The 57,671-nt window shown below is 55.5% G+C and carries 47 protein-coding genes and 1 pseudogene (1 of these 48 running past the window's edge); 14 read left to right on the top strand and 34 right to left on the bottom strand.

The genetic code is table 11. The features are described from left to right. Window positions 1-241 precede the first annotated feature (241 nt). From KY494_RS20215 to KY494_RS30190, 9 genes are all read left to right on the top strand, one after another. A complete protein-coding gene (locus KY494_RS20215; RefSeq protein ID WP_219888002.1) occupies window positions 242-643 on the top strand; it encodes a hypothetical protein in 402 nt (133 codons plus the stop codon). 309 nt (window positions 644-952) lie between these two features. After that, window positions 953-1,309, top strand: coding sequence for a diacylglycerol kinase (locus KY494_RS20210; RefSeq protein WP_219888001.1), 357 nt, complete (start codon window positions 953-955; stop codon window positions 1,307-1,309). Between the two features lie 270 nt (window positions 1,310-1,579). Continuing rightward, window positions 1,580-2,998, top strand: a complete 1,419-nt coding sequence (locus KY494_RS20205; RefSeq protein ID WP_219888000.1) for a mannose-1-phosphate guanylyltransferase/mannose-6-phosphate isomerase — start codon at window positions 1,580-1,582, stop codon at window positions 2,996-2,998. Between the two features lie 173 nt (window positions 2,999-3,171). After that, window positions 3,172-4,539 carry an undecaprenyl-phosphate galactose phosphotransferase WbaP gene (wbaP, locus tag KY494_RS20200; RefSeq protein ID WP_219887999.1) on the top strand — a complete coding sequence of 456 codons (1,368 nt, stop codon included), beginning with the start codon at window positions 3,172-3,174 and terminating at the stop codon, window positions 4,537-4,539. Window positions 4,540-4,593: 54 nt separating this feature from the next. Then, on the top strand, window positions 4,594-5,673 hold the full coding sequence (gene rfbB, locus KY494_RS20195; RefSeq protein ID WP_219887998.1) for a dTDP-glucose 4,6-dehydratase: 1,080 nt from the start codon (window positions 4,594-4,596) through the stop codon (window positions 5,671-5,673). Then, a complete protein-coding gene (gene rfbA, locus KY494_RS20190) occupies window positions 5,673-6,566 on the top strand; it encodes a glucose-1-phosphate thymidylyltransferase RfbA (RefSeq protein WP_219887997.1) in 894 nt (297 codons plus the stop codon). Before rfbB ends, rfbA begins: the two co-directional genes overlap by 1 nt. A gap of 49 nt (window positions 6,567-6,615) precedes the next feature. Then, window positions 6,616-7,161: a dTDP-4-dehydrorhamnose 3,5-epimerase gene (rfbC, locus tag KY494_RS20185; protein ID WP_219887996.1), complete on the top strand. Its 546-nt coding sequence runs from the start codon at window positions 6,616-6,618 to the stop codon at window positions 7,159-7,161. Between the two features lie 40 nt (window positions 7,162-7,201). Beyond that, entirely contained in the window at window positions 7,202-8,074 is an 873-nt protein-coding gene (rfbD, locus tag KY494_RS20180) for a dTDP-4-dehydrorhamnose reductase (RefSeq protein WP_219887995.1), read from the top strand. 258 nt (window positions 8,075-8,332) lie between these two features. Then, entirely contained in the window at window positions 8,333-8,794 is a 462-nt protein-coding gene (locus KY494_RS30190; protein WP_375143375.1) for a DUF6444 domain-containing protein, read from the top strand. On the opposite strand, the gene KY494_RS20170 is transcribed toward KY494_RS30190, so the two are convergent. Continuing rightward, window positions 8,791-9,618 (bottom strand): IS5 family transposase, encoded by an 828-nt coding sequence (locus KY494_RS20170; protein ID WP_219891670.1) that lies wholly within the window; start codon window positions 9,616-9,618, stop codon window positions 8,791-8,793. The genes KY494_RS30190 and KY494_RS20170 overlap by 4 nt on opposite strands. Window positions 9,619-9,982: 364 nt before the next feature. On the opposite strand from KY494_RS20170, the gene KY494_RS20165 reads away from it, so the two are divergent. Further along, window positions 9,983-11,065 carry a sulfatase-like hydrolase/transferase gene (locus KY494_RS20165; RefSeq protein WP_219887993.1) on the top strand — a complete coding sequence of 361 codons (1,083 nt, stop codon included), beginning with the start codon at window positions 9,983-9,985 and terminating at the stop codon, window positions 11,063-11,065. Between the two features lie 394 nt (window positions 11,066-11,459). Here the strand turns inward: KY494_RS20165 and KY494_RS20160 are convergent, their stop codons facing one another. The 32 genes and pseudogenes from KY494_RS20160 to leuS all read right to left on the bottom strand — a co-directional run bounded on the left by KY494_RS20160 (window position 11,460) and on the right by leuS (window position 53,661). Next, window positions 11,460-12,722, bottom strand: a complete 1,263-nt coding sequence (locus tag KY494_RS20160) for an O-antigen ligase family protein (RefSeq protein ID WP_219887992.1) — start codon at window positions 12,720-12,722, stop codon at window positions 11,460-11,462. A gap of 91 nt (window positions 12,723-12,813) precedes the next feature. Then, complete coding sequence (locus KY494_RS20155) at window positions 12,814-13,671, bottom strand: NAD-dependent epimerase/dehydratase family protein (protein ID WP_258194347.1); 858 nt, start codon at window positions 13,669-13,671, stop codon at window positions 12,814-12,816. 51 nt (window positions 13,672-13,722) lie between these two features. Further along, on the bottom strand, window positions 13,723-14,757 hold the full coding sequence (gmd, locus tag KY494_RS20150; RefSeq protein ID WP_219891669.1) for a GDP-mannose 4,6-dehydratase: 1,035 nt from the start codon (window positions 14,755-14,757) through the stop codon (window positions 13,723-13,725). Window positions 14,758-14,925: 168 nt separating this feature from the next. Beyond that, window positions 14,926-16,008, bottom strand: a pseudogene (locus KY494_RS20145) (glycosyltransferase family 4 protein); the annotation flags it as partial. Beyond that, entirely contained in the window at window positions 16,008-16,949 is a 942-nt protein-coding gene (locus tag KY494_RS20140) for a glycosyltransferase family 1 protein (protein WP_219887989.1), read from the bottom strand. The gene KY494_RS20140 and the pseudogene KY494_RS20145, both read right to left, overlap by 1 nt. 100 nt (window positions 16,950-17,049) lie before the next feature. Then, window positions 17,050-18,252, bottom strand: a complete 1,203-nt coding sequence (locus KY494_RS20135) for a glycosyltransferase family 4 protein (protein ID WP_219887988.1) — start codon at window positions 18,250-18,252, stop codon at window positions 17,050-17,052. Window positions 18,253-18,259: 7 nt separating this feature from the next. Then, on the bottom strand, window positions 18,260-19,060 hold the full coding sequence (locus KY494_RS20130; RefSeq protein ID WP_219887987.1) for a glycosyltransferase family A protein: 801 nt from the start codon (window positions 19,058-19,060) through the stop codon (window positions 18,260-18,262). 34 nt (window positions 19,061-19,094) lie between these two features. Next, entirely contained in the window at window positions 19,095-20,438 is a 1,344-nt protein-coding gene (locus KY494_RS20125; protein WP_219887986.1) for a lipopolysaccharide biosynthesis protein, read from the bottom strand. A gap of 242 nt (window positions 20,439-20,680) precedes the next feature. Continuing rightward, on the bottom strand, window positions 20,681-21,736 hold the full coding sequence (locus KY494_RS20120) for an NAD(P)-dependent oxidoreductase (RefSeq protein ID WP_219887985.1): 1,056 nt from the start codon (window positions 21,734-21,736) through the stop codon (window positions 20,681-20,683). Further along, the gene (dmpG, locus tag KY494_RS20115) at window positions 21,733-22,749 is read right to left on the bottom strand and encodes a 4-hydroxy-2-oxovalerate aldolase (protein WP_219887984.1); all 1,017 of its coding nucleotides are present in this window, start codon (window positions 22,747-22,749) and stop codon (window positions 21,733-21,735) included. The genes KY494_RS20120 and dmpG overlap by 4 nt, the downstream gene beginning before the upstream one ends. Beyond that, a complete protein-coding gene (locus KY494_RS20110) occupies window positions 22,742-23,644 on the bottom strand; it encodes an acetaldehyde dehydrogenase (acetylating) (protein WP_219887983.1) in 903 nt (300 codons plus the stop codon). The genes dmpG and KY494_RS20110 overlap by 8 nt, the downstream gene beginning before the upstream one ends. Before the next feature lie 72 nt (window positions 23,645-23,716). Continuing rightward, complete coding sequence (locus KY494_RS20105) at window positions 23,717-24,655, bottom strand: NAD(P)-dependent oxidoreductase (protein ID WP_219887982.1); 939 nt, start codon at window positions 24,653-24,655, stop codon at window positions 23,717-23,719. After that, window positions 24,652-26,448 (bottom strand): thiamine pyrophosphate-binding protein, encoded by a 1,797-nt coding sequence (locus KY494_RS20100; RefSeq protein ID WP_219887981.1) that lies wholly within the window; start codon window positions 26,446-26,448, stop codon window positions 24,652-24,654. The genes KY494_RS20105 and KY494_RS20100 overlap by 4 nt, the downstream gene beginning before the upstream one ends. Continuing rightward, window positions 26,445-27,287, bottom strand: coding sequence for an HpcH/HpaI aldolase/citrate lyase family protein (locus KY494_RS20095; RefSeq protein ID WP_219887980.1), 843 nt, complete (start codon window positions 27,285-27,287; stop codon window positions 26,445-26,447). Before KY494_RS20095 ends, KY494_RS20100 begins: the two co-directional genes overlap by 4 nt. A gap of 12 nt (window positions 27,288-27,299) precedes the next feature. Further along, window positions 27,300-28,625 carry a lipopolysaccharide biosynthesis protein RfbH gene (rfbH, locus tag KY494_RS20090; RefSeq protein ID WP_219887979.1) on the bottom strand — a complete coding sequence of 442 codons (1,326 nt, stop codon included), beginning with the start codon at window positions 28,623-28,625 and terminating at the stop codon, window positions 27,300-27,302. A gap of 18 nt (window positions 28,626-28,643) precedes the next feature. Beyond that, the gene (gene rfbG, locus KY494_RS20085) at window positions 28,644-29,711 is read right to left on the bottom strand and encodes a CDP-glucose 4,6-dehydratase (RefSeq protein WP_219132504.1); all 1,068 of its coding nucleotides are present in this window, start codon (window positions 29,709-29,711) and stop codon (window positions 28,644-28,646) included. After that, complete coding sequence (gene rfbF / locus KY494_RS20080) at window positions 29,711-30,481, bottom strand: glucose-1-phosphate cytidylyltransferase (RefSeq protein WP_219132503.1); 771 nt, start codon at window positions 30,479-30,481, stop codon at window positions 29,711-29,713. Before rfbF ends, rfbG begins: the two co-directional genes overlap by 1 nt. A gap of 55 nt (window positions 30,482-30,536) precedes the next feature. Continuing rightward, complete coding sequence (locus KY494_RS20075) at window positions 30,537-31,760, bottom strand: Wzz/FepE/Etk N-terminal domain-containing protein (RefSeq protein WP_219887978.1); 1,224 nt, start codon at window positions 31,758-31,760, stop codon at window positions 30,537-30,539. A 100-nt stretch (window positions 31,761-31,860) separates the two neighbouring features. Next, window positions 31,861-33,738 carry an SLBB domain-containing protein gene (locus KY494_RS20070; protein WP_219887977.1) on the bottom strand — a complete coding sequence of 626 codons (1,878 nt, stop codon included), beginning with the start codon at window positions 33,736-33,738 and terminating at the stop codon, window positions 31,861-31,863. A gap of 56 nt (window positions 33,739-33,794) precedes the next feature. Next, complete coding sequence (locus KY494_RS20065) at window positions 33,795-36,677, bottom strand: YjbH domain-containing protein (protein ID WP_219887976.1); 2,883 nt, start codon at window positions 36,675-36,677, stop codon at window positions 33,795-33,797. A 425-nt stretch (window positions 36,678-37,102) separates the two neighbouring features. After that, on the bottom strand, window positions 37,103-37,807 hold the full coding sequence (locus KY494_RS20060) for a DUF4197 domain-containing protein (RefSeq protein WP_219887975.1): 705 nt from the start codon (window positions 37,805-37,807) through the stop codon (window positions 37,103-37,105). A gap of 181 nt (window positions 37,808-37,988) precedes the next feature. Next, window positions 37,989-39,578, bottom strand: coding sequence for a tetratricopeptide repeat protein (locus KY494_RS20055; protein ID WP_219887974.1), 1,590 nt, complete (start codon window positions 39,576-39,578; stop codon window positions 37,989-37,991). A gap of 3 nt (window positions 39,579-39,581) precedes the next feature. Then, on the bottom strand, window positions 39,582-41,786 hold the full coding sequence (locus KY494_RS20050; RefSeq protein ID WP_219887973.1) for an EAL domain-containing protein: 2,205 nt from the start codon (window positions 41,784-41,786) through the stop codon (window positions 39,582-39,584). A gap of 5 nt (window positions 41,787-41,791) precedes the next feature. Beyond that, window positions 41,792-43,945 (bottom strand): HDOD domain-containing protein, encoded by a 2,154-nt coding sequence (locus tag KY494_RS20045; protein WP_258194345.1) that lies wholly within the window; start codon window positions 43,943-43,945, stop codon window positions 41,792-41,794. Window positions 43,946-44,147: 202 nt separating this feature from the next. Further along, window positions 44,148-45,428 (bottom strand): multidrug effflux MFS transporter, encoded by a 1,281-nt coding sequence (locus KY494_RS20040; RefSeq protein WP_219132491.1) that lies wholly within the window; start codon window positions 45,426-45,428, stop codon window positions 44,148-44,150. 151 nt (window positions 45,429-45,579) lie between these two features. Continuing rightward, window positions 45,580-46,749, bottom strand: coding sequence for a class I SAM-dependent RNA methyltransferase (locus tag KY494_RS20035; protein ID WP_219891668.1), 1,170 nt, complete (start codon window positions 46,747-46,749; stop codon window positions 45,580-45,582). Between the two features lie 224 nt (window positions 46,750-46,973). Further along, window positions 46,974-47,594, bottom strand: a complete 621-nt coding sequence (locus tag KY494_RS20030; RefSeq protein WP_219887971.1) for a 2-hydroxychromene-2-carboxylate isomerase — start codon at window positions 47,592-47,594, stop codon at window positions 46,974-46,976. Between the two features lie 10 nt (window positions 47,595-47,604). Next, complete coding sequence (locus KY494_RS20025; protein WP_219887970.1) at window positions 47,605-48,042, bottom strand: CopD family protein; 438 nt, start codon at window positions 48,040-48,042, stop codon at window positions 47,605-47,607. A 70-nt stretch (window positions 48,043-48,112) separates the two neighbouring features. Further along, entirely contained in the window at window positions 48,113-49,384 is a 1,272-nt protein-coding gene (locus tag KY494_RS20020) for a glutamate-5-semialdehyde dehydrogenase (RefSeq protein ID WP_219887969.1), read from the bottom strand. A gap of 17 nt (window positions 49,385-49,401) precedes the next feature. Continuing rightward, window positions 49,402-50,418, bottom strand: coding sequence for a DNA polymerase III subunit delta (gene holA / locus KY494_RS20015; RefSeq protein ID WP_219132485.1), 1,017 nt, complete (start codon window positions 50,416-50,418; stop codon window positions 49,402-49,404). 10 nt (window positions 50,419-50,428) lie between these two features. Next, window positions 50,429-51,019: an LPS assembly lipoprotein LptE gene (gene lptE, locus KY494_RS20010; protein ID WP_219132484.1), complete on the bottom strand. Its 591-nt coding sequence runs from the start codon at window positions 51,017-51,019 to the stop codon at window positions 50,429-50,431. Between the two features lie 2 nt (window positions 51,020-51,021). Next, window positions 51,022-53,661 carry a leucine--tRNA ligase gene (gene leuS, locus KY494_RS20005; RefSeq protein WP_219887968.1) on the bottom strand — a complete coding sequence of 880 codons (2,640 nt, stop codon included), beginning with the start codon at window positions 53,659-53,661 and terminating at the stop codon, window positions 51,022-51,024. A 132-nt stretch (window positions 53,662-53,793) separates the two neighbouring features. Between leuS and KY494_RS20000 the strand changes: the two genes are divergently transcribed. Both KY494_RS20000 and KY494_RS19995 read left to right on the top strand, forming a co-directional pair. Continuing rightward, window positions 53,794-54,582 carry a helix-turn-helix domain-containing protein gene (locus tag KY494_RS20000; RefSeq protein ID WP_258194344.1) on the top strand — a complete coding sequence of 263 codons (789 nt, stop codon included), beginning with the start codon at window positions 53,794-53,796 and terminating at the stop codon, window positions 54,580-54,582. A 76-nt stretch (window positions 54,583-54,658) separates the two neighbouring features. After that, on the top strand, window positions 54,659-55,024 hold the full coding sequence (locus tag KY494_RS19995) for a VOC family protein (protein ID WP_219887967.1): 366 nt from the start codon (window positions 54,659-54,661) through the stop codon (window positions 55,022-55,024). Here KY494_RS19995 and KY494_RS19990 read toward each other — a convergent pair. After that, window positions 55,021-55,917 (bottom strand): LysR substrate-binding domain-containing protein, encoded by an 897-nt coding sequence (locus KY494_RS19990; protein ID WP_219887966.1) that lies wholly within the window; start codon window positions 55,915-55,917, stop codon window positions 55,021-55,023. The genes KY494_RS19995 and KY494_RS19990 overlap by 4 nt on opposite strands. A gap of 159 nt (window positions 55,918-56,076) precedes the next feature. Here KY494_RS19990 and KY494_RS19985 point away from each other — a divergent pair, with 159 nt between their 5' ends. Together KY494_RS19985 and KY494_RS19980 are read left to right on the top strand one after the other, a co-directional pair. Continuing rightward, window positions 56,077-57,258, top strand: coding sequence for an acyl-CoA dehydrogenase (locus tag KY494_RS19985; RefSeq protein WP_219132480.1), 1,182 nt, complete (start codon window positions 56,077-56,079; stop codon window positions 57,256-57,258). Next, window positions 57,258-57,671: the start of a CaiB/BaiF CoA-transferase family protein gene (locus KY494_RS19980; RefSeq protein WP_219887965.1), read on the top strand. The gene runs 834 nt beyond the window's last position; 414 of the gene's 1,248 nt are visible here — the first part of the coding sequence; its start codon is at window positions 57,258-57,260; the stop codon falls past the right edge of the window. The genes KY494_RS19985 and KY494_RS19980 overlap by 1 nt, the downstream gene beginning before the upstream one ends.

The raw sequence follows: 57,671 nt of genomic DNA, 5'->3' as shown, positions 1-57,671 counted from the left end.
AGCCGCATGAGTAGTGGCTCTTGACGAGGTGGAGGGGCTTGGGAAGCTTCTGCTCTACCATTGAGCTACACCCGCGAAGCCTGCATTTTACGCGGGATGGCAAGGACTTGGCAAACTTGTGGATCGCTTTCGAATTCATCAGGAATTCTCGCAATATTTCACAAAAAAACATAGACTGCTGTATCTGCACGGTGCCGTTCTTGTTGATTCATAGCAACATCTCGGCAACGAGACACTATGAATGGTCTGGTATGCAGCTAAAATAGAACAAATTATTATCGGTATGGACTGTGCAGGCAGACTGTCCAGAGAAATGTTGCTACAATCGTGTGACAGTTTAGCATTCCCGCTGTTCAACCTAAAAGGATATCCCATGAAGAAAATTCTGATCGCTTCGGCAATCCTGTGCTTCGCTTCCGCACAAGCCATGGCTCAAACGACGGCACCAGTTGGTGGAGCACCTGTTCCAGCAGCAGCAGCACCAGCTGCTGGTACTGCTGCTGCTGGCGCTGCTGCCGGCGCCACTGTTGCCGGCCTGAGCGTCAGCACCTTGATCGCCATCGGCGCAGCAGTTGCCGTTGTGGCCGGTGCAGCAAGCTCGGACTCGACCACCGCACACACCACCCCAAGCCACGCCAAGTAATCTGTCGATGCCTTTGGCTGAGACAGACAAGGCCAAGCCAGCGGGCTGATGTCAAGCCGCACAACGCTGGCCTGGTCTCACGAGAAGCTGGCCTTGTCATACGCAGCGCCACTTCCTCGATAAAAGCCCTTTTTCATTTTCTTGAAAACGGGCTTTTTATTTTTCGTCAATGACGCGCGCGCTGTTTACGCCAGTCTTTCCTATACCTGATGCCTGCTTCTCTCCATGTGCGAGCGATACGCATCTGTTTTCAGAAAAAGCACCGAACCGTCAGGGACATGAGATTCCCCGGCCAATCCTATAAAGCTAATGAAAAACCAGCCTTTCCATATGCGCATGGGATTTGCCCTGCAAGGCTTGAGCGCCGCCTTCCGCATGGAATCGAGCTTCCGGCTGCAATGCCTTGCCGCCCTCATTGTCGTGATCGTGCTCGCCTGGAGCAAGCCGGCAATGATCTGGTGGGCACTGCTGCTACTCAACTGTGGCCTGGTGCTGGCAGCTGAACTGTTCAATACGGCGTTTGAACATTTGATTGATCACCTGCATCCTGGCCTGCACCCCAACATCAAGATCGCCAAGGACTGTGCAGCAGCGGCTGTGCTCATCCTCAGCATGAGTGCCGCCTGCATTTTTGTTGCTTTTTTGCTGGAAACGCTTTCCCGTTGAGTAGTTATAGCTGCCAAGCAAATTACAATGCATGGGTCGCCAAGGCACCTCGCTGTCAACGTCAACATTCGAGACGGTGAGAAGAAACACGTAGATTCCTATAATTCATTAAAATAATACCTTTTTGAAATATTTTATCTTTACCAATACTGATTTTTGCACGCCTTGCGCATGCATGAAAATTGCGTAAAACAATAATCGCTTTTTGCGAGCGACTAACGACTCAGTTCCCATTTGGCGAAGCTGTTTTAATTTTGAATTGATGCGTAGATGAACATTCCCCTTGTACCAGTGATTCTTTGTGGTGGTTCCGGCACACGCTTGTGGCCCCTGTCGCGCGAAGGCTACCCTAAACAGTTTTTGCGTTTGTCCGGCGAGACCAGCATGTTGCAGCAAACGCTGCAACGGCTGGCCGGTATCGAGGCCTTGGCGCCGGCTTTGCTGGTATGCAATGAATCGTCGCGTTTCATTGTTGCGGAACAGTTACGTGAGATAGGCCTGAACAATGCCCGCATGGTGCTTGAACCGATGCGCCGCAATACGGCGCCGGCCATTGCCACTGCGGCGCTGCAAGCCATGGAAAACGACGACGACCCCATCCTGTTGGTCCTTCCTTCCGATCATGTCATTTTGGATACTCCAGCGTTCCACCGCGCCATCAGCCTGGCGCGCGATGCTGCAGAGCAAGGCAACTTGCTCACCTTCGGCATTACCCCGACCGGACCGGAGACAGGCTACGGCTACATCCGCGCCGAGGGTGGCGCAGTTGGTCAGGTTCAGCGTATTGTCGAATTCGTCGAGAAGCCAGCACTGGTGCTGGCAGAACAATATATTGCCAGCGGCGATTATTTCTGGAACAGTGGAATGTTTGTATTCCGCGCCAGCCGTTACCTGGAAGAACTTGAACGCTTTCAGCCTGCCGTCGTCGCGGCGTGCAGGGAAGCGCTGGCCAAGGCGAAAAGCGACCTCGATTTCATCCGCCTGGACCACGATGCCTACGCCGCCAGTCCCGATATCGCCGTCGATTACGCCGTCATGGAGCGCACCAGCCATGCGGCCACCATCGCGCTCGACGCCGGCTGGAACGATATCGGCTCGTGGAAAGCCGTACTCGACGTGGCAAAAAAAGACGCCAACAACAATAGCGCCCAAGGTGATGTATTGATGCAGGATTGCAATGATTGCCTGGTGCATGGGAATAGCCGCCTGGTGACCGCCATCGGCATGCGCAATACCGTCATCGTGGAAACGGCGGATGCCGTGCTGGTCATGGATGCGGATCAGGCGCAACATACCAAGACCCTGGTGGCGCAGTTGATTGCCAAGGACCGTGCTGAAGCGACCATGCACCGCGAAGTGTTCCGACCGTGGGGATCGTACGACTCCATCGGCAACGGCGAGCGCTTCCAGGTCAAGCGCATCACAGTCAAGCCGGGCGCCAAACTGTCGCTGCAAATGCACCATCACCGCGCCGAGCACTGGATCGTGGTATCCGGCACCGCCCAGATCACCAATGGTGACAAGGAATATCTGCTGACTGAAAACCAGTCCACCTATATCCCCCTGGGCGTCGTCCATTCTCTGGCCAATCCAGGCAAGCTACCGCTGGAATTGATTGAAATTCAATCGGGTAGCTACCTTGGGGAAGACGATATCGTCCGCTTTGAAGACCGCTACGGCCGCGTTTAAACGAGCCGATCGCAGTGATTTCCACTGCGATGCATCAAGTCATCCACACTGCAGTTTATAAGGTTGAGCAAGTCATCATGAAACCCATCGAAGGTATATTTCTACAAGAGCTAAAATGGTATTGCAGTAACCAAGCGGAAAAATACTTTCTGACTTTTGCCGATGCGCTCGCCATGTTCGCCGCATTCTGGCTCGCTGGGAAATGGACCCTCGATACCAGCGACTTGAACAGCTTCGGGCTGGATAGTTCGCGCCTGCTCAGCTATAGCCTGCTATCCCTGGTCACTCTGGCAATCTTCAAGCTGAAGGGTCATCATGCCAAACGTCGTCCATACTCGAATGAAATCAAGGAACTCCTGAAGGTCGCCATGGTCATGGGCCTGATCGATGCGGCTCTGGTCTTCCTCGACAAGCGTGACTCCTCGCGCGAAGCACTATTGGCCACCTGGCTGCTGGTGCCATGCTTTGTCTTGCTGCTGCGCGGCATCGTCAAGTACCTGCTGATGAAATCGGGCGGCTGGATACGCCCCATGGTCATCATCGGATGGGGCGACAATGCCTTGCAAACAGCGCGGGCCTTCGATGAGGAAGCGTTGATGGGCTATCGCCTGATTGCCTTCCTGATACCGGAAGGCCAGGGCCGCCTGGAACAGCATTATGTGAACCGCAGCAAACAAGCGGTACCCTGCATCCCGCTGGGCGAACATCCGGAGCAAACGCTCAAGCTGCTGGGCAATCCGCATACGGTTGTCGCCCTGGAGCAAGGTGGCATTGACGCCTATCAGGGCATGATCCAGCAAGTCAGCCGTTGCGTTGCCAATATGCAAGTGGTACCTGCCGTACGCGGCCTGCCCCTGTATGGCATGGAGGTCAACCATTTCTTTACACATGAGGTGCTGCTGCTGACCATGCGCAACAACCTGGCGCGACCAGGTTTGCAACTGATCAAGCGCTGCTTTGACCTGACGACGTCGATCGCCGTGATGATCGTCGGCGCTCCCATCCTGCTGTGGATCGCCGCCAAGGTGATGGCCTCTGGCCGCCCCATCTTCTATGGCCACAAACGCGTCGGCCAGAATGGCAAGCATTTCCTCTGCTATAAATTTCGCACCATGGCCGTGAATGCCGATATGTTGTTGAAAGAATTACTGGAACGCGACCCGGTCGCCCGTGCCGAATGGGACCGTGATTTCAAACTGAAAAACGACCCGCGCATCACCTCGATAGGCCACTTCCTGCGCCGGACCAGCCTGGATGAATTGCCGCAGCTATGGAACGTACTGAAAGGCGAAATGAGCCTGGTCGGACCGCGTCCCGTGGTCGATGCGGAACTGGAGCGATATGGCCCCCAAGTAGACTATTACCTGGAAGCCAAACCCGGTGTCACGGGTCTATGGCAAGTGAGTGGCAGGAACGATGTCAGCTACGATACGCGCGTCTATCTCGACGCCTGGTATGTCAAGAATTGGTCCCTGTTCAATGACATCGTCATTTTGCTGAAAACGGTCAAAGTCATCTTCAAGAAAGATGGCGCGTATTAACAAAAATACAGCCAAAAAATTAAATAATTTGCAAGGCAAGAAAAGGATAAGAGCATGATTTTAGTGACCGGCGGCGCCGGCTTCATCGGTTCAAATTTTGTACGCGATTGGCTGGCACTCAACGATGAGCCCGTCATCAACCTCGACAAACTGACCTACGCAGGCAACCTCAGCAATCTGGCCAGCCTGGAGCAAGACCCGCGGCATATTTTTGTACGTGGAGACATTTGCGATACCGCCCATATCTCGCGCCTGTTGGCAGAACACCAGCCACGCGCCATCGTGCATTTTGCGGCGGAAAGCCATGTCGACCGCTCGATCCATAGCCCCGGCGAATTCATTGCGACCAACGTCAACGGCACTTTCAGCTTGCTCGAAGCCGCGCGCGCCTATTGGTCCGGCCTGACGGGCGAGGCCAAGGACGGTTTCCGTTTCCTGCACGTCTCGACCGATGAAGTCTATGGCACCCTGGGTCCGCAAGATCCGCCATTCACCGAAACGACGCCGTATGCGCCAAACAGCCCCTATTCGGCATCGAAAGCAGCCTCCGACCATCTGGTACGCGCCTATTTCCATACGTATGGCATGCCAGTACTGACGACAAACTGCTCGAACAACTATGGCTCTTTCCATTTCCCGGAAAAACTGATTCCCCTCATCATCAGCAACGCCCGTGCCGGTAAACCCTTGCCGATCTATGGCGACGGCATGCAAGTGCGCGACTGGCTGTATGTGGGCGACCATTGCGCGGCGATTCGTCGCGTGCTGGAAGCGGGACGTCTGGGCGAGGTCTACAACGTGGGCGGTTGGAATGAAATGGCCAATCTGGAAGTCGTGCATACCCTGTGCGACATCCTCGATACGCTGGATCCGAAAGCGTCCGGCAGCTATCGCGAACAAATCACCTATGTACAGGATCGCCCCGGTCACGACCGCCGCTACGCCATCGATGCACGCAAGATCGAGCGCGAACTGGGCTGGAAGCCGGCAGAAACCTTTGCCACGGGCATACGCAAGACGGTGCAGTGGTACCTGGACAACCAGGCCTGGGTACGCGACGTGCAGTCGGGCGACTACCTGACGTGGGTAGAAAAAAACTATGCGGCACGCGATGCGGCAAAGGAAGCAATCTGATGAGCGCAGCGATCGAACGCAAAGGCATCATCCTGGCCGGTGGTTCCGGCACGCGCCTGTACCCCGTCACCATGGCCGTATCAAAGCAGCTGCTGCCCGTGTATGACAAGCCGATGATTTACTATCCGCTGACCACTCTGATGCTGGCCGGCATACGTGACATCCTGATCATTTCCACGCCACAAGATACGCCACGCTTCCAGGAATTGCTCGGTGATGGCAGCCAGTGGGGTATCAGCCTGACCTATGCCGTGCAGCCCAGCCCGGATGGCTTGGCACAGGCGTTCATTATTGGCAAAGAGTTTGTCGGCGATGCGCCATCGGCCCTGATTCTGGGCGACAACATCTATTACGGCCATGACTTTGAAACGCAGTTACGCGAAGCCTCGGAACGTACCAGCGGCTCGACCGTATTTGCCTACCATGTCACCGATCCGGAACGCTATGGCGTGGTCGACTTCGACGCACAGCGGCGCGCCGTCAGCATCGAAGAAAAACCGCTCAAGCCAAAATCGAACTACGCCGTCACCGGCCTGTATTTCTATGACAGCCAGGTGTGCGATATTGCCGCCGGCATCGCTCCGTCACCACGTGGCGAGCTGGAAATCACAGATGTCAACCGCACTTATCTGGAGCGCGGCCAGTTGAACGTTCAACTGATGGGGCGCGGCATGGCCTGGCTCGATACTGGCACGCATGAATCGTTGCTGGAAGCCGGACAGTTCATTGCCACCATCGAAAATCGCCAAGGTTTGAAAGTTGCCTGCCCGGAGGAAATCGCCTACCGCAAAGGATATATCGACAGCGCCAAACTGGAACAACTGGCCCTGCCGTTGAAGAAGAACGCCTATGGTCAATATCTGTTGCGTTTGCTCAACGAAAAGATATTCTGAGATGCGTCGCGCTTCGCTTTCTACCTAATTGATACGATGCCGAAATACCATGCAGATCCAGACCACAGCCATTCCTGACGTGCTGATACTCGAACCGACCGTGTTCGGTGACGACCGCGGCTTTTTCTATGAAAGCTTTAACCAGAAGCGATTTGCCGAACTGACCGGCGTTACCCGACCTTTCGTGCAGGACAATCATTCCAAGTCGGCCAAGGGCGTCTTGCGCGGCCTGCATTATCAGATCCAGCAGCCACAAGGAAAATTGGTACGCGTCACCGCCGGCGCAGTGTTCGACGTCGTCGTTGACCTGCGCAAAAGCTCGCCGACGTTCAGCCACTGGGTTGGCGTAGTCCTGTCGGCCGCCAACAAACGCCAGCTATGGATACCTGAAGGTTTCGCCCACGGCTTCGTGGTGACCAGCGACAGCGCAGAGTCCCTGTACAAGACCACCGACTATTGGGCGCCGGAGTTCGAGCGCAGCATCCTGTGGAATGACCCGGCGATCGGCATCGACTGGCCGCTGGACGGCGAACCGCTACTGTCGGGCAAGGACAAGGTCGGCACATTGCTGGCCAATGCCGACGTCTTCGCCTGAGCACTGCAACACCGCCGCGCCAACATTCACGGTAACACATATGAGCCGTATCTTAATTACAGGAAAAACCGGCCAGGTCGGCCACGAACTGGAACGCAGCCTGCAAGGTCTGGGAGAGATCATCGCGCTAGACCGCAGCCAGATGAACCTGGCCGATCTGGATCAGGTACGCGACGTGATCCGCAGCATCAAACCGACCCTGATCGTCAATCCGGCGGCCTACACCGCTGTCGATAAGGCCGAGAGCGAGCCTGAACTGGCGCTACGCATCAATGGCGAAGCACCGGGCGTGATGGCGGAAGAGGCAAAAAAGCTGGGCGCCGCGATGATCCATTACAGCACCGACTACGTGTTCGACGGCTCGAAAGATGGTCCCTACGTTGAAACCGATCCGACCTGCCCGATCAATGTCTACGGCAGCAGCAAGCTGGCCGGCGAACAGGCGATCCAAGCCAGCGGCATCGCACACTTGATCTTGCGTACCAGCTGGGTCTATAGCACGCACGGCAAGAACTTTCTGTTGACCATGCTGCACCTGGCAAAGGAGCGCGAAGAACTAAGTATCGTATCCGATCAGTTCGGCGCACCGACGTGGAGCCGCACCATTGCCGATACCACGGCGCATATCGTGGTGCAAAGCCTGGTGGCAAGCGACCAGCAAGCATGGTGGCAGGCACGCTCCGGTCTGTATCATTTGACGGCGCAAGGAAGGACCAGCTGGTTCGGTTTTACCGAAGCGATCATGGCCCATGCATCAGTGCATAAGAAACCACGTTTGAATGCGATAGAGACCAAAACCTATCCGCAGCCGGCGCAACGTCCCACCAATTCAATGCTGTCCTCACAACTCCTGGTAGATACTTTTTGCGCTCTGCCTCAATGGCAGGAAGCCTTGAAACTGTGCCAGGACTGAACCGGGCTACAATTTAAAGCGATTTCAAATAATCACGATCTGAGAAATCGACCTCATGAAGAATCAAAAGGCCAAGAAGGTGAAGTGCCCGACAAAGTGGTATTTCAGGGTGTACTTAAGTCATTAACGAAATGGGGCAGACTATCGCCTGTATGACTGTTCGGGTTATTTAATTGTAAGAATAAACATTGGCTCTCGGTTCATGAGAGTGTCGATTCCAAAAAACTGTTTTCATCCGACCGTTCCACTCTCTCGCAAATGCAGAATGATAGCCAGATGCCGACGCTGCTTGAGCTTCTGGACGCGCTCGAATCGAAGGTGAACAAGGACAGCCACAAGTCAAGCAAGCGGCCGTCGTCGGATGGCCCGATCAAGAAGACACGCTCCCTACGTGAGCCTTCAGGCAAGATAGCCGGTGGTCAAACCGAGCACAAAGGAACATTGCTTCGCCAGATCGAGCGGCCCGCACAAGTCATCCAGCATCGCCTGCCTTCAGTACGATCACTGCTGCCAAGCTCTGCCCCATGGCGATGCCTGGTCGCGGAACGGTGCAATGTGTTCGAGGTGCCGATGGCATCGTGCCAGGCCATCGAGCACCGCACATGGACTTTGCACCGTGCCGAACAGCGCATACCAGCACATTTCTGGCCGACGTGGCCGAGGCGGTGCAATACGGCCCGTGTCAAGACCAGCCTGCTCAGAGACGGTTTAATAACTTAGCGGAAATTTAGTCGATGCAGCAGCAACGATCCCATGGCCAGATAGATCATGTTTTCCGACACGTCAATGCGCTGTTCGTAGTCGCGCACCAGACGCCGGTAACGCATCAGCCATGCGAACGTTCGCTCGACCACCCAGCGCCTTGGCTGAACAGCGAAACCTTGCTGCCCCTGCAGACGGCGCACGACTTCCACAGTAAAGTCGAGAAACGCGGCCTTGTCCATCAACTGTCTGCGGTCGTATGCCGCATCCCCAAACAGATGCTTCACCCACGGCCAGCGTTTGATCAATCCATCGAGCACCATCTGCGCGCCAGTGGAGTCGGCAATGTCGGCTGGCGTCAGGTTTATCGCCAGCAAGCGACCATCCGTGTCGACCGCAATGTGGCGTTTGCGCCCGCTGAGTTTCTTGTTGGCGTCATAACCTCGCGTTCGCGCGCCGGGTGCTTTCACGCTCTGGCTATCGACAACACCGGCACTCGGCAGCACCTCCCGCTCATTGCACAAGCGATCCAGCATCAGCGCCAAGTCATGAATGGTGCGAAACAGCATGCGCCGCATCAGGCGCCGAAACCAGTAATAGACCGTCTGATACGGCGGGAAATCATTGGGCAGCATGCGCCACTCGCATCCGGACCGCACCATGTAACGCAGCGCATTGATCACTGCGCGCAAGTCCGTCTTGCGAGGTCTTCCCGTCTTCGCTTGCCGTGGCAGCAGCGGCGCGATCAGGCGCCACTCTTCATCTTTCACATCTGTGGGATAGCCACGTTTGAGTGCCGTCCTCACCTGCTGATGCCGGCTTCGATTCTCTTGCGTCCACATCATCAATCGCTCCAAAACATCAAAGATGCTTTGACCCGAAAGTTGCTATGAAGTTTTTAAACCGTCACTCACTTCCGCTGAAATGTCACAAAATGACTATGAAATACATCGTTTTTTTTACACGACTATACGCGATTTTAGAATGTGAGTATGCTAAAGAAAATTTATTACAAGCATGTTACAATAAATGCCCAAAAAAACATTGCTAAATATTTATACTTTTTGCGGCTCTCTGAGAATTCTTTCTCGCGCCAATAAGATGTCCTTTTTAGTATTTTCAATTCATGAGTTTACTTTTCACACTACAAGAAGATCGATTTTTTTCTCTTCAATCTAGAAAATTCATATATTTTCGCTGTTTTTTATGGATGCTGTTACCCAGTATTATCTGGAGTTTCGCATTCGGCAGGCTATATATATGCATCGAGCCGCTATTTTTTCCCTACCTGGAAAAACGTCTCAAGCCTTGGCTATCGCTGCTGATAAAGATTATCTGGGTTTTGATTTTTTAATTTCTATCTTGGCAAACTGGAACATCCGACCCAACTCTTACCATTTTTATTTATTTGCGGTAATGGGAAATACACCTACGCCGGTACTAATTACCTGTTTTTTATTTGTTTCGGCAATGTCGTTCTTTATTTTTTCCGACATCTATAGGAAAAGCTCCCTTGGATTTAGGAAATATGCGTTGATCATAGGAATTTTTTTAGTAATTTTAAAATCTGCCATGTCGATGTTTGATGTGGGTTCCGCATCTCTACGAAAAATGATCATCACACCGTCACCGTTCGCAATCAAGACATTGTTTCCCGATGACAGTTCACATGAGAAGAATTTTTTGGGAAAGACTACAGAGCCGACATTTTTAAATCATATCAAAGCCACAGAAAAGATACCCCAAAAAATGGTTTTGTTGGTTGTGGAGTCATGGGGAGAGAGCCAGGCTTCGTTAGTGTCAGTTAAGAAACGGCTACAGCGGGATGGTGTCAGGGTGCTTGAGACCGGCTTTACCGATTACCATGGTTCCACCATGCAAGGAGAGATCCGCGAGTTATGTTCCCAATATATAAGACTCAATTCCGACACGAATTTTTCATCGGTTGCCGATAACTGCGCACCCGCGTACATGAAAAAAATGGGGTATGAAGTTTTTGGCGTACATGGTTATCAAAAGATGTTTTATGCCCGCGATACTGTCTGGAAGCACCTGGGTATCGATAACGCATATTTTCAACCTGAAATGCGACAGCTCAATACTTGCCCAGGACCATTTGCAGGAATTTGTGACGAAGATATGATTACTTATGGCATTGATTTGATACGTCACGAAGATAAGACATTTCTATACATGCTTTCTTTGTCCAGCCATGAACCAGTCGCGTCATCCATGCTCGAAGCTCCAACACAGTATTTCCGGGATATTGATGCTATTGGCGATTCCTAAATTGTTGCGCGCAATGCCATCGGCAGCATGGTAGTTACCTTGAGCATGAGTGTTGATCTGGGTTGCACCGAAGCCTACATTGTCGGTGATCACCAACCGCCATCGGCGGTCAATAGCGAACAACTCCAGGCACATCAGGTTCCCTATATGCGGATGTCCTTTCATTGCAATGAATAGGCGCGATTGATTATCGCTGCAGTGCCTGATTGATATATTCTATGGCCTGCCTACAGAAAACAGTAGCTGTCAAGACCGGCCTGGTTACATACAAGTTTAACGAATAATTCCGGCTTTTTCTCCTGCCCTTTCTTCATCGCCTAAATCGGTGTTGAGTTACCCAGGGCGAGCTAAGCAAGAGAATTGATCAGCGCTTCCTTAGCTCCAGTCTTGACTTTTAGTTTATTGTCTTATTAATTTTAGGATCAAATGACAACTTTGAGCTCACTTCCGGACTCAACGAGCTTAATCCAATAACAATACCATATAAAGCCCATACATAGTTTCTAAGATAGCTTGCATCGATCAGCAAAGCAAACATCGTTACATAAAATGAAACTTTCAATGGGGTCAATAATTTTTCATTGCCCTTTTTCCCGTGTATATAAATCAAAATACACATATATCCCAAAAATCCTATAATCCCTGATTCGGCAGCTACTTCGACAAACACATTTGCAGCAGGGGAATTAACTGTAAAATCGGAAGCAGTGACACCATTTAATACAAAATCAAAAGGGTCGAAATTATTTGTGGAATATTCTCGCAAAACCCCTAAACCAACTCCAAATAATGGGTTTTGCATAAACGCCTCATAAGCAATAAAGACCCTTTGAAGTCTATTGCCAACTACAAAAATAAAAAGGCTAAGAGAATCCGATGGATTTTCAAATAACAAGAAAAAACGATTAATGATTATTTGCGCACGACTATTTAAGAAGTACGCCAAAATAAAAAATAAAATAATAACCAAAAAAATAGCAATAAAATGAATGCGCTTTGACAATCCAGATTTCATATAAATACAAAAAAAAGATAAAATGCTCCAACCAACCATTGATACCGATTGCGTAAATACGATAGCAATAAAAATTAAAAACAGATCGGCAAAACAGCACTTAAAACCATATAAGAATAGACGATAAAATGTCATACAGAAATATGGTATAAGTACGACCGCATAATATGAAGACTCATATAAAAGAAAATGACCGCGCTCTTGAATTCTGGCAACAACAAAAATTACTGTTAATATTATAGAAAATCTATAAAAATTAAAAAGAAGAGGAATTACTTTTGGCGCGACCAGTATTGTCATTTTTGAAAATATCAACATTATGACAATACATATAACTGCCCCTGCATAAAATGCCAAGCTAGTAATAATATTATTTGAAAAAAACAAAGATGGAAATAGCGATACCAAAAAAACCGCAGATACAGTCAAGTTATTTTTTTTAATAGATAGTTTAAAGAAGAAAGAAAATAATATTAAATAAATAAAAAACCAAACATATGCTATCTTTAGCTTGAAGTTTCCTAAATCAATGTTAATAACATCAAAACAAACCGCGATCATTCCAAAGAAAAACAATACTTGCAAAGTCACATAATTGCGATGCCGCAATGTAGAATTATCAATCAAATTAAAATTATTCATTTTTTACATTCGCGACATTTAAAGTACCAATAAATAAAATAACATCTAACATTATCAAATAATAGCCATTGCGACAATACTAATTATATTTTCATTCCGAATAATTAATCATCCACCGTAATGTTTCGGAGAGTTCAATCGAGGTGACTTCACCAACCGTCTCTACTAATTTGGTTCGACTTCCAATTAGTATTGGTACTTCGTTTGCACGCACAAACTGAGGATTAATTCTAATATCTAATATGTGACCAGAAATTTCTTGGGCCATGATTAAAACGTCTTGCAATGAGTATGCAACTTCTGAACATACATTGAATGTTTCACCAATAGCATCCGAACATTCCAGCAAGCGACGATAATATTGCACAACTATACGAACATCCGAAAAGTCCCGAGAAACATTAATATTTCCCAACTCAATCACTGAACGGCGTGTCCGTATATGACTGACAATTTTCGGCAATAAAAATGATTCCGATTGATGCACGCCAGTATAGTTAAACGGCCGGGCAATGATGATGGGTAGTCTGTTCAGATATGTCTTCGCCAGATACTCCATGGCCAATTTACTGACTGCATAATCATTTGCCGGCGCCGTTACGCTGGCTTCATCCAGAGTACCCCCGGTGCTGTTACCGTACACATTGGCGCTGCTTGCCAGGAGTACGACGCCAACCTTCTTGGCGGCCTTGGACAAGGCCTCCAATAAATTACGGGTACCAATCAAATTGGTGCGATAAATTGCATTTGCATCCCCGTGTGCAACAAAGGCGATGGCGGCAAGATGAATGACAACATCCGGTTGTATGAATTCAAGGGCCGCAGACAAGGCAGCCTGATCATCCAGGTCGCATACGACTATGTCCTTTACGCCAGGAAGCATATCACCCTGACTGCCATGCGCCAAACCAAACACTTCATAGCCAGCCTGCACCAGCTCGGCAGCCATGTATCGTCCGGTGAACCCTTGAATGCCAGTAATTAAAGCTCTGGTAGCCATTTAAAACGAAAAACCAGTTTGGTTGCGACGGATATCGGCTTCGACCATCATCTGGCATAATTCTTCCAGTGTAGTCTTCGGTTCCCAGCCCAGGTCGCGCTTGACTTTGGCCGGGTCACCGATCAGTAATTCAACTTCCGCCGGACGATAGAACTTCGGATTGACCCGAACAATCGTCTTGCCACTCTTGCGATCAATTGCCACTTCATTTTCGGCTTCGCCTTCCCACGCCAACTCAAAACCTGCAGCGCGGCCAGCCATGGTAACAAAGTCACGCACTGTTTCAGTACGGTTAGTCGCTAGTACATAAGTATCTGGTTTATCGGCCTGCAACATGCGCCACATGCCTTCGACATATTCTTTGGCAAAACCCCAGTCGCGCTTCGCATCCATATTACCGAGTTCCAGCACATCCAGATTCGACAGACTGATTTTTGCCATGCTATCGGTAATTTTTCGGGTAACAAACTCCCGGCCGCGCAGTGGCGACTCGTGATTGAACAAGATTCCGCTACAACCAAAAATATTGTAGGACTCGCGATAATTGATAGTCATCCAGTGCGCATACAGCTTGGCAATGCCATATGGACTGCGGGGATAGAACGGGGTATCCTCGACCTGCGGAATGGCTTGGACTTTGCCAAACATCTCGGACGTACTCGCCTGATAAAAACGGATCTCAGGATTGACGATACGGATCGCTTCAAGCAGATTGACCGGCCCCAGGCCAGTGATCTCCGCCGTAGTCAGAGGTTGATCAAACGACACCCCGACAAAGCTCTGCGCCGCCAAATTATATACTTCGCTCGCCTTGGTGGACTTGAGCAGGCGAATGCTGGAACTTAAATCGGTCAGATCATATTCCACCAAGGTCAGGTTTGGATGCGTGGCGACACCCAATTCTTCGATTCTCCAGAAATTGACGGAACTGCTACGGCGGTAGGTTCCGTATACCTTGTAGCCTTTTTCCAGCAACAATTCAGCCAGATAGGCCCCGTCTTGACCTGTAATACCAGTAATTAATGCTGTTTTCATCATATTCATATAACTCACTAAAATTAAAATTCAAATATAAACCCGCCAATCAGCGAGGTGGCTAGGGCATTGCCATCATAACAAGTCGGCTAAAAGCCATAAAATTTCCAATTACAAACTTTTTAGGCTTTTTTTCCATTCAGAATATTTTTCTTCAACAAAATCAGAAAATTTTTCTTTAAAAACTTGGATAGAAAACCTTTTGGCATTTGCTGCGCAATTTTCCGCCGTAATCAAATGCCTGTTATCCTCAAATTTCTTTATCGCTGTGACGATAGCATCAGAAGATTGTTCATCGAAGAAAATACCTGTCGGTGCCGGATCCTCCAGACCATTGATGGTTTCCAATGCGCCACCTTTTGCAAAGGCAATTACTGGCGTACCGCAGGACTGTGCCTCTAAAGGCGTAATTCCAAAATCCTCTTCCGCAGCAAAAACAAAAGCTCTTGCCCTTTGCATATGATCTTTTAATACTTCGAACTTCTGGTACCCCATCAATGTGACATTCGATGGACACTTTTCCTTGATTTTTTCAAAATCTGGACCATCACCTATGACGATCAGTTTTTTCTCCGGCATTTTTGCAAATGCTTCAACTATTATATCCATCTTCTTGTACGGCACCATTCTAGACGCCGTTAAATAAAAATCTTCTTTGCTTAACTGTAAAGTAAAAGCGTTGGTATCGACTGGCGGATAAATCACTGTAGAATCACGTCCGTATACCTTATTGATACGTCGTTTAATGAATTTTGAAATCGCAATAAAATGATTGACACCATGCGCAGTGCGATAATCCCATAAGCGGATCTTGTGCAGTAATATCTTCGCTATCCAGCCTTTGATACCAGACTGCATATTCGATTCTTTAAGGTACTGGTGCTGTAAATCCCAAGCATAGCGAATAGGCGAGTAACACATACACAAGTGCAACTGATCAGGGCCAGTTAATACTCCCTTGGCCACCGCATGGCTACTGGAAATAATGACATCGTAAGATGACAGGTCAAATTGTTCGACTGCCAAAGGCATGAAAGGTAAATAATGTCGATAGTGCTTGCAAGCAAAAGGAAATTTTTGGATAAATGAGGTCTTGACAGTTTTATGCTGAATAAATGCACGTTGCTCTGGGGTCAGGAATTCCACAACGCTGTACAGATCGGCGGATGGATAACAATTTAGCATCTGCTCCACGACGCGCTCTGAGCCAGCATAGCTGACAAACCACTCATGAATAATTGCAACTCGCATTATAAAAACTTCCTATCTATTTCACGAAGCACGTTCGACACGCGGGTCGTTGTCATTTCCCAAGTAAACCGACTAGCTTGTATAAATCCACGCTCAATCATTCCTGCACGCAGCTCCTGATCACTACAAAGACGCTCGATTCCGGCACTGATCTGCTCAACTGAATTGGGATCAACTAACAAAGCTGCATCTCCAGCCGCTTCAGGCAAGGATGTAGTGTTGGACGTCAATACCGGTAAGCCACAGGCCATCGCCTCTATCGCCGGTAGCCCGAAACCTTCATACAATGAAGGAAATACCAATGCAATAGCCCCTCGGTAATAACCGGGCAAATCAGCCTCCGCAACTCGTCCAGCAAATACTATACGTTGTGCGATACCGAATGTAACCGCCAAAGCAAACAGTGACTCGGTGGCATCGCCTGTGAACACCAACCGAATTGCGGGATCGATTTTCGCTTTCGAAAATGACTCAATCACACGAGGCTCATTTTTATGCGCACGGCGGTTACTGACGCACAGCAAATAGGCGTAGCCAGGATTATGGGCGATTGCAGCGGAGGAATATGCTTTATCAACACCAATACCAATATTAACTACCTGATTTTCAGGAACGCCGGCCCATTCAACGATACGAGCTTTGGAATATTCCGATACCGTCATCACCGCTGAGGCATTTCGGCAGGCCCGACGCATGATTAATGCATAATAAATTCGCTTGAGGCGACTGCTATTTTCAGCACGATCAATATGATTCAAGTCGTAAATCATGAAAATGTACGGCTTAAAAATAAACAACGGGGCATTATAACCTGGGCTAAAAACGCAAGATTTAAATGGCGTTTTAAACATGATTGCAAAAAACAAGCGCAACGTATCAAGTGGAGACGACGGAGAACCACCGATCTTCAACCTTGGCAAATTCAGGGTCATATCAAGCATACGCGCAACTCGACCAATTCCGTGATCACCAATCCATCGTGCATCAAAAAAGAACTTCAAAATTACAATACCTCCAAAAATTAATTTTCATTCTTCACAATTATGCCGCATCGCCTGCTAATTTTGAAAAAATATCAATATACTCGTCAACCCATGCGTCCACGTTTAAAAAACGCTTGGACGAATTCAATACCGCACCACGCATATATTGCAATTTTTCCGGATAACGACTTATTTCAGAGATTAAATCTTTCAAATCATTTGATGAGTCTGGATCGAACAAAAAACCATTTTCTCCATGTTTGATCATTTCTGGTATCCCACCTCTATTGCTGCCAATGACAGGTACCCCGTAAACGAATGCCTCAAAAACCACCGTTGGAAGTGTATCATTCCATAAAGATGGAACAATTAAAACATCTATATTTTTAAAAAAAATATCTGGTGATGCATAACCCAAAAAATTAATATTTTCACAGGAATATTTCTCTAATTTTTTTACATAATCAACTTCACCTGAACCAGCGACCACCAGACTAATATTTTTTATTTCTGACAACTGCGAAAATGTTCGCAATAGAATCTCGACGCCTTTAGCAGGCACTAACCCACCAATGTATCCAAAGCGAATATTTTTCTTATTTTCAACTGGCGCATTTAATTGAATAGAATTAAATGATTTTGCATTAATAATCGGTATTTTTATTTTTGCTTTTCTAAAAAGGCCATTTTTCAAATGATGCTGTAGAACGAAATTACTAACACCGATAACAGCATCAACATTATTGGAAAGTTCTTTATGTGGCAATCGAAATACTTTACATTGCGCGCATTGAGTAGCACATCGATTTCCATTTTTAAACATATTTGAGTTAGGACAGATCGCATATTGATCATGCAGCACCTGAACCAAAGGTATTTTATGTTTTTTAATTAGCGGCCAAATTGAAGATGAAAAACCAACAATATTATGAGTATTAATAATATCCGGCCGAAAATCAAGAATGATTTTTTCGACAATTTTTGCCATGGAATTATTATATATATCACGAAGATGCCAGAATAATTTCTGATATACTTTTTTGTGGCCTGGTTTATAAGTCCAGTAAATATTTTTTATCCCGACTCTAATTACATTTACTCCGTCCACGACTTCGGAATGTATCCCATCTTCTGAGCAAGTAGTCAAGACACAAACTTCATGACCACGACTGGCCACGCCTTCAGCTAACGATTTTAAAATTATTTCTGCACCACCGACAATATTCGGTGCATAAAGCGTATTGACAAATAATATCTTCATTTAAAAATCACAATGTTGTATTCAATAGCTGCTTAATATATTTAAACCGATATCGTTTCAACATACGCAGTCTAGGGATCGGGCTAATGCCAGCATTTTCACGAATGAATAATACTTCGTCATGAATTCTTACTGAAACAGGACAGCCTAATTCAGAATCGGTTAAATCATGCCGGCGATATAAAAAACCATTCACATCAACATTAACCATATCAGAATGGCGCAATACATCACAAAACAGTCGCAAATCAGCGTGCCATTTAAAGTCCTTATCGAACCGTATATTTCCAAGCATACTCTTTCTCAACATTACTGCAGAGGGATTGCCGATGAGATTAGCAATTTTATTAGCACAAATCTTTATTGCATCTACACCTCGTGTTAAACCTGAAATATTAGCAACCGTAGAAATTTCTAATAAATTTTCGTTCGTCACTAAATAGTTACAGGTTGCGAGTCCACAGTTCTGATTCGCTTGCAATGCGTTTACCTGCGCTTCAATAATCCCAGGGAGCAATACATCATCTGCAGATAGCAATTTTATGAACTCTGCCTCAGCAATATCGAGACAATAATTATGATTGCGATTTCCACCTATATTAGTTTCATGCCGGATGTAACGTACACCCTGTGCGATATATTGCGAAATTATTTCTTGCGTTCTATCAGTTGAACAATTATCTACCACGGTTAATATAATACCCACCGCAGACTGATTCAATACTGACTCAATTGTTTCGGCAATATAATCTTCACCGTTGTAGACTGGGATAAACACTTCTATTCTGCTACTCATATCATCTTTCATTTCAAAATTCAATAATAAATAAATGACATGATATTCATTTCGAAATTTGCCATTCTTTTCTTTTTGAAAAGAAAATTTTACTACCCCATCCAACGCCAATAAAACATGAAACCATAAAAAAACCTACAATGGCCCCATCAGCTCCGTAACGACGTCCGAGAACCATGGTTGAAATTCCAATCAGTACGGCGCATACAACGCTTAGCACTAAAAATGGATCTTCCTTATGCGCTCGTAAATATGCCGCCTGTGCATAAGAGATATAATTCAGCGTAGTGGCCAGCATCAGCAATAAAAAAGTCCATGGGTCAAGAAATCGCGATGCAAATTTCATACCTGTTTCATGCGCGCCGAAAATTACAGCGCATAAAATAGTGCTGAGGAACCCCAAGATTGCCAATGATCGTAATAGTGTTGGGAAAAATATCGCATCTAATGCGACGTAATTTTTTTTTGCAATCAGTGATCCAAAATTTGGAGCTTTGGAATTCATCCATGCCATTGCTATGTTTGCCACAGCATTCGCGATATTTATACTCATACCAATCTGGCCAGCCTCTACTACACCTCGATATGCGAATATTACGGGTGTGAAAAACTGAAAAATAAAAAACCCACACAAAGAGCTTAGCGCAATTTTCATCTGAAACGGCCAGATTTCTTTTTTCCAGTTTATACCGATACTATTCTTTTCCGCAGATAATAAATCCCTAAAAAAATTCCTTTTTGTTTTCCATAACCACAACAGAACCGTTAATGCAAAACCAGTATTAAGAACTGAAGCTGCATACAACCCCCCGCCGCCAATCAATACGCTCCATGCAGCAATGCTTCCTACAATATTTTGCAGCATTCTCAATCGAGCAACTTCAGCAATGCGCCCACAACCTTCTAGCAATGCCATCAAAGGCATAACATATATATTGACAGCGGCTGACATCACCAGCCAAATCCATGGCCCCTGCCATGTAATGCTTGAACTTGATTGATTGATATGAAAGAAGAACCAGCCACCAGGAAGTATGAAAAAAACAATGAATGCGGCAATTGCACCGTACCATTTCATAATCAGCAATATCAAAGATCTTAAGCGACTTTTTGCTATCGCTGAACCAACAATTGTGTCATTTGATGACCATTGCAAATGTGCCATTTCATGACTGGCAAATTGCATAATCACGTAGCTCATTCCTAATTCGAACACGACCTGCATTGCAAGCACACTCGCGAATGTATAATAATATCCCTGCTCATCGGCACTCAAAAAATGTACAATTAGCAATAATGTAAGAAATCCGGATAACATGTTCCAACCACGAGCGCCCAATGTATAGGCAACCGTCTTATCTATTCCAAGCAAATCAAGAAAACGCTTCATGCGAACAATTCTTATGTCGTTGTTACTTAATAAAAATATACCTGACTCGTTTCCTTTTACGTCAATATTTTGGAAACAGGCTATATCAATTGCTGCATTCTAAATGCACGCCATATTACATAAAGAGAAACCGGCCCAGTTCACAGCTGAACTCCTGGAACCGGCCAATCTCTTTTAGTCCAGAGTTACATAGTCGCATTCAGCCACATAAAATAACTCTATTGACCATTATTGCGACATTTTTATGCAGTTTTTTTCAAATGCCAACGATAGGTCTTCTTAATTGCCTGCTCTAATGTGCAGGTTTGTTCGACTCCTAACGATTTATAGCTGTGATTAAGGTCCGGATACAGGTCATCTGGTTTCGACACCTTTAGTGTCGCATTGCTGAAAACAATTTTTGCATCTTTGTTGCTGATTTTTTCAATTAATTTGATAAGCTCCATATGTGACACTGGTTCTGCACTACCCATATTGTAGACTTGGCCGTCGACACCTTTAAGCAACGCCACAAGGGTCCACCAAGCAGCATCACTGCCATATAAATAACTGCGACGCGCAGAACCGTCGTTATGCATGCGAATTTCACTTCCTGTCAACATGTCACGCATAAAACTGTTAATTGCCCAAGGGCGATCAATTTCCTGATATGGTCCAACAAATGTGAAAGGTCTGATGATACTGATCGGCAGGCGGAACTGGCTACGATAAGCGGCACATAAGCTTTCTGCGCTCCGCTTTGCATCACGATAGACACCATGCAGTTGAGCAACCGGGATAGCAAAGAAATCTGATTCGGTAATCGGTCCGCTACGCTCAGGAGTCCCGCTCACCAAGCTCGAACTCAGATTGATCAAACGCTTCAAGTCCGGCAACTGGGCCGCAGCTTCTAGCGCATGAGCCATGCCGAGCACAGTGGTTTGAAAAACGCGTAAGGGATCAGACGCATGCACACGGTTATCTGGAATACCTGCGGCGTGAATTACATAGCTTGTCGCAGCATGAAAAGCGAATGGAGAGCGAACATCTTGTACAACAAGATTGATATCGCCGCGCGAAGCGAGACGCTGGTTACTCTTGGCCCACTCAGCTGCATTACGTGAATATAAATCAAGCGTAATACCAAGTTGATATTCATCGTTCAACGCCGCGACCATCTCTGCAATCCAGCTGCCGAGAAAACCGGTGCCACCTGTCACTGCGATATGCTGATTGGTCAGCCCAGTGCGAGTTTCGGTTGCGCCTGCAGCAGCTCTAAGGCAGTCGTTTTTCAATTCGGAGGGTTTAGTACTCATCATACAAATACCTTTTTCGCGGCCAGTTCTTGCGCCACTTCAAAAATCAGGCTTTCCTGTCCGGCCACTGCATTGCGTTTGCCCAGTGCGAAGAAAATATCGCGTGGATCGACGCCGTATTCCTTTGCAGCACGATCTACCGGCTTAGCGAATCCGGAAAACACGCCAGCCAGACCGCTGACGATACTCAGCGACGAAATCGTCGGAATTGTCGTCACAAATTCCTTGGCAGCCAGTCCAGCAGCGTCGAGAATCTTGTACAAGTCGATGCCGGTCTCGATGCCGAGACGCTGGAATACGGCGATCAGCACTTCCAGTTGCGCATTGCCTGCACCAGCACCAAAACCATAGATGCTGGCGTCAATCATCGAGGCACCAGCATTGACCGCGGTCACCGAATTGATCACGCCCATGCCGAGATTGTTATGGGCGTGGAAGCCGACCGGGATAGACAACGCGTCGACCAGGCGCGAGATGCGCTCGGTAACGTCGGACGGGAAATACGCGCCGGCCGAATCCATAATGATCAGGCCTTCTGCTCCGTACGACTCCATCTTCTTGGCTTCTTCGACCAGCACTTCAGGTGTCGCCATATGGCTCATCATCAGCACGCCGAACACTTCCTTGCCGGCCTGGCGGATGTAGCCGATATGACGGTCGGTGGTGTCAGCTTCGGTGCAATGCGAAGCAATGCGGAACACGTCAACGCCGGCGTCGATCGCCTTGGCCAGATCTTTCTTGATGGTGCAAAAGCCTGGAATCGAGTGGATACCCAGCTTCGAGTGTTTCAGGTTTTCGCGCGCCACGGCGAGAAGATCGATATCGGTCAGTTTGGCTTCGCCGATCAGCATCGACGACGCGCCCAAGCCGTTGCCGTGGCCGACTTCGACGATCGGTACGCCGGCCGCTTCGGCGGCGCGGCAATAGTTGGCGATATTTTCGGCCGTCAACTGGTGGCGCACAGCGTGATTACCGTCACGCAAGGTCGGATCAGTGATGAGTACTTTCTTAGTCATTGTTTTGCTCCTTGCGCAATGAAATTTCGGCTACCTGTTCCGCAATGGCAATGGCAGCGCAATTGATGATATCCAGATTTCCGGCGTACGGCGGCAGATAATCGCCGGCTCCCACCACCTTGATGGTAACGATGACGCGATTGCCATCAACTGTCGGATTGACGATCATTTTATAGCCGGGTACATAGGCATTGATTTTCTTGACCATCGCTTCGACTGAAATGCGGATTTCTGCGATACTTGGATTTTCGATCTGCGCATAAATCGTGGTCTGCATATCGATCGGCGGACGGGCGGGATTCAGGATCAGAATCGCCTTGCAGCGCGCCGCGCCGGAAAACTTTTGCAGCGCCTGCTCGGTCGCATCGATATATTCATCAAGATTATGACGTGTGGCGGGTCCGGCGCTGCGCGAAGAAATGCTGGAAGCAACTTCGATGTAAGCGATATTCGGATGTACTTGGGCAATCGCGTTAGCGATAGGAATCGACGCCTGGCCGCCGCAAGTGATCATGTTGATATTGCGTGCGCCGCTGTCGAGGGTTTCCTTGGCATTGATGGCAGGGATGCACAAGGCGCCAAGCTTTGCCGGTGTCATGTCGATAACCGTCTTGCCCAGCTTATCGAGAATTGCCCAATGTTCATGGTGCGCGTGCGCGGAAGTGGCATCGAACACGATGTCGCAAATATCCGGGTTTTGCACGATCGCATCGATACCGCGGTCAGAAATATGCACGCCAAGCTCGTTGGCTTTTTGCATGCCTGCCGAGTTGAAATTACGGCCGGCAAACAAGGTGCATTCGAGCCACTCGGAGCGCATGATCTTGACCATCAGGTCGGTGCCAATATTGCCGGTGCCGATAATACCGACCTTCACTTTGCTTTTCTGTGTCATTTCTTTCCGTTCAATTTGATCTTCATGATTTGTCTTTTAAATCGCATGCCCGGCATGGGGACCCGTTAGTCTCTAATGTGGATCTCGTCCGAGAATGCTGGCAGTTTCCTTCGTGATACAGTCGAGTGAGGAATACGCTGGCAGGTAACCCAACTCGGCGGCTTGCCGGTTCAACGAATAGTAGTACGGCTTGGCGCCTGTGGCATTCACCATGGCGGAGGCGGCGCCGACAAATTCGTATTGCAAACCAAATTGCCGTTTCATCGCTTCAAGCAGAGCTGGCTTGTCGACAGGGGCGCGAGTATAACAGTCGATCGGGCCGTTGCGCCGCGGGCCATCCAGGATGCAGTTCACTAGTTGGTGAAAATCTTCCGGGTGCATGAAGTCGCGCACCATGTAGTCAGGAGATGTCTGCAACACGGTATTTTCGCGGATCGCGCGCACGATGTCGGTGATGAAAAAACGCGCCGCCATGTCTTGCGTGCGGCTGAAGCAGTTGAATACGCGAATATCCGTGATCGCCAGTTCGGGCTGGGCGCGATGGCGACATTCGGCGTGCAACTTGGCGACCGAGTAATACTCTTGCGGCGTCAGCGCATTGATCGAAATGGCGGCCTGCGTAGCAGGTCCGGCAGGCTCCAGGAAAGTGCTGCCATAGGCCGCCCCACTGGACAGGAAAATGTAACGCCGCTGCGGATGTTGCGCCAGGCCAGCCATCACCATGTCGTCGTACTGCTGGGTAATGCTAAAGATCGATGCCCCCATCTTGGCAGCGCGCTGCGGATCGCCGACGCCGACGAAGTTGATCACGGCGTCATGCTCATGCTGGCCATACGCGTCGTACAGATACAACGCACAACGTTCGGCCAGGTCGAGCTGATCCAGCCACTGTTGCGCCGGCGCCAGGTCACGCACGTATAGTTGCAAGCGTGTATCGTCCTGCGGGGCCATCAGGCAAATCAAGTCTTTGGCGATCTGGCTGCTGGCGCCAAGGATGGCTATGTGTTTCATAGGGCGGCTGCCTGTTCCATTTCGCGCGCCTGGATTTCGTCAGCCAGGTGCGGGAACATGCTGTCGATGCTGCTCGAGCGCATGCGCCCGTCTGGCAGCCTGACCGACACCACGCTAGGGATAATCTTCTGGTCGCGCGGCGCGACAATTTCGCACAGTACTGGGCCATCCATCGCCATCACTTGTGCCAGTGTGGCCGCCAGGTCTTCCTCCCGGTCGCAGCGCACGAACGGCAGCGCATAGCTGGCCGCCATCGATTCCATGCTCGGTATAAATACACCACTGCGGCTGTCAGCGCCGACATAGTGGGCGCCGAGGAAATCGCGCTGGGTATTGCGCATCGATACATAGCCATCGTTATTGATGACGAACAGCTTCACGTTCAGCCCGAAATGGCTCATCGTCGACAATTCGTGTACGTTGGTCATCAGGGAACCATCGCCGGTGACGCAAACGGTCGGACCGGCGGCGCCCGTGGTGGCGGCGCCATTGGCCACCGGCAAGGCGAAGCCCATGGCGCCCATCGAGCCGGAAGAGATGAAGCGCTGGCCATTTTTGACGCGCAAGGCCTGGCCCATCACATAGAATGCCGAGCCCGCATCGGCAACTACGCAAGCATCGTCGGCCAGCATGCGGCTCAGTTCTTCGGCGAAATGGTAGAAATTGACGGCATCATTGTGCACATGCGCTTCAGCGCTGACCGGGTAGCGTTCTTTCCATGACTGGGTACAAGCACGCCATGCACTCCAGTCGGGCGCAGTCGTGCCGGCCGAAGCGGCCAGCAAGGCGTCGATGAATTCCAGGCTGCCGGCCTGGATCGCGTGACTGACGCCAACTTGCCCACGGGCGATCACGGCCGCGTCGAGTTCGACCTGGATCTTGACGGCGGACGGTGCAAACAGCTCGCTTTCCCAGCCGGTGGTCTGGCCATGCAGACTGCAGCCTATACTGAGGATGACATCAGCGCTCTGCACCGCGAAATTGCCGGCGCGATCACCTTTCGGTCCCGGATGGCCAACAAACAGGGGGTGGTCGAAATACATCACATCTTTGCCCAGCTGGCTAGTGGCGACAGGAATGCCGAGTTGACCAGCCAATTGTTGCAGTTGTGATACTGCATTGGCACAGCGCACGCCATAGCCGGCTAGAATCAACGGCCGGCGCGCCCCTTGCAGCAAGGCTAACACTTCCGCCACGTTGGCATTTGATGGCGCCAGAGCCAGGGGCTCGGGCACATAACCTGGCAATTCGTCAGGGTCAATCAACGCACCCTGCACGTCCAGCGGCAAGTCCAGCAAAACAGGTCCAGGACGGCCCGATTGCGCCAGGTACAGCGCTTTTTCCAAGTGGTAGCGGATGGTCGAAGGATCCATGACAATCTGTGCGTACTTGGTCACCGAGGTAACGATAGGCACAATATCGACTTCAAACGTGCCGAACTGGCGCAGGCCGGCGATGCCGGAACCCTGGATGGTCTGGGTACTTTTGCTTTGGCCGGTCAGGAACAACAGCGGGGTGCTATCCTGCCACGCGCCAGCCAGACCTGTCAGAATATTCGTCGCGCCAGGGCCGCTGGTCGCATAGCATACGCCCAGTTCGCCGCTTCGGCGCGCGTAGCCGTCGGCCGCCATCGCGCTGGCTTGCTCGTGGTGATGGTGGATATAACCGAGGCCGCCTTCGCGACCGAGAGTATCGACCAGGTGCATCATCATGCCACCATTGAGCAGGAAAACGTGTTTGACGCCTTGCTCCAGCAGGCGCGAGGCAATATAGTCAGCTACTCGAATTTTCATTTCGGGTCCATCATGTCGGGAGTATTGTTAAGCGCCAGGAATATACTGTGTTCCTGGTCGAAAGAAGTGACCGCACGCACCACGGCATCGCGGATGATCGAGGTATCAACCGCGTAGACCAGGAAGTTCGCGCCCAGCGCCAAAGCGGCGGCAATGTCTTGCTGGCTACGCACCATCATGCCAGCGGCCTTGCCTGCGGCGCGGATACGCTGGATCGAGCTGTCGACTATGGAGGTAACGCGCGGATGGCGCGTATTGCCATCACAGCCAAGCGCCACCGCCAAGTCGTAAATGCCCATGTAGACCACGTCCAGTCCTGGCGTGGCGCAGATGGCATCGATATCGGCCAGCGCGCTTTCGCTTTCGATAATGACGCAAGTCAGTGAGAAATCATTACTCAACTTCCCAGAGCAGTTGTCCGGCGGATTCGCATACTGCGCCGCGCGGGTAAACGGATTGTAGCCGCGCGTGCCGCGCGGCGCATACTTGGCCATTCTGACGACGGTCTCAGCTTCACCCGCATTGTTGACCTGCGGCGCGACAATGCCATGTGCGCCCAAGTCCAGCGCCCATTGCGCGGCCGACGGATTAACGCCAGGTATGCGAACCAGTGGCACGCCACCAGCCGCCTCGACCGCGCGGATGCAGCCATCGAGACCGCTCACATCGAAAATCCCGTGCTCCATATCGAGGATAGCGAAGTCCATGCCACCGAGTGCAAAGATTTCCACCACCACCGGCGATGGTATGATGGACCACACGCCAAGTACCGCCTGACCGACGGCCAGCTTGGCTTTAAGCGCATTGACGGCGGCGGATGGCTTTGCTGGTGTAGACATGCAGGTACTTTCTTAGAAGTTAACGCCAAAAAATTCTTCGATCTTGCTGATCGAGAAGTCCATCATTTCCTTGGTCAAGCCAGGGAACACGCCAATCCACAGGGTATCGTGCATGATGCGGTCGGTGTTGGTCAGTTCGCCCGATACGCGATAGTTGCGGCCGATCATGTACGGCTGGCGCGTCAAATTGCCGGCAAACAGCAAACGCGTACCGATCTTGTGTTGATCGAGGAAGGTCAACAGGTTGACCCGGTCCACATTGGCCTCTGGACGCAAGGTGATCGGGAAGCCGAACCAGGATGGATCCGAGTTTGGTGTCGCTTCTGGCAGAATCAGGAATTCCTCGCAGCTTTTCAGCCCGTCTTTCATGTACGCGAAGTTGTCCTTGCGCGCCTGTACAAAACCGGCCGCGCGGTCCATCTGCGCCAAACCGCATGCCGCTTGCATGTCGGTGATCTTCAGGTTGTAGCCAAGGTGGCTGTAAGTGTACTTGTGATCGTAGCCTTCCGGCAGCGTGCCCAGCTTGCAGCAGAAACGCTGACCGCAGGTGTTGTCCTTACCCGGTGCGCAGTAGCAGTCGCGGCCCCAGTCGCGGAACGATTCGGCAATCGCTTTCAGTTCCGGATTATTGGTAAATACAGCGCCGCCCTCACCCATGGTGATGTGGTGCGCAGGGTAGAAACTCATGGTGCCGATATCGCCGAAGGTACCGCACATCTGACCGTTATACGTGGCGCCCAGTGCGTCACAGCAATCTTCCACCAGCCACAGATTGTACTTTTTGCACAGTGCGACGATAACTTCCAGATTGAATGGGTTGCCCAAGGTATGGGCCAGCATGATGGCCTTGGTCTTGTCGGTAATGGCCGCTTCGATTTTGCTGGCATCAATATTGTACGTTCCCAGTTCAACGTCGACGAAGACGGGCACGGCACCATATTGCAAAATCGGATTGACGGTGGTCGGGAAGCCGGCGGCCACACCGATGACTTCGTCACCGGGCTGGATCGCGCGCGCACCCAGTTTGGGCGACGTCAGGGCGGAAAAAGCGACCAGGTTGGCGGACGAACCGGAGTTCACCGTGATCAGGAATTCGACGCCGATGAACTTGGCCAGGCGTTTTTCAAATTCGTCATTAAAACGCCCCGTCGTCAGCCAGGCGTCCAGCGACGCTTCGACCATCAGGCCCATTTCAGGAGCGCCGACGACTTTGCCGGCCGGAGGAATCACGGTCACGCCAGGTTCGAAAGGTTTCGGCACGCTGGCCAGCGCACCGTATTGCGCCACCAGGGCGGCGATCTGGTCGCGGATTTGTTGTTGGGTCAGTTGTTCGCTCATGATACAGCCTTCAATTTGTTAGGTATTTTGATAAGTCGTGATTTGTGCCAGGCTCAGCTCGCGCATGTCCAGGCCCTCGTCGAAGGCCTTGTGCCATTCAACGATTTTGGCGATCGTCTGCCCGATGTCCCAGCGCGGATGCCAGCCCAGCTGGCCACGCGCCTTGGAGCAATCAAGCTTCAAATAAGTCGCCTCATGCGGATGGTTCTGTCCGTCGAGCGACCAGGACGCGCCGGCGCCCCACTCTTGCGTCATGCGTTCGATAATCCACTCGACCGGCTTGGCATCGGTGTCATGCGGACCAAAATTCCAGCCTTCGGCATGCACAGGACCTTCGGTGTACAGCTTTTCTGCCAGTGTCAGATAGCCGCTCAGCGGTTCGAGCACATGCTGCCACGGCCGGATCGAGTGCGGATTGCGTATCATCACCGGCTGGCCGGCGCCAATGGCGCGCAGCATGTCGGGAATCAGTCTATCCATGGCCCAGTCACCGCCGCCGATCACATTGCCGGCGCGGCCACTGCCTAATGCAATGCCATGTTCCGCATACTTTTCGGCATTGAAGAAGGAACTGCGGTAGCCTGCCGTCACCAGTTCGGCACAACCCTTGCTGTTGCTATAGGGGTCGTAACCGCCCATCGCTTCGTTTTCGCGGTAGCCCCAAGGCCACTCGCGGTTTTCATAGCATTTGTCACTGGTAACATTGACCACCGAACGCACGCCGGGCGTGGCGCGCACGGCTTCGAGCAGATTGACCACGCCCATCACATTGGTCGCGTAGGTTTCCACCGGATTCACGTACGAATAACGCACCAGCGGCTGGGCCGCCATATGGATCACGATTTCCGGCCGCGCTTGTGCCATGGCGCGCTTGAGCGCTTCACCATCGCGCACGTCGCCGATAATCGACACCATGCCGCGCGCCACGCCCGCCACTTCAAACAGGCTGGGGGTAGTGGGTGCTTCCAGCGCATAGCCGGTCACGTCGGCACCCAGTTGCTGCAGCCACAAACTGAGCCAGCCACCTTTGAAACCTGTATGGCCAGTCAGGAAGACCCGTTTGCCTTGCCAGAATGCTGCGTTCATCAGCAAGCCTTCCAGGGAGCTTTACCCGATTGCCACAGCTCTTCCAGCTGCACCTTGTCGCGCAGGGTATCCATCGGCTGCCAGAAACCGCGGTGAAAAAAGGCGTCCAGCTGACCTTCGGCGGCCAGGCGTTCCAGCGGCTGCTTTTCCCAGGTGGTGCTGTCGTCCGCGATGTAATCGATGACTTTCGGCGACAGCACGAAATAGCCGCCGTTGATCCACGCGCCATCGCCTTGCGGCTTTTCCTGGAAGCTATTGATTTTCTGGCCATCCAAGATCAATGCGCCGAAACGGCCCGGGGGCTGGGTGGCGGTCAGCGTTGCCATTTTGCCGTGCGCTTTGTGGAACGCGATCGATTCGGTGATATTGACATCACTGACACCGTCGCCATAAGTGAAACAGAACGCTTCTTCGCCTTCCAGGTATTGCTTGACGCGCTTCAAGCGGCCGCCGGTCATGGTTTCGTCACCGGTATCGACCAGCGTGACTTTCCAAGGTTCCGCATTGCGCGCATGAACTTCCATCTGATTATTCTGCATGTCGAACGTAACATCCGAGGTGTGCAGAAAATAGTTGGCAAAGTATTCCTTGATGACATAACCTTTATAACCGCAACAGATGATGAAATCATTCACGCCGTGAGCGGAGTAAGATTTCATAATATGCCATAGAATCGGCTTGCCACCGATTTCAACCATCGGTTTTGGTTTTGTAGATGTTTCTTCGCTAATACGAGTACCCAGTCCACCCGCCAGAATAACAGCTTTCATTTTTTCTTTCCTTACTCTTCAAAATGCAGTCGGCATGCCAATCCAGAATTGATCATCAATCGGTTTTTTTGCCTCTCCATGCATTCTTCAAAACGTTCCAACGATAGTTTCCATCCTCATCTTTAGTAGACCGCAAGTATGCGTCACGTGTTAGCGCCAGGAACAATGCCAAGAATCCACCACCAATAAAACCAAGAAGAATAATAATCATTTTTTTTGGTTTTGATTTTTTTTCTGCCGGCACTGCATTGTCGAGAATTTGTATACTTGACGACTCTTTCGCCTCATCGATTTTAGCCAACTCATACTGCTTTGACAGCAATTCGAATATAGTTTCCTGATATTTAACATTACGCAAGCTGCGTATATATTCGATGCCCACTTCAGGAATCTTTCCGGTCGGTACCATCAAATCGCCATCCTTGGATAATTTTCCTGTTTTCAGTTTTTCAAGTTGTGCCTGATATCCCTGAATTTCTCCCTGTAAACGCAACAGATCCGGATTATTATTCGTTGCAAAACTACGCATCGCATTCAGTTGCACTTCTTTGGCTGCAATCGTTCCTTCCAATTGGGCAACATTACGGATAATTCCTTGGACTTGTCCGTCCAATTGCAGCATGCCAGTACTTTCCTGGGTTTTACGCAGTGCAATTTCGGCATTCGCCAAGTCGTCTTTAACCGCTATTAACTGCTTTTCAAAAAATAAACGGCGCTGTCCGGCATCGGTGATCGCAAGCCCCGTAGTCAAATTCGACAACTCACTGACAAAGGCATTGGCCAGTTCTGCCGCAAACTTTGGATCTTTATCTTCAACCAGCACAGAAATAGTGCCGGCTTTATCACTGGCTGCGGTCGCTATTCCATCCAATTTTTTGCGCGCTTCATCCAGCGTTTCCACCTCGAAGCGTGTTTTTAAATCAAAACGGCTTATCAGCTTGTCTGCGATGGTCCGGCTTTGCAACATGGCGACATACAAATCATTAGGATTTTTTAACCCGGCTATACCACCGGCGGCTCCAGCCAATCCACCAAGCTGCCCCAGCATGGCAGAGACGCCTGAACTTTGCTGCTGAGGAGGTAAAATTACCGCTGTCGATGAGAACGTTGGCTTAATCAGGAATGCAGCAGCAATTGCCAATGCCCCCGTTGCAAGCGGAACCATGAACAATATTTTTTTTTGCCTGGCAAGCGCAGTCAATATATCCAATAGATGAATTTCGTCATTACTTTCATTCACCAGCGTACTCCGCTCTCTATTTTTCAATTGCTCAGACATCTTCTTCTTTCAAGTATTAACCCATCGTATTTGAAATGCCAACATGGTTCATTTTTCCTCCGTACGCCGTACGCGGAACAACCAGGCAGCCGCCAGGCCATTAATTTTTCAACACTTTCAAACCAGCCGCACCCAGACCAAACTGATAAAAGATCGAAGTCCATTCCTTCAAACTCTGCATAAACGTGCTGCGATCGATTTTTTCCGGCACCACCACGGTATCACCAGGATTTAATGCCGTGCCGCCAAGGCCGCTAAACCAGCCCGTACTTTGTCCACTCTGCGCCGTGCCGTCCGCGCGTATCACGTACATCTCGGATTTATCCGCAGTGACGGTCAGACCACCGGCTTGCTGGACATAATCGTTCACAGTGCGCTGCGGGCGATAGACAAAGGCGTTTTGCTGGAATACCGAGCCAAGCACATCCACCGTGCCTGGGCGGCGCGGGATCAGGATGGTATCGCCATCCTGCAAGGGCAGGTCGGGAAAGTTCTTGATTTGCGTCTCCACACCAGGCAAATCGAGCACGATGCGGCCTTCCGCCTTGATGCCGCGCAGTTTTTTCACGATGCCGCGCTGTTGCTCAATTTCTGCAGCCAGTTTAGCCGCGTTAGCCTGATCGGCTGAGGCACCCATGCGCAGGGTGGCATTCGACTCCAGGTCGCGTTCAAAACGGTCCGCCACTTCATTCAACTTGGCTTGCTGGGCACGCCGTACCGATTCGCGGTTCAATTGGGTGGCGTACAGATAGCCATTTTCATTCGGACCTCCCACGCGGGCGATCAACTCGCGCAGGGTCTCGCCTTTCTTCAGCAGAAAGATGCCGCTTTGTTTGGCTTCGCCGGCCACGCGCACGTATTCATTCTGGATCTGGGCCTGCACCGGCACGGCGCCCGGCGCAAACACGCGCAGCACATCGGTCGGTTTCACCGGGATACTCGCCAGCTGGGTGCTGGTGACGGTTTTATCGGCGATCAGTTCCACCACCGTCTTGTATTGATTGTCGACGTTCTTTTCAACGATCACTTGCTTCGTTTCCGCTGCGGAATCGAAGCCGCCGGCCCAGGTCAACACATCGGCCAGGCTGGCATTGCCTTTCAATTCGAAAATGGCGGGCTGCTTCACATTGCCCGTCAAGGCCACCAGGGGACCGACTTCCGGAATGTAAATCACGTCGCCGTCGCGCAGGGTCATGTCGCTGCTCTTGTCGCCTTTGGCCAGCATGTCGTACAAGTCGAAGGTGCTGACGGTTTGTGCGCCACGCTTCAATTGGATGTTGCGCATGCTACCAGTGGCGTCCGGGCCGCCCGAGGTGAACAAGGCGTTCAACAGCGTGCTCATGGCGCTCAGGGTATAGGTGCCGGGACGCACGGCGTGGCCGACCACATACACTTGCACGGCGCGTGTCTGGGCGATGCTTGCCGTCAATTCAAAGTTGTTGTAAATCTTGCCGACGGCTTTCTTCAGGTAGCCCTGCAGATCCTTGTACTGCACGCCGCTGACCTTGACGGAGCCGACGCGGGGAATGAAGATCGCGCCGCTGCGGTCGACCGTGGCGCTGACGTCGATATCGACCATGCCCCAGCCGCGCACCTGCAGCTCGTCGCCCGTGCCGATGACATAGTCTTGATTGACCTGGGCCGCATCAAACGGCGCGAAGGTGGACGGCACGTCGCTGAACAAATCCTTGCCAAAAATGGCCAGGTTTTGTCCTGTGACGCCTGCCGCATAGGCTTGAAACGGCCCCACTTCGGCGGCGGCACGCTTGGCCGGACGGCTGGCGGGCGGGTTCTGCGCCTGGCGCTGTTCGCCGCGGCTGCGAATGGCCGGCAGGCCGCTGCCCGTCTCCATCGATTGCATTTTGGGAATGTCACTCGCCCCAAGGTCTTGTGCAACGGCGGAACCCATTCCCATCAGGCAAGCCGAGAAAATCATGTGTTTAACGAACGGTGAGGAAGTACGAAGTTGCTTTTTCATGCTGGTCTTTGTCTGGATGAATGATGTTGTATGAGTAAAGGGGGCACCATGAGCGCCTAATACTTGCCCTGCCAGGTCACGCTGATTTCCTTCGGTCCCGGATTGATCGACAAACCCGATTTGCTCTGGTCGCGCTGCGCGTGCCACAGCCAGCTGCCCATGGCGTAGCCGACGATGCCGCCGGCGACCGTGTCGGACACCCAGTGCTTGCGGCCAAATATGCGGCCGGCTGAACCCACGGCAGCCACGCTGTACAGCCATGGCGCATCGTATTCCTTGGCAAACGGCGTCACGGCGGCAAAGCCGATGGCGGCATGCGCGGAAGGGAAGGATGAATTCGAACGGGAACTGCCGCTGCCGACACGGCTCCACGCTCCGAGGTCTTCCTCCGGACGGGCGCGGCCAAACGCATATTTGCCGGCCACCGCCACGCCCGTTGCCGCGGCAACCGATTGCAGGGAAATGAGTCCCGTATTTTGCATGCGCTCATCGCCCAGAGCGAAGGCGGCCGCCGCCGCTCCCACTGCCACGTATGGCATGGCCTTGCCCAGCTTGTCCCAGTTGCGGTAAACCTTGGAATCTTCATGTTTCTTCACGAAACGGTCGACGGGCTTGTCGCTGAGGGCTGACGCCAGCACCACGCCCCCGACCACCGCCGTCGCCTTGAGCCATTCAGGGGCGCTCGGCGTAGCGGATGCGGATTGCTCCAGGCGCGCGCGCATGGCGGGCCATGGGCTGACAAACGGCCGGTCTGGCGGATTGACGGCAGGCAGGTGCTGTTCGTCCGGGCGCTCGGCAAAGTTACCCAGGCCATCGTAGCTGTGCATGTCGGCGCGCGGACGCTCGAGCATGTCGTACAGGTCGCCCGGCGAGGCCACCATCTGCCCCACGTCGCGCGTCCATGGCGCAATGGCGAAGCCGGCCGTCGACTGCGTGTCCATCGGCAACATGCTGTTCAACGGCACGGACAGGAAGATGCCACGGTCCTGGTATGGCTTCGATGGCGTGCCGGGACTGGTGATATCGTTGCCGTTCGTATGCGTGTACCAGGCGCCCACTTCAATACCGGACTGGAAGCGGCGCTTGAATTCCAGGCGCACGCCCGTGTCTTTCGCCAGGAAGCGGCCAGCGCGCGCCGTGACGGTAATGTCGTGCGGCAAGCGGTAGTGCAGGGAGCCGATCGCCGTCACCGTCTTGTAGTCGCGCGAGTCGAGCAAGCCCTTGAAACCACGCTGCTGCAAGGCATCGACGGCCACGTCGGCCGCCCAGCGGCTGTCCTTCGGCAGGTACAGCACCTGGCCGCCCACACCGCGGAACATGTCTTCATACAGGCCGGCCGACAGGCGGGTATATACGCGCTCGGCGGGATTGTCGTATTTGTTCAGCAAGACGCGGCTCAGCGAGAAACGTCCGCCGCGCAAGTATTCCGCGATATCGGTACGCACGTGCGGCAAATTGCTGTTCGATGGCTGCTTGACGCCCGACACCGTTTCCAGCAGCTGCAGGCTGGCGGCGCTATTCAGGTACAGGCCATCGCCCAGGCGGCGGTCATAGTTGGCCACGGCCGAAATCGAATAGCGGAAGGCGCCGCTCGGATCATTGAAGAAGAAGCCCACCTTGGGAGCGATTTTGAAACGGTTCGCCTCCCGGTCCAGCGATTTGATCTGCACCACGTCGCCATCGACGCCGACACCGACGGCCAGCTTGCCATCATCCTTGAGGACATCGGCTGCGGGCGCGGGCACCGCCGGTGCAAGGACAGGCGCAGTGGGTGCAATGGCGAGAGTCGGTGCGGTGGCAACGACCGGTGCCGGAGCCGGAGCCGGAGCAGCGGCCACGACGGGCGCCGGCTTGTCGAGGAATTCTTTCAGCCAGCTTTGCTGATCATCCCGGATGACATCGCTTTTCTCCGGATAGCGCAGCAGCACGACGTCGAGGAAGGCCTTGCGGTCGATCTTGCCTGCCAAATAGTCGTTCAGTTTTGGCAAATCAAAGAATTCGTAGGTGGCGATCGGCTGGTCCAGCTTGGTGTACGTGATGCGCAGGGTCGTCACGCCCTTCGGCATGAAGGCGACGGCAGTGCGCGCGGCACGGCCAACGGCGCGGCCCATGTTCGAAATACGGCTGTTGGTCAGGCTCAGGCTGAGGGTATTGCCTTCCTGCTCGACACGGATATTCTTGTAGTCCTGCTTCACCAGCGCCTTCACCAGATCGGCGCCGTACACGGCGTCGCGGTGCCACTCTTCCTTGCTCGGCAGCGGTGGTGGATTCTTGTCGTCGACGAAATACGCCGGTTCGTACACCTTGGGCACGAACTCGCGCTCGCCAAACGGAATGCTGACAAAAGCATTCAGGCTGAACTGGTCGCGGTTGCGTGCCGCTTGCAGGGCAAGCCAGCCCCAGCGGTACTCCAGGCCCACGGAGGCGCCCTTGCGGCGCTTGCCCGCATTCGTTTCGCTGGCGCGGAAGTCGCGCAGGTAATTCGTTGTATCGTATTCGGCCACCACCGACCAGCGCGGCAGCGCGGCCGGGGTCCAGCGCGCGCCGGCAAACACGCCGTCCGGGCGTTTATGGGCATAGCCCAGGCTCGCTTCGATATTCTTGCTGGCGCCAAAAGTCTTGGTGGCAACCACGTATTGCCCCTTGAACAGCTCGGTACCGAACAGGTCCGTCATGCCGACGGCGACCGACGGCATCCACTCCGTTTCCGTCCACAGGCGCAATTTGCCGTCGACGACTTTATCCTTGTAGCGGCCATACCCACTGCCATACTCACCAGGCACGTTGGTAAAACCAGGAATGCCCGAGATCGACACATAACGTCCCGTCATTTGCAGGAAAGGCAGGATATTCGCCGTGGCCCACAACTGGCCATACGGGCTGTCGTAGCTATAGCCGACGCTGAAGGTACCGTCCGTTTCCACCACGGCGCTGGGCATATTGATATACCCGGATTGACCGCCATGATTCGACGTCGCGGCGATCGCCGAAGGCGCGCCAAGCACCAAGCAGCCACACCAGGTATATTTAATTGATTTTCTGAGTACGCTTAACAAATCCGGCTACCTAAAATATCCTGCACCTGGAATTCCTGACGATGTCTTCAGAAAATCAATGAGCTTGGGGAAACGTGAATAAAACGAAAAAAGGCCAACCGACGGGCATCTTGCAATGCCACGCATCAGTTCGCCACTAAAACTCGGCACTTCCGGGCAATTGATCGTTGCTTGACCATGCCACAGGAACGTATGTCACAGAATTTTAACATTGTTTTCTTGTAGCAAATGCTTAACTTGTTTCCTTTGCACTACACCTGTCAGTGCGGCGCACACGCCGCCTGCGGCTTCGCAGCACGCGTCAATACTCACTTCAAACTGCCAAACACTTTGCCGATAATCTTGCTGCCATAAGCGAGCGGATTACTGCGGATGGCTTTTTCTTCCTCGCCTATCATCAGATACAGGCCGTCAAGCGCCCGGTCGGTAACGTAAGCTTCCACCGTCGATTGTTGCTGCGGCACCAGTCCCGTCTTGCTGATCTGGCTCATGGTGCTGTTGTATTTGCCGGCCAGGCCGGAACGGTCGGTCACGGATTTCACGATGGGCAGGAATTTGACGGCCAGCGGTGCCGCGGTCTTCTGGCGGAAAAAGTCAGTCACCGACGTGTCGCCACCGGACAGGATATTTTTTGCATCGGTCACGCTCATCGACTTCACCGCATCGAGCAGCAAAGGCTTGGCCATGGGCACGGCCGACTCGGCGGCACGGTTCATCGCCACCACCAGATCGTCCAGTTGCTGGCCACGGCCCGTCATTTTCAGCAAAGGCTGGGCTTGCTCCAGGATGCGGGGCAGCTTGATTTTGACCTTGTCGTTGTTCAGGAAACCATTCTCGACACCCAGTTTCGATACGGCGGCAGCGGAACCGGCTTGCAGCGCCGCTTTCAAACCATTGCTGGCATCCTGGTTGCTGAGGGCATCCAGGGGACTGGCGGCGCCTGCGCCGGACGACAGCAGCGCCAGCACGCACAGGATGGCAGCCGGACGGCCAGGGAAAGGGTTCAGGCGCATGGTTTTCCTTTTCTAAAGAATAGTCAGACCACCTTCTTCTGGAACATTAGCACATCAAAACTGCAAATACTGCAGCAATTTGTTGTGTCCAGGGCAAACAAGGGGGTCCGCAGACGGCAGAGGGAAAGGACTATACAGCACCTGCTGTTGTATCCGCGCACGCTAACGCCGGCGGCGCAGCTCAGCCTGCTATCGCCGCCAGGTGTTCGCGCACCCGCACCAGATCTGTCTCGCGCATGCGCGCCGCTGTCTGGCGCAAGGATTTTTCCGCACCGGCCACGCCGGCTGCCGCCGCCATCGACAGCCAGATATACGCCTGCTGCAAATCGAGCGGGCCACCCTGGCCGCTGGCCGCCATCAAGCCCAGGTTCATTTGCGCCCGCGCATGGCCCTGGCGCGCGGCCAGCGCGTACCAGTCCCAGGCGGCGGCATAATCCTGCGGCACATCCTGGCCATTGTCGTGCCGCAGGCCCAGCGCAAACTGGGCCAGGCTGTGGCCCTGCGCGGCGGCGCGGCAGTAACAGGCGCAGGCCTGCTGGCTGTCGGGCGCCGGGCCATCGTCGCGGTCGTGCAAGACGCCCTGCATGTATTGCGCCGGCGCGTAATCCTGCTCGGCGGCGCGGCGGTACCACTCCAGCGCCAGCGACAGATCCTGCGGCACGCCCTGGCCATGTTCATACCGCAGGCCCAGGTCGAATTGCGCCCGCACATGTCCCTGGTCGGCCGCCTTGCGGTACCAGAAGATGGCTTCCTGCGCATCGACAGGCATGCCCTGTCCATGCTCATGCAGGAGTCCCAGCTGATACTGCGCGGCGGGAAAACCCTGCCCGGCCGCCTGGCGGTAGAACACCTGCGCCTGGGTATAGTCCTGCGCGCCATGTTCATGGTGCAGGCCCAGGTTGTGCTGGGCCGCCGCGTGGCCCTGCCCTGCCGCCTTCACGTACCACGCGAGTGCCGCCTGTTTATCGCAGGACACGCCCTGGCCATTGTCGTAGATCAGGCCCAGGTTGAACTGCGAACTGGCATGGCCCTGCTCGGCCGCGCGCCGGTACCAGCTGATCGCCTGCCCGCTGTCCTGCGGCAGCACGTCGCCGTTTTCATAGCGCAGCGCCAGGTTGAACTGGGCCGGCGCATAGCCCTGCTCGGCCGCCTTGCGCATCCAGGCGGTCGCCTGCTGGCGGTCCTGCCGCACGCCCTGGCCATTGTCGTAGCGCAGGCCCAGGTTGAACTGCGCGCGCGCATAGCCCTGTGCGGCCGCCTTGCGATACCAATTGATGGCTTGCACGAAATCCTGCGGCACGCCCTTGCCATTGTCATACATCATGCCCAGATTGTTTTGCGCGCCCGCGTCGCCCTGCTCGGCCGCGCGGCTGAACCACAGCATGGCTAGCCCGCTATCTTGCGCGAGTCCCTGGCCCTTGGCATACAGCCAGCCCAGGTTGTACTGCGCCGCCGCGTAACCCTGCTCGGCCGCCTGCTGGTACCAGTGCGCGGCCTGCACAAAATCCTGCGCCACGCCCTGCCCTTTCTGGCACATCACGCCCAGGTTGTATTGCGCGTGCTCGAGCCCCTGCGCGGCGGCCAGGCCATACCAGTGCAGCGCCAGCGCATAGCTTTGCCCGATACCCTGGCCGTTGAAATACATGAAGCCGAGGCTGTGCTGGGCATTCGCATTACCCTTCTCGGCCAGCCCTTTCAGGCGCAGGAAATCCGCCGTGTAATGAGCAGCCGTGGAATGCGCGGCCGTGGAGCGGGGAGCGGCAGGCGGCATGGCTCAGGCCTCGATGGCCAGCGTCTGCGACAGCACGGGGGCGGCATCGGCGATCAGGCGGTTCTGCTCCTGCAGAACGCCGATGAAGCTGCCCAGCGAAATGGGCCGGTGGTACAAATAGCCCTGCATCGTGGTGCAACCCTTGTCCTGCAGGTAGCGCGCCTGGCCTTCCGTTTCCACGCCTTCGGCGATCAGGTGCAGGCCCAGCCCGCGCGCAATCGAAATGATGGCCAGGATCACGGGATAGTGTCCGTGCTCGTCGTGGATTTCCTTCACAAACGACTGGTCGATCTTGATGGTGTGGATGGGGAAACGGTGCAGATACGACAGCGAAGAATAGCCGGTGCCGAAATCGTCGATGGCGACCGACACGCCCAACTGGCACAGCTTGTTCAACTGCTCGATCGCATATTGCGGATTGCGGATGCAGATGTTTTCCGTGATTTCCACTTCGATCTTTTCCGGCGCGATGCCGTAGCGCGTCAGCGCGCCGCGCATCTTTTCGAAAAAGTCGCCTCGGTCCAGGTACTGCGGCGACAGATTCAGCGACAGGCGCACGGCTTCGCCGCCGGCCGCGTTCCACTGCACCAGGTCGCGGCACAGGGCGCCCAGCATCCAGTCCGAGATCGGCAGCATCAAGCCGTTTTCCTCGGCAAACGGCAGGAATTCGCCGGCCGTCAGCAAGCCCCGTTGCGGGTGGTTCCAGCGCATCAGCCCTTCGGCGCCGACGATGCGGCCCGTCATCACGTCCACCTGCGGCTGGTAATACATCTCCAGCTGGTTCAGCTCCAGTGCCTTGCGCAGGCTCTGCTCAAGCGCGATCTTCTGGTGCGACACGTCGAGCATGGACTCGCGATAAAAACTGTGGCCGTTCTTGCCCAGCGCCTTGACCTGGTACATGGCGATGTCGGCATGGCGCAGCAGCTCGTCGATGGTCTCGCCGTCGCCCGGATAGATGGCGATGCCGATGGAGGCCGAAATATGCACCTGGTTGCCATCGAGGTCGAAGGGCTGGTGCAGGCATTCGAGGAATTTGTCGGCGATCACGCGCGCATCCTGGCGGTCGCGCAGCTCCGGCAGCACGATGGTGAACTCATCGCCGCCCTGGCGCGCCAGGGTATCGCCGCGGCGCAGGCAATCCTTCAGGCGCAACGCCACCTGCTGCAGCAACTCGTCGCCCTTCACGTGGCCCAGGGTATCGTTGACCAGTTTAAAACGATCGAGGTCGATGAACATCACGGCCAGTTCCGTCAGCTTGCGCCGCGCCTGGATCACGGCCAGGCCCAGGCGATCCTTGAACAGCATGCGGTTCGGCAGGTCCGTCAGGATGTCGTGATAGGCCTGGTAAGAGATGACTTCCTCGGCCCGTTTGCGGTCGGTGATGTCGCGCGCCACGCCATAGGTGCCGAAGTATTCCTGCTTGCGGGCTTCCTGATCGAGGCTGTGCATGCCGATCGAATTGAGCGGAATCGTCACCAGCGTGTTGTTGAAGGTACGGTCGCTGCCACTGCCGCTATGGCACTTCAGGCGCAACTCCACATTGCGCGAGGCGCGCTCGTCGATGCGGCGCTCATTGAAGGCATAACGGGCCCGCTCCTGGTCTTCATCATGCACGAGGATCGAATAATGGCTGCCGATCAGCTCTTCGCGGCTAAAGCCCAGCAACTGGTGTACCCGATCGTTGATGAAGGTGATGCGGCCTTCGTGGTTCAGGGTATAGATGATATCGGGCGAGCTGTCGACCAGGTAGCGGTACATCTTTTCCGAGTTTTCCAGCTGCAGCGCGATGCGCTCGTTTTCCAGCGCCAGCTTGCGCTTTTGCAGCGCGTTCTCCACCGTCTTGAGCAGTTCCTCGCGGCTGTAGGGCTTGCGCAGATAATCGTAGGCGCCACGTTTCAAGGCGCCGATGGCCGCCTCGATGCCGACGTCGCCGCTCATGACGATCACGTCGCCCTCGATGCCGCGCCGGTTGATGTGGTCCATGATTTCATGGCCGCTCATGTCGGGCAGGCGCAAGTCGAGCAGGATCAGGTCGAAGCGCAGTTTCGACAACTGCGCCAGCGCCTCGCTGCCGCAGGTGGCCGTGTACAGCTGGTAGCCGCGGTCCTTCAGCAATTCGTGGAGGGAAGCGAGCAAACGGGGCTCGTCATCGACCAGCAGGATGCGCGGGTTGTTTTCCAGGTCAAATGGAATGGCGAAGGAGTTCATGGACGTTACGAAGACAGGGCGATATTGCCGGGCGCGGGCAGCGCGGCTGCAGCGCTCGTTGGCAAGGGAATGGGCAGTAAAATTTCAAACGAGGTGCCGGACTTGCCGCTGCGGCAGCCGATCACGCCATGCAGGCGCGTGACCAGGTCATGCACGATGGACAAGCCCAGGCCATGATGCGCCCCTTCCTTGTTGCTGCGCACAGGGGAAAACAGATTGGCCAGCACTTCCGGCGCCAGGCCGGCGCCATTATCGCTGACGCACAGTTCCAGGTACAGGCGGCGGTCGCGGTTGACGTGGCCACGGTTCGCCACTTCGATGCGCCCGCCATCGGGCAAGGCCTCGATGGCGTTTTTCAGCAGGTTGAGCAGGATTTGCTTGAGCATGTCGGCATCGGCCTCCACCTCGCATGGCGCGTCCTGCATGCGCGTGACCACCTCGATCTTCGGCGGCAGGAAATCCGTGGCGCGGAACAATCGCAGCACATCGTCGACCACGCGCGCGCAATCGGTCACGCCGCTGGCGGCCACCGGCTGCAGATCGGCCAGGCCGCCGATCAACTGGCCGACGCGGTCGATTTCCTCGTTCAGGATCGCCATCTCGCCCGACACCGGCTCCTGCTTCTCCAGCTTGTGATCGAGCACGCTCAGGTAGTTCTTGATGATGGACAGCGGGTTATTCACTTCATGCACGACGCGGCGCGACGCGGCGCGGTATTCCTCGGCCACGTGATCGAGCTGGCGCCGTGCCAGCCCGCGCGCATGGACGGCCGTTTCCAGCGCCGTGGCGGCCTGGTTGGCATACGCGCGCAGGAAACCCTCGCGCTTCTGGCAAGCGGCAATCTGCCACGCCGCCACGCCGCCGATCAGCACCCCAAGGCTGCGCTGGCCCGACGCCAAAGGCACGCAGACCAGGCTATCGGTGCCGAGAATGCGGAACAACTGCTCCTCGACGATGCCCAGCGCCGGCATATCGCGTTTCAAGAACGCCAGCTGGCATTCCAGCGCCGCGGCGGCCAGGGGCCCGCCCTTGGCCAGCGGAATCGAGAAGCCGGCCAGACGCTGCTGATGTTCGCCCGCCGCCACGCCGACGAGCGCATGACCGGTGGGGTTTTGCAGCAGGATAATGGCGGTGTCGAAATCGAACAGGATGCGCGCCGAGCGCGTGATGGCTTCGAGCAGGCTGCTCTCGCCCTGCTGCCGGGCAAAGGTCTGGCCCACTTCGGATACCAGCACCATGTTGCGCACTTCGTCGGACAGGCGCTGCTGCACCGGATCGACGGATGGCGGCGCATACGCGGGCGGGGTGGCGATATCGTCCGCGCCGGCCAGGTCGATGCCCAGATGCTGCGCGGCCTGTGCCACCTGGCGCGCGACGCCGCCGGCCAGGTTTTCCAGTACCTCCAGCTCCAGCGCGCAGAATTGCGCCGCCTGCGCAATCGATTCCGCATCGTCGGCATGGCAGCACAGCAGGTGCGCCAGGCGCACGATGCGGATCAAGGGATGACTGGCCTCCAGGCGCGCCAGCGGTTCATGGTGATACAGCACGCTGTCGGCCAGGAAGGAATCGAGCTGCCAGCGCTCGATCAGCCAGGCGCCCGCTTCGGCATGCGTGATCTGCAAGGTGCGCTGCTCCACCGCGCACAGGGCGGCATCGTCGCGCGCCGTGAAATTGAACGCGTATTCCTTCGGCGCCGTGGCCAGCAAGGCCAGGCGGCCCACGTTGTGCAGCAAGCCTGCCAGATACGCTTCCTCGACGTGCGGATAGGCCATGGCCTTGGCCAGCGCGCGCGCCATGACGGCGACCGACAGCGAGCTTTGCCAGAAGGCGCGCAAATCCGTGCTGCCGGAATGGGGAAAGCTGTTGAAGGTCTGGAAGACGGATTCGCTGATGACCAGGGTCTTGATCATGTCCGTACCCAGCGACACGAGTGACTGTTCCAGGCTGACGACCTTGCCCTGGCGATGGTAGGCCGAGCTGTTGGCCACGCCGAGGATCTTGCTGGTCATGCCGGCATCCTTGGCGATCAGGGCGGCCAGCTCCGGCATGCCGGCATCGTCGGCCTGCAAGTGGGCGATCAGTTTGATGAGGATCTGCGGCATGGCCGGCAGGCGGGCAATCAGCAGGCGATTGCGAATATCTTGATCAGATTGTTGCATCGTATCAGGCATTGCCGGTTCGAAAAGGATGAGCGCTCAGCAGCGAAGCGCGGCCACGTCCAGAGGAATCCTCCACTCCTGTAACCCAAAAATAGACTGCCTGAGAGGATGCCGGGGAAAAAGTCATCTTATCATAGCATCCAATATTAATTGCAATATAGAAAATTAAGTTGAAATAAATCCAGCGTTCTGCCGTGGAAACTTATGCCTTGAAGGAACCCAGCAAACGGTGGCGGAAGCGCCGCGAGATCAGCCACAGCGTCAGCGCCAGGGCGGTAAATGCCAGCTGGCCCGAAGCCAGCCACAGCACGGAACCGGACAGCAGGGGCGAGATCACGCCGGCCACCACGGCACCGAGCAAGGTGCTGGCGAACGACTGGCACGAGGCGACCGTGCCGCGGATATGCGGGAACAGGTCCAGCGCCAGCAGGGTCGCGCCCGGCCCCACCAGCGACATGCCGAAGGTGTAGAAGAACAGGGGCAGCACCGACCAGGGCAGCGATGGCGGCAGGAACAGGTGGTACACGACATTGACGCTGGCGGCGCACAGCAGGAAGGCAAAGCCGATGCCGATCTGGCGCGCGAACGTGACCTTGCCGGCGATGCGGTTGGCCGCCAGGGCGCCCATGAAAATCCCGCTCACGCAGGGGATGAACAGCCAGGCGAACTGCGATGGCCCCAGGCCCAGCTGCTTGGGCAGCATTTCCGGCGCGGCCGTGATGAACAGGAACAGGCCCGCGAAATTGAGGGCGACGATGCCGGCCTTGATGTGGAACAGGGGCGAGCGCAGGATCTGGCCATAGCTCGACGCCAGGAAACGGGGATTGAACGGCTGGCGCTTTTCCATCGGCAGGGTTTCGGGCAGGCGCCAGTAGCAGAACGCCAGCAGAATGACCGTGTAAAAGGCGAGGAACAGGAAAATCGAGCGCCAGTCGAACCAGATGACGATCCAGCCGCCGAGAATCGGCGCCACGGCCGGGGCGATGGAAAAGATCATCGTCACCAGCGACAGCAAGCGCGCCGCCGCCGCATCGGCATACAGGTCGCGGATGATGGCGCGGCTGATCACCACGCCGGCGCCGGCCGAGACGCCCTGCAGGATGCGGAAGAACCACAGATAGTGCACCGTGTGCGCCGAAGCGCAGCCGAGCGAGCCGATGGCAAACATCAGCAGCGATACCAGCACCACGTTGCGCCGCCCAAAGGTGTCCGAGATCGCCCCATGCCACAGCACCATGCCGGCAAAGGCCAGCATGTAGAACGTCAGCGACTGCTGCACTTCCAGCGGCGACGCCTGCAGCGAACCCTGGATCGCGCCAAAGGCGGGCAGATAGGTATCGATCGACAAAGGCCCCAGCATCGACAGGCCGGCCAGCATCATCGCCAGCGCACCGCGGCTCAGCGGCGCCATGTGGCTCGGGGTGGGAGGCGGAACGGGCGTGACCGGGTCGGGCGGCACACTCGCCGGAGGGATGGGAAACATGGCGGATCCAGGGTGACACATCCGGATTTCTCAGCTGCCAAAATATCTGAGAAAACCGTAGCGAGCGGAAGTGAATTGTGGCCGAGAGCGCAACCGTACTTTAGTACGGTGAGCACCGCAGGCCGCAAGTCACGACGCGCAGTAGGTTTAATCAGATATTTTTAGGTTTTGCTTCTTCGCGGCGGTTGTATCCCGCGACCATATCAAAGCGGAACAAACGGCATTCCAGCGCGCCGTTGAAGAAAGGCGTCTTGCGCGCTTCTTTCAGGCGCAGCAGCTTGGGCAAGCCCAGGTCGGCCGTGAAGAGGAATACGGTCCAGCCGGCGAAGCGCTGCTTCAGGGTCGTGCCCATGGCCGAATAGAACGACGTCGACAGTTCATCTTCCGGGATGGTGCTGTCGCCGCGCACGCCGATACGCTCGCCGTACGGCGGGTTGGTCAGCATGATGCCCGGCACGTCGCTTGGCGGCTTGACTTCCTGCGCCTCGATCTGTTTCAGGGGCACGTCGAAGCGCACGCCGGCGCAACGCAGGTTATGGCGCGTCATGGCCACCATGTCGCCCGAAATATCGCTGCCGAAAATCGTCGGTTCGGCCGGCAGCGGATTGACCTTGATGGCGTTTTTCATGGCATTCCACGGCGCGGGATCGAAGTCGTGGAAGTTTTCAAACGCGAACTGGCGCGTGGCGCCCGGTGGAATGCCCTGCAGCATCTGCGCCGCTTCGGCCAGGATGGTGCCGGAACCGCACATCGGGTCGAACAGCACCATGCCCGGCTTCCAGCCCGACACGCGCAACAGGCCGGCGGCCAGGTTTTCGCGCAGCGGCGCGTCACCCGTCTCTTCGCGCCAGCCGCGCTTGAACAGCGCTTCGCCCGAAGTATCGAGATACACGGTAAACGTGTGCGCGTCGAGGAAGCCGACGATGCGCATGTCCGGCGTCTTGGTGTTGACCGATGGGCGCTCGTTGAACTGGTCGCGGAAGCGGTCGCAGATCGCATCCTTGATTTTCAGTGTCGTGAATTCCAGGCTGCGCAGCGGCGATTTGACGGCAGTGACGTCGACGCGGATGGTGTGGTGCACGCCGAACCAGTCTTCCCAGGATTGCGCCAGGGTCAGGTCATAAATATCGTTTTCCGTCTTGTAGCCGGAATGGGCCATGCGCATCAGCACGCGCGAAGCGATGCGCGAATGCAGGTTGATGCGGTAGGAATCGAGCAGGTCGCCCGAGCAATGGACGCCGCCCGGTACCTGGTTGTGGACCTTCATGGTCGAACTATCCAGGGCGATCTCGCCCAGTTCCTCGGCCAGCGCCGCTTCCATGCCGCGCGGGCATGGGCAAAAATATGAAGCCATAATGAGGATACCTTTTATCCGTTGAAAAACAATTAACTAAAAATTTCAAAATTTGTCGGATTACGCGTGCAGCGCTAATCCGACCTACATCCAATATCTTGCGTAGGTCGGCGTAGGTCGGCTTAGCCCGCCAGGGCGTAAGCCGACATGCCGCACACTGCGCTTGTCGGATTACGCGCGGCTTTGCCACGCTAATCCGACCTACCCAGCGCCCGCTCGACAAAGTCGAGCCTGTCCTGGCCCCAGTACCCTTCGCCATCGACGATGTACCACGGCGAGCCGAAGACGCTGGCGGCAGTCGCCGCTTCCGTGTTGGCATCGTATTCGGCCTGCACGCTGGCCGTCTCGGATGTTTTCAGCAACTGGCGGCCTTCGAAGCCCGCATCGACGGCGATCTGCACCAGGGTTTCCTCGTCGCCGATGTTGCGCTCTTCGGCCCACAGGCCGCGCATGATGGCGTGCGCCAGGTTCAGCGATGCTTCCACGCCGTGCGCCAGGCGCGTGGCGATGATCAGCTTGGCCGACGCTTCCGGCGAGACGGGGAAGAACTTCGGCTGCACATTCAGAGGCACTTGCAAAAAGGCCGACCAGCGCGCCAGTTCGGCCAGGCGATACGCCTGGCGCTGCGGTGCGCGCTTGGCCAGCGGCAGGCCGCCCGAAACGCTGAAGACCTTGCCCAGGTCGAAGGGGCGCACGTCGATCTGTGCGCCCGTCTTTGCGGCGATGGCCATCAGGCGCGCGTGACCCAGGTAGGTCCATGGCGAGTGAGGCGCAAAGAAATACTGCACGACTTTGTTCTGGCTTGCACTCATCTCGACTCCCTTAGAAAGGCTTGACCACGACCAGCACGACGACGGCCAGCAGCATCACCACCGGCACTTCATTAAACCAGCGGAACCATTTGTGGCTACGCTTGTTGAGACCTTTTTCGAACTTGCGCAGGATGGCGCCGCAGGCATGGTGGTAGCCGAGCAGCAGTACCACGAACGTCAGCTTGGCGTGCATCCAGCCCGGAATCTTCATGCGGCCCTCGCCGCCGCCATACAACATCCACAGCAGCGCCAGGCCCAATACCATCGCCGGCAATGCCAGCAGCGACATGAAGCGGTACAGCTTGCGCGCCATCAGCAGCAGTCGCTCGGTGGCCACCGTTTCCGTCTCCATCGCCAGGTTCACGAAAATACGCGGCAAATAAAACAGGCCGGCAAACCAGGACATGACGAAGATGATGTGGAAGGCTTTGGTCCAGAGAAAGAGCATGGGGTTCCCAGTGTCAGAGGTGGAGAAAAATGCGAGCACGGGCCGCCTTGTGGGCAACCCGCGAAAGAGACTATTTACGGACTTCGCCGTGGCCAAAGACCACGTACTTGAGCGATGTCAGGCCTTCCAGTCCCACCGGGCCACGCGCATGCAGCTTGTCGTTCGAGATGCCGATCTCGGCGCCGAGGCCATACTCGAAGCCGTCGGCAAAACGCGTCGATGCGTTCACCATCACCGAGGCGGAATCGACTTCGCGCAGGAAGCGCAGCGCATCGCTGTAGTCTTCCGTGATGATGGACTCCGTGTGCTTCGATGAATACCGGTTGATGTGATCCATCGCTTCGTCGATGCCGTCGACCACTTTCACCGACAGGATGGCCGCCAGGTACTCGGTGGACCAGTCTTCCTCGGTGGCGGGCACCAGGTGCGGATAAGCGGCGGCGGCCAGGATCGCATGGCTTTCAGGATCGGCACGCAGTTCCACCTGCTTGGTCAGGTACAGTTCGGCCAGCTGCGGCAGCACGGTAGCGGCGATGGCGCGCGACACGAGCAAAGTTTCCATGGTGTTGCAGGTGCCGTAGCGGTGGCACTTCGCGTTGAAGCCAATATCAACGGCTTTTTTCAGGTCCGCCTTGGCGTCGATGTAGACGTGGCAAATGCCATCGAGGTGCTTGATCATCGGCACGGTAGCCTCTTCCATCAGGCGCGCGATCAGGCCCTTGCCGCCGCGCGGCACGATGACGTCCACGTATTGCGGCATGGTGATGAGGGCACCGACGGCGGCGCGGTCGGTGGTGTCGACCACTTGCACGGCATCGGCCGGCAGGCCTGCTCCCAGCAAGCCCTCGGCCACCAGCTTGGCCAGCGCGCGGTTGCAATGAATCGCTTCCGAGCCGCCGCGCAAAATCGTCGCGTTGCCGCTCTTGATGCACAGGCCGGCCGCGTCCACCGTCACGTTCGGACGCGCTTCATAGATGATGCCGATGACGCCCAGCGGCACGCGCATCTGCCCCACCTGGATGCCCGTCGGACGGAATTTCATGTTCGAGATCTCGCCGATCGGGTCGGCCAGCGCGACGATTTGCGTCAAGCCTTCGACCATGGTGGCGATGGCGGCGTCGGACAGGGTCAGGCGGTCCAGCATGGCCGGCGCCAGGCCGGCGGCCGCCGCCGCATCGAGGTCGAGTTGATTGGCCGCGCGCAGCAGGTCCGCGTCGCGCACGATGGCGGCGGCGATCAGGGTCAGGGCGCGGTTGCGCGTGGCGCTGTCGGCACGCGCCATGGCGCGCGAAGCGGCGCGCGCGCGCGTGCCCACGTCCTGCATATATTCGGTGATGTCCATGCTTTTATCCATAAAAGTTAACCCTTGGCGATCTTCAGGCCCAGCTGCAGCATGGCGTCCCAGGCATCGCCTGCATAGCCCTTGGCGCGCAAGCCCTTGATCATCTTGTCCACCTGCGCCGCCTGCTGCAGCGCCGCTTCCAGCACGGGCAGCGAGATGCGCCGCAGGGCCGGTTCCATCATCCGCTCGCGCGGTCCCCAGATGCGGTATTCCTTCAGCAGCGCGCCCAATGGGCGCCCTTGTGCCATGCCGGCCTTCAATTTTAACAGCGTGCGGATTTCCTCGGAGACGGCCCACAGCACCAGCGGCAGCGCCTCGCCCTCGCCTTTCAAGCCTTCAAGCATGCGCACCAGGCGCGCCGGATCGCCGGCCAGCATGGCTTCGGACAGCTTGAAGACATCGTAGCGGGCCACGTTCAGCACCGCGTCCTGCACTTGCTCATACGTCAGCTTGCCCGCCGCGTGCAGCAAGCCCAGTTTCTGGATCTCCTGGTGCGCCGCCAGCAAATTGCCCTCCACCCGTTCGGCGATGAAGTCGATGCTGGCGCGCTCCGCGCTCTGGCCCTGCGCGGCCAGGCGCTGGGAGATCCAGGCCGGCAACTGCGCCCGCTCCACATTCGGAATCTCGATATACACGGCCGCCTGCTGCAGGCTGGCGACCCAGGCCGCCTTCTGCGTGGCCCAGTCCAGCTTGGGCAAGGTGATCAGGGTCAGGTTGTCGGGGCTGAGGTTTTTCGCATAGCTTTGCAGCGCCGCCCCGCCATCCTTGCCCGGCTTGCCGGTGGGGATGCGCAGCTCGATCAGTTTTTTATCGCCGAACAGCGACAGCTCCTGGTTCGCCGCCAGCAGTTCGCCCCACTTGAAGCTGCGCTCCACCGTCAGCACGTCGCGCTCGGAATAGCCCTGCGCGCGCGCCGCGCGACGGATCTTGTCGGCCGCTTCCAGCGCCAGCAAGTGTTCGTCGCTGGTGATCACATAGAGCTGCGCCAGCGGCTTGGCCACATGCCCGTCGAGCGCGTCTATCCGCAATTGCATGGCGTCCCCGTTACTGCTGCGGGGCTGCCGGCGCGACCGGAGTCACGGGCGCCACCGACATGGCTGGCAGCACCGGCTTGATGGCGGCCAGGCGGCGCATGATCTGCTGCACCAGGTCGTTGCGCATGTCGCGGTACAACGCCGCCTCCTCGGTTTCCTTGGCCAGCACCTGCGACTCGTCGAAGGTAATCGGACGCACCAGGCTGATGGTCGTCGGTGCCAGCAACTGGTTGCCGGCCTTGTCCAGGACGCGGAAATTGATCGAATAGCCGAGTTGATACTCTTGTACGCGGCCATTTTTGTTCAGCGACAAAATGGTCTTGGTACGATTCCTCTCCGGGTCGGTGAGCACGTCAAGGACAGCGTCGGCGCCATCCTTGGTGTCGACCACCTCCGTGCTGCCGATGGCGCGGATATAGCGCTTCAGGCCAATCGCCAGCGGCGATGTCTCGGGCAGGCCGATGTACATCGTCGCGAACGGCAGCATGAAACTGCCATTCGAACCGCGCAAATGAAAGCCGCAGGCCGACAACAAAACAGTCAGCCCCAAAGCCAGCACGGCACGGCGGCCCAACAGCGATACGTGAGAGGAAGTCGTCATGATTACACCACAATGCTGATTAACTTGCCTGGCACGACGATGATCTTCTTCGGCGTGGTCTCGACGTACTTTTGCACACTTTCGCACGCCAGCGCGGCCGCTTCGATGCTGGCCTTGTCCGCATCCTTGGACACCGTGATCGAGCCGCGCAGCTTGCCGTTCACCTGGATCATCATCTCGATCTCGGATTGCTCCAATGCGGCTGGGTCGACCTGCGGCCAGGCGACGTTGAGCAGGTCGCCGTGCACGCCAGCGTAGCCCAGTTCCTGCCACAGCACGTGGGTGATGTGCGGCGCGACAGGATTGAGCAGGCGCAGGAAGATGGAGAAGCCTTCGGCGATCAGCGCCTTCGACTGCGCGCTGTCGTCCAGCTTGGCCGATTCCAGCGTGTTGAGCATCTTCATGCAGGCCGACACCACGGTGTTGTACTGGATGCGCTTCAAGTCGTAATCGGCCTGCTGCAGCAGCTTGTGCAATTCGCGGCGCAGGTTTTTCTGCGCGTCGCCGGTGGCCGGTGCGGCGCCGCCAGCCAGTGCGGCTTGAATGGTGGCCGACTGGGCGTAGCCGAAGTTCCACACGCGGCGCAGGAAGCGGTTCGCGCCTTCGACGCCGCTGCCCGACCATTCCAGCGTCTGTTCCGGCGGCGAGGCGAACATGGTAAACAAACGGGCCGTGTCGGCGCCGTACTGCTCGATCTGCGCTTGCGGGTCGATGCCGTTGTTCTTCGACTTCGACATTTTTTCCGTGCCGCCGATTTCCACCGGCTGGCCATCGGCCACCAGGACGGCGCTTTGCGGACGACCCTTGTCGTCCAGCGACAGGCGCACGTCGTCCGGGTTGAACCAGGTGGTCTTGCCCACCGCGTCCTTGCGATAATATGTTTCGTTGAGCACCATGCCTTGCGTCAGCAGATTGACGAACGGCTCGTCGAACTTGACCAGGCCGAAATCGCGCATGATCTTGGTCCAGAAGCGCGCGTACAGCAAGTGCATGACGGCGTGTTCGATGCCGCCGATGTACTGGTCCATCGGCATCCAGTAATCGTTGCGCGCATCGACCATGGCGTCGTTCGAGCCTGGCGAGGTATAGCGCATGTAATACCACGACGAATCGACGAAGGTATCCATGGTGTCCGTCTCGCGGCGCGCCGGCTTGCCGCACTGCGGGCAGTCGCACTGCAGGAAGGCTTCGTATTTGTTCAGCGGATTGCCCGTGCCATCCGGCACGCAGTCTTCCGGCAGCACCACCGGCAGATCTTTTTCCGGTACCGGCACCACGCCGCAATCGGCGCAATGGATCATCGGGATCGGCGTGCCCCAGTAGCGCTGGCGCGAAATGCCCCAGTCGCGCAGGCGGAACGTGGTTTTCTTTTCGCCCAGGCCCAGGTCTGCCAGGTCGGCGGCCACCGCATCGACGGCGGAAGCGAAATGCAGGCCGTCGTATTTGCCGGAGGCGATGCAGACGCCGTCCTTGCTGCCATACGATTCCTGCCACGCATCGGTCGAAAATTCCTGACCCTTGACTTCGATCACTTGCTTGATCGGCAGATTGTATTTTTTGGCGAAGCCGAAATCGCGTTCGTCATGCGCCGGCACGCCCATCACGGCGCCATCGCCATAGGTCATCAGCACGTAATTGCCGACCCACACTTCCACTTGCGCGCCCGTCAGCGGATGCGTGACGAACAGGCCGGTCGGCATGCCCTTCTTCTCCATCGTCGCCATGTCCGCTTCGATCACGGAACCGAGCTTGCATTCGGCGTTGAAGGCGGCCAGCGCAGGATTGCTTTGCGCGGCGTGGAGCGCCAGCGGGTGCTCGGCGGCCACGGCGCAGAAGGTCACGCCCATGACGGTGTCAGGACGCGTGGTAAACACATACAGCTTGCCGTCGCCGATCAGGGCGCCATTCGCGTCCTTGATGGCATGCGGGAAGGCGAAGCGCACGCCCGTCGACTTGCCGATCCAGTTGGTCTGCATGGTGCGCACGCGCTCGGGCCAGCCCGGCAGCTTGTCGTCCACATACGCCAGCAATTCTTCCGCGTAATCGGTGATGCGCGCGTAGTACATGGGGATTTCGCGCTTTTCGATCGGCGCGCCGGAACGCCAGCCGCGGCCATCGACCACTTGTTCGTTGGCCAGCACGGTCTGGTCGATCGGGTCCCAGTTCACGGTACCGGTCTTCTTGTAGATGATGCCTTTTTCCAGCATCTTCAGGAACATCCACTGGTTCCATTTGTAGTATTCAGGCTTGCAGGCGGTCATTTCGCGCGACCAGTCGATGGCCAGGCCCATCGATTCCATCTGCTGCTTCATGTGGGCGATGTTCGAATACGTCCATTGCGCGGGCGGCACGTTGTTGGCCATGGCCGCGTTTTCCGCAGGCATGCCGAACGCATCCCAGCCCATCGGCATGAGCACGTTGTAGCCGTTCATGCGCAGGTAGCGGTACATCACGTCATTGATCGTATAGTTGCGCACGTGACCCATGTGCAGCTTGCCCGAAGGGTAAGGCAGCATCGAGCAGGCAAAATACTTGCCTTTTGGGAAACGCGGGTCGTGTTCGACGACTTTGTAGGCGTCGATCGCCTTCCAGTGCGATTGGGCGGCTTGTTCGACGTCGGCGGGACTATATTTATCTTGCATGATGTGCGGCCAATAGTGGATATGAACCGAGCATTATACTGGTTGTCGCCGCCGGATAGCGCGGCGCGCTGGCGGCCCGGGCCGGCAAATTTTGGCCGGCGCACAATTATGCTGTGTAATATATGGGCAATCTTGTTCTTTACATCAAAGCCGGCCATGATCGTCTACCAGGAATATCCGCCCCTCCCCGCCCTGCGGCCCTGGCTGGACTGCGTCTGGACCTGCCGCGTGCGGACGGGCGCCACGCCCGTCACGCACCAGGTCTTGCCCGACAATTGCATCGACATCCTGTGCCAGGACCAGCAAGATGCCAGCTTTGCCGTGGGCATGATGACGGCGCCGATTGCCGTCGCCAGTCTGGGCCTCGTGCAGACGGTGGCGGCCCGCTTCAAGCCGGGCGCGGCAGCGCGCTTCTTCCAGCTGCCCTTGTGCGAACTGAGCGATGGCCGCACAGGATTGCAGCAGCTGTGGGGCCGCGAACTGGCGGCACGCCTCGGTGACGCGCTGTGGAGCGAGCCCTTGTCGAATGCGCAAAGAGTTTCTGTTTTGCAAGATTATCTGCTGCTGCGCTTGCGCAGCGCGCCGCCACGGCGCCAGGCCGGTGCGGCCGAACATGCCATCGCGGCCATCGAACGCGCATCCGGCCAGGTGCGCGTGGAGGCATTGGCCGCGCAACTGGGCGTGTCGCGCCAGCACCTGGCGCTGCAATTTCGCCAGCACGTCGGCATCAGCCCGAAATTGTTTTCCCGTATCTGCCGTTTCCGCGCCGCCAGCGCCGGCATGCAAAGCCTGGCGGGGCAGCCGGACTGGGCGCAAGTGGCCTTGCAATTCGGTTATTTCGACCAGTCCCACCTGATCCACGACTTCCAGGATTTCGCCCGCAGTTCACCCGAGGCGTGGTTCATGCGCCGCCACCATTGAAACCTTCCATTTTTACAATCACGCGCCGCACGCCGGTGGCATGATGGCGTTATTCTTCATTCATCAGGAGCAGAACATGATCAAGGGTTTACGCACCGTCACCTACCCCGTCCCCGACCTGGACCAGGCCAAAGCCTGGTACAGCCAGGTATTTAACGCGATGCCGTATTTCGACCAGCCGTTTTATGTGGGTTTTGCCATTGGCGGCTTCGAACTTGGGCTGATGCCGGGCGGCGAGCCAGGCACGCAAGGCAGCGTGACGTACTGGGGCGTGGACGGCATCGAGCAGGAAGTCGAGCGCATCGTCGGGCTGGGCGGCATCCTGCACCATCCGATCACGGACGTGGGCGACGGCATCCGCACGGTGGAATTGCTCGACCCGTTCGGCAACCAGATCGGCCTGATCGACAATCCCCACTTCGATACCGCCAAGGTCGTCTAGGCCGCCTCGTCCTGCAGCCATGCACGCAATTGCTGCAAGGCCGTCTTTTCGTGCGCCGCCTCGGGCGTGATCAGGTAATACGCGCGCTGGCCGCGCAGTGGGCGCTCGCAGACGATGCGCAGTTCGCCACGCGCCAGTTCCGCTTCGACCAGCATGCGCGGCAGCAGGACGGCCCCTTGCCCCTGCACGGCCGCCATGGCCAGCATGGAAAACAGTTCGTAGCGGGCGCCGTAGCGCGCCAGTTCCCCATCAACCTGCATGGCGTCAAACCACTGGCGCCAGGCGCCCGGGCGCGTACTTTGTTGCAACAAGGTCAGCTCCAATACATCGTGCGGCTGCCACTGACTGCGCGCCGCCAGCAGGCGCGGGCTGGCGACGGGCACGATTTCTTCATGCATCAGCAAGGTGGCGCGCGTGCCGGGCCAGCGCGCCAGCTGCTCGGGCGTGCCCGCGTACAGGGCGCCGTCGTATTCCGTATCGGCAAACATGAACGGTTTTGTATACGCGTCGATATGCACGACGATGTCCGGGTGCAGCCCTGCCAGCGAGCCCAGGCGCGGCATCAGCCAGCGCGTGGCAAACGTGGGCACGGAAGCGAGCTGCAAGGCGCCGCCACCGCCCTGGCGCGCCATGGTGTCGAGCGTGTCGCGCTCCAGGCCATCGAGGCGGGCCGCGATCTGCCGCGCATACGCGGCGCCGGCGCTGGTCAGCAGCACGCCATGGCGCGTGCGCTGGAACAGTTGCACCCCAAGAAAGCATTCCAGCGATGAAATCTGCCGCGAGACGGCGCTTTGTGTCAGCGACAGTTCGCGCGCCGCGTGCGTGTAGCTCTGGTGGCGCGCGGCTGCCTCGAAACAATTGAGCGCCTGCAGCATCGGGATTTTGCGTGACATGGGGTATCGGGCCGGTGAAAGAACATCAGTATGCCGCAAGATATGCGCAACACGCATGTCTGGGTGCGAAAAAATCGTTTGCGCAAGGCTAGGCAAGAACCTACCATGAGCCATATTCAATCTTGCGCCGATCACCGGCGCTCACCTGCGAGGCCTGTGATGAGCAAAACCGTATTCGACTGGAATTCCCCCCTGCTGCTGGAAGAACAACTGACGGGCGACGAACGCGCCGTGCTGGAAGCGGCCCGCGACTATTGCCAGGGCAGCCTGGTGCCTAGGGTCCTCGAATCGTTCCGCCATGGCCGCACGGACGCGGCCATCTTCCGCGAAATGGGAGAACTGGGCTTGCTGGGTACGACCATACCCGAAGAATACGGCGGCGCCGGCCTGAACTACGTCTGCTACGGCCTGGCCGCGCGCGAAGTCGAGCGCGTCGATTCGGGCTACCGCTCGATGATGAGCGTGCAATCGTCGCTGGTGATGGTGCCGATCCATGCCTTCGGCAACGAAGAAACGAAACAGAAGTACCTGCCGAAACTGGCGACGGGCGAATTCATCGGCTGCTTCGGCCTGACGGAACCGAACCACGGCTCCGACCCTGGCAGCATGGTCACGCGCGCGCGCAAGGTGCCGGGCGGCTACAGCCTGTCCGGCGCCAAGATGTGGATCACCAACAGTCCGATCGCGGATGTGTTCGTCGTCTGGGCCAAGGACGATGAAGGCGCGATCCGCGGCTTCGTACTGGAAAAAGGCTGGAAGGGTTTGTCGGCGCCGGAAATCCACGGCAAGGTCGGCTTGCGCACCAGCATCACCGGTGAAATCGTCATGGATGAAGTGTTTTGCCCGGAAGAAAACGCCTTCCCCGACGTGCGCGGCTTGAAGGGTCCATTTACCTGCCTGAACAGCGCCCGCTACGGCATCGCCTGGGGCGCGCTGGGCGCGGCCGAAGATTGCTACCTGAAAGCGCGCCAGTACACGATGGACCGCCAGCAATTCGGCCGTCCGCTGGCCGCGAACCAGTTGGTGCAAAAGAAACTGGCGGATATGTTGACGGAAATCACCATGGGCTTGCAAGGCTGTTTGCGCCTGGGTCGCATGAAGGATGAGGGTTCGCCCGCCGTGGAAATCACGTCTATCATGAAACGCAACAGCTGCGGCAAGGCGCTCGATATTGCCCGCGTGGCGCGCGACATGATGGGCGGCAATGGCATTTCCGACGAGTTCGGCGTGATCCGCCACCTGGTCAACCTGGAAGTGGTCAACACCTATGAAGGCACGCACGATGTGCACGCGCTGATCATCGGCCGCGCCATCACCGGCATCGCCGCCTTCAGCAACTGATGGACGCCTTGGCTTCCACCTTGCGGCCCGCACCGCTGACCGGCTTGCGCGTGCTCGATCTGTCGCGCGTGCTGGCCGGCCCTTGGGCCGGGCAGATGCTGGCCGACCTCGGTGCCGACGTGGTCAAGGTCGAACAGCCGGGCCGCGGCGACGACACGCGCTCCTGGGGTCCGCCGTATCTGAAAGATGAAGATGGCCGCGACACCGCCGAGGCCGCCTATTTCCAGTGCGCCAACCGCAACAAGCGCTCCTTGTGCATCGACCTGGCCGCGCCTGAAGGCCAGGCGCTGGTGCGCCAGCTGGCCGCCGAAGCGGATGTCTTGCTGGAAAATTTCAAATTGGGTGGCTTGAAGCAATACGGTTTAGACGCGGCCAGCTTGCTGGCACTCAACCCGCGCCTCGTGTATTGCTCG

Source organism: Janthinobacterium sp. PAMC25594, assembly GCF_019443505.1.
Taxonomy (GTDB): Bacteria; Pseudomonadota; Gammaproteobacteria; order Burkholderiales; family Burkholderiaceae_D; genus Janthinobacterium.
The sequence above is the reverse complement of the archived record's forward strand: the minus strand, read 5'-3'. Positions and strand labels throughout refer to the sequence as shown.

Excerpts from the sequence above, each read along its gene's own strand:
- KY494_RS20030 (WP_219887971.1), bottom strand. The coding sequence starts at position 47,594 with ATGAGTGCAAGCCAGAACAAAGTCGTGCAGTATTTCTTTGCGCCTCAC.
- KY494_RS20060 (WP_219887975.1), bottom strand. The coding sequence starts at position 37,807 with ATGCGCCTGAACCCTTTCCCTGGCCGTCCGGCTGCCATCCTGTGCGTG.
- KY494_RS20025 (WP_219887970.1), bottom strand. The coding sequence starts at position 48,042 with ATGCTCTTTCTCTGGACCAAAGCCTTCCACATCATCTTCGTCATGTCC.
- KY494_RS19990 (WP_219887966.1), bottom strand. The coding sequence starts at position 55,917 with ATGTCACGCAAAATCCCGATGCTGCAGGCGCTCAATTGTTTCGAGGCA.
- gmd (WP_219891669.1), bottom strand. The coding sequence starts at position 14,757 with ATGAAAACAGCATTAATTACTGGTATTACAGGTCAAGACGGGGCCTAT.
- KY494_RS20155 (WP_258194347.1), bottom strand. The coding sequence starts at position 13,671 with ATGGCTGCCGAGCTGGTGCAGGCTGGCTATGAAGTGTTTGGTTTGGCG.
- rfbA (WP_219887997.1), top strand. The coding sequence starts at position 5,673 with ATGAGCGCAGCGATCGAACGCAAAGGCATCATCCTGGCCGGTGGTTCC.
- KY494_RS20035 (WP_219891668.1), bottom strand. The coding sequence starts at position 46,749 with ATGGAAGCGGCGCTGGCCGAGGAACTGGGCGAGATCGCCCTGGATAGT.
- KY494_RS20125 (WP_219887986.1), bottom strand. The coding sequence starts at position 20,438 with ATGAAGCGTTTTCTTGATTTGCTTGGAATAGATAAGACGGTTGCCTAT.
- KY494_RS20095 (WP_219887980.1), bottom strand. The coding sequence starts at position 27,287 with ATGTCTACACCAGCAAAGCCATCCGCCGCCGTCAATGCGCTTAAAGCC.
- KY494_RS20100 (WP_219887981.1), bottom strand. The coding sequence starts at position 26,448 with ATGAAAATTCGAGTAGCTGACTATATTGCCTCGCGCCTGCTGGAGCAA.
- rfbD (WP_219887995.1), top strand. The coding sequence starts at position 7,202 with ATGAGCCGTATCTTAATTACAGGAAAAACCGGCCAGGTCGGCCACGAA.
- KY494_RS20105 (WP_219887982.1), bottom strand. The coding sequence starts at position 24,655 with ATGAAACACATAGCCATCCTTGGCGCCAGCAGCCAGATCGCCAAAGAC.
- holA (WP_219132485.1), bottom strand. The coding sequence starts at position 50,418 with ATGCAATTGCGGATAGACGCGCTCGACGGGCATGTGGCCAAGCCGCTG.
- KY494_RS20065 (WP_219887976.1), bottom strand. The coding sequence starts at position 36,677 with ATGCCCAGCGCCGTGGTGGAAACGGACGGTACCTTCAGCGTCGGCTAT.
- KY494_RS20205 (WP_219888000.1), top strand. The coding sequence starts at position 1,580 with ATGAACATTCCCCTTGTACCAGTGATTCTTTGTGGTGGTTCCGGCACA.
- KY494_RS20215 (WP_219888002.1), top strand. The coding sequence starts at position 242 with ATGGTCTGGTATGCAGCTAAAATAGAACAAATTATTATCGGTATGGAC.
- KY494_RS20170 (WP_219891670.1), bottom strand. The coding sequence starts at position 9,618 with ATGTGGACGCAAGAGAATCGAAGCCGGCATCAGCAGGTGAGGACGGCA.
- rfbH (WP_219887979.1), bottom strand. The coding sequence starts at position 28,625 with ATGAGCGAACAACTGACCCAACAACAAATCCGCGACCAGATCGCCGCC.
- rfbG (WP_219132504.1), bottom strand. The coding sequence starts at position 29,711 with ATGAACGCAGCATTCTGGCAAGGCAAACGGGTCTTCCTGACTGGCCAT.
- rfbB (WP_219887998.1), top strand. The coding sequence starts at position 4,594 with ATGATTTTAGTGACCGGCGGCGCCGGCTTCATCGGTTCAAATTTTGTA.
- KY494_RS20210 (WP_219888001.1), top strand. The coding sequence starts at position 953 with ATGAAAAACCAGCCTTTCCATATGCGCATGGGATTTGCCCTGCAAGGC.
- KY494_RS20130 (WP_219887987.1), bottom strand. The coding sequence starts at position 19,060 with ATGAAAGATGATATGAGTAGCAGAATAGAAGTGTTTATCCCAGTCTAC.
- KY494_RS20135 (WP_219887988.1), bottom strand. The coding sequence starts at position 18,252 with ATGAAGATATTATTTGTCAATACGCTTTATGCACCGAATATTGTCGGT.
- KY494_RS20070 (WP_219887977.1), bottom strand. The coding sequence starts at position 33,738 with ATGAAAAAGCAACTTCGTACTTCCTCACCGTTCGTTAAACACATGATT.
- KY494_RS20075 (WP_219887978.1), bottom strand. The coding sequence starts at position 31,760 with ATGTCTGAGCAATTGAAAAATAGAGAGCGGAGTACGCTGGTGAATGAA.
- leuS (WP_219887968.1), bottom strand. The coding sequence starts at position 53,661 with ATGCAAGATAAATATAGTCCCGCCGACGTCGAACAAGCCGCCCAATCG.
- KY494_RS20120 (WP_219887985.1), bottom strand. The coding sequence starts at position 21,736 with ATGATGAGTACTAAACCCTCCGAATTGAAAAACGACTGCCTTAGAGCT.
- KY494_RS20040 (WP_219132491.1), bottom strand. The coding sequence starts at position 45,428 with ATGTTTCCCATCCCTCCGGCGAGTGTGCCGCCCGACCCGGTCACGCCC.
- KY494_RS20055 (WP_219887974.1), bottom strand. The coding sequence starts at position 39,578 with ATGCCGCCTGCCGCTCCCCGCTCCACGGCCGCGCATTCCACGGCTGCT.
- KY494_RS19995 (WP_219887967.1), top strand. The coding sequence starts at position 54,659 with ATGATCAAGGGTTTACGCACCGTCACCTACCCCGTCCCCGACCTGGAC.
- rfbF (WP_219132503.1), bottom strand. The coding sequence starts at position 30,481 with ATGAAAGCTGTTATTCTGGCGGGTGGACTGGGTACTCGTATTAGCGAA.
- KY494_RS20050 (WP_219887973.1), bottom strand. The coding sequence starts at position 41,786 with ATGAACTCCTTCGCCATTCCATTTGACCTGGAAAACAACCCGCGCATC.
- KY494_RS20165 (WP_219887993.1), top strand. The coding sequence starts at position 9,983 with ATGGATGCTGTTACCCAGTATTATCTGGAGTTTCGCATTCGGCAGGCT.
- KY494_RS20045 (WP_258194345.1), bottom strand. The coding sequence starts at position 43,945 with ATGCAACAATCTGATCAAGATATTCGCAATCGCCTGCTGATTGCCCGC.
- rfbC (WP_219887996.1), top strand. The coding sequence starts at position 6,616 with ATGCAGATCCAGACCACAGCCATTCCTGACGTGCTGATACTCGAACCG.
- KY494_RS20140 (WP_219887989.1), bottom strand. The coding sequence starts at position 16,949 with ATGCTTGATATGACCCTGAATTTGCCAAGGTTGAAGATCGGTGGTTCT.
- KY494_RS20110 (WP_219887983.1), bottom strand. The coding sequence starts at position 23,644 with ATGACACAGAAAAGCAAAGTGAAGGTCGGTATTATCGGCACCGGCAAT.
- KY494_RS30190 (WP_375143375.1), top strand. The coding sequence starts at position 8,333 with ATGCAGAATGATAGCCAGATGCCGACGCTGCTTGAGCTTCTGGACGCG.
- KY494_RS19985 (WP_219132480.1), top strand. The coding sequence starts at position 56,077 with ATGAGCAAAACCGTATTCGACTGGAATTCCCCCCTGCTGCTGGAAGAA.
- KY494_RS20160 (WP_219887992.1), bottom strand. The coding sequence starts at position 12,722 with ATGAATAATTTTAATTTGATTGATAATTCTACATTGCGGCATCGCAAT.
- KY494_RS20020 (WP_219887969.1), bottom strand. The coding sequence starts at position 49,384 with ATGGACATCACCGAATATATGCAGGACGTGGGCACGCGCGCGCGCGCC.
- lptE (WP_219132484.1), bottom strand. The coding sequence starts at position 51,019 with ATGACGACTTCCTCTCACGTATCGCTGTTGGGCCGCCGTGCCGTGCTG.
- dmpG (WP_219887984.1), bottom strand. The coding sequence starts at position 22,749 with ATGACTAAGAAAGTACTCATCACTGATCCGACCTTGCGTGACGGTAAT.
- wbaP (WP_219887999.1), top strand. The coding sequence starts at position 3,172 with ATGTTCGCCGCATTCTGGCTCGCTGGGAAATGGACCCTCGATACCAGC.